This window comes from Embleya sp. NPDC059237, from assembly GCF_042754105.1.
Taxonomy (GTDB): Bacteria; Actinomycetota; Actinomycetes; order Streptomycetales; family Streptomycetaceae; genus Embleya.
The window spans coordinates 400,065-455,212 of record NZ_JBHZAE010000004.1 but is presented as its reverse complement, the minus strand read 5'-3'; the positions used below and the strand labels follow the sequence as shown (position 1 = coordinate 455,212).

52 protein-coding genes and 3 pseudogenes (2 of these 55 cut by a window edge) are annotated in these 55,148 nt (G+C 72.0%); 20 read left to right on the top strand and 35 right to left on the bottom strand.

Translation table 11 applies throughout. The features are described 5' to 3' along the window. Positions 1–1,672, bottom strand: the 5' portion of a protein-coding gene (locus ACFXKZ_RS16130; protein ID WP_380000758.1) for a histidine kinase. The gene continues 290 nt to the left of window position 1, outside the view; the window shows 1,672 of its 1,962 coding nt (coding positions 1–1,672); the start codon lies at positions 1,670–1,672; its stop codon lies beyond the left edge, outside the window. A 247-nt stretch (positions 1,673–1,919) separates the two neighbouring features. Here ACFXKZ_RS16130 and ACFXKZ_RS16125 point away from each other — a divergent pair, with 247 nt between their 5' ends. After that, positions 1,920–4,055: an MMPL family transporter gene (locus ACFXKZ_RS16125; RefSeq protein WP_380000756.1), complete on the top strand. Its 2,136-nt coding sequence runs from the start codon at positions 1,920–1,922 to the stop codon at positions 4,053–4,055. 46 nt (positions 4,056–4,101) lie between these two features. On the opposite strand, the gene ACFXKZ_RS16120 is transcribed toward ACFXKZ_RS16125, so the two are convergent. From ACFXKZ_RS16120 to ACFXKZ_RS16095, 6 genes are read right to left on the bottom strand one after another with little or no spacing between them, the layout of a single operon-like run. Then, positions 4,102–5,562, bottom strand: coding sequence for an ATP-binding protein (locus ACFXKZ_RS16120; RefSeq protein ID WP_380000754.1), 1,461 nt, complete (start codon positions 5,560–5,562; stop codon positions 4,102–4,104). A gap of 10 nt (positions 5,563–5,572) precedes the next feature. Next, positions 5,573–6,301: a response regulator transcription factor gene (locus tag ACFXKZ_RS16115; protein ID WP_380000752.1), complete on the bottom strand. Its 729-nt coding sequence runs from the start codon at positions 6,299–6,301 to the stop codon at positions 5,573–5,575. Beyond that, entirely contained in the window at positions 6,302–7,108 is an 807-nt protein-coding gene (locus ACFXKZ_RS16110) for a hypothetical protein (protein ID WP_380000750.1), read from the bottom strand. Positions 7,109–7,147: 39 nt separating this feature from the next. Further along, positions 7,148–8,368 carry an ABC transporter permease gene (locus ACFXKZ_RS16105; protein ID WP_380000748.1) on the bottom strand — a complete coding sequence of 407 codons (1,221 nt, stop codon included), beginning with the start codon at positions 8,366–8,368 and terminating at the stop codon, positions 7,148–7,150. After that, positions 8,365–9,108, bottom strand: a complete 744-nt coding sequence (locus ACFXKZ_RS16100; RefSeq protein ID WP_380000746.1) for an ABC transporter ATP-binding protein — start codon at positions 9,106–9,108, stop codon at positions 8,365–8,367. Before ACFXKZ_RS16100 ends, ACFXKZ_RS16105 begins: the two co-directional genes overlap by 4 nt. 29 nt (positions 9,109–9,137) lie before the next feature. Then, on the bottom strand, positions 9,138–10,679 hold the full coding sequence (locus ACFXKZ_RS16095) for an efflux RND transporter periplasmic adaptor subunit (protein WP_380000744.1): 1,542 nt from the start codon (positions 10,677–10,679) through the stop codon (positions 9,138–9,140). Between the two features lie 269 nt (positions 10,680–10,948). Here ACFXKZ_RS16095 and ACFXKZ_RS16090 point away from each other — a divergent pair, with 269 nt between their 5' ends. After that, the gene (locus tag ACFXKZ_RS16090; protein WP_380000742.1) at positions 10,949–11,536 is read left to right on the top strand and encodes a hypothetical protein; all 588 of its coding nucleotides are present in this window, start codon (positions 10,949–10,951) and stop codon (positions 11,534–11,536) included. Positions 11,537–11,584: 48 nt separating this feature from the next. On the opposite strand, the gene ACFXKZ_RS16085 is transcribed toward ACFXKZ_RS16090, so the two are convergent. Next, a complete protein-coding gene (locus ACFXKZ_RS16085; protein WP_380000740.1) occupies positions 11,585–12,730 on the bottom strand; it encodes an epoxide hydrolase family protein in 1,146 nt (381 codons plus the stop codon). A 256-nt stretch (positions 12,731–12,986) separates the two neighbouring features. Between ACFXKZ_RS16085 and ACFXKZ_RS16080 the strand changes: the two genes are divergently transcribed. From ACFXKZ_RS16080 to ACFXKZ_RS16065, 4 genes are all read left to right on the top strand, one after another. Next, on the top strand, positions 12,987–13,598 hold the full coding sequence (locus tag ACFXKZ_RS16080; RefSeq protein ID WP_380000739.1) for a hypothetical protein: 612 nt from the start codon (positions 12,987–12,989) through the stop codon (positions 13,596–13,598). 68 nt (positions 13,599–13,666) lie between these two features. Beyond that, on the top strand, positions 13,667–14,182 hold the full coding sequence (locus ACFXKZ_RS16075) for a pyridoxamine 5'-phosphate oxidase family protein (protein ID WP_380000736.1): 516 nt from the start codon (positions 13,667–13,669) through the stop codon (positions 14,180–14,182). A gap of 118 nt (positions 14,183–14,300) precedes the next feature. Then, complete coding sequence (locus ACFXKZ_RS16070; protein ID WP_380000734.1) at positions 14,301–14,858, top strand: TetR/AcrR family transcriptional regulator; 558 nt, start codon at positions 14,301–14,303, stop codon at positions 14,856–14,858. 71 nt (positions 14,859–14,929) lie between these two features. After that, the gene (locus tag ACFXKZ_RS16065) at positions 14,930–16,495 is read left to right on the top strand and encodes an MFS transporter (RefSeq protein ID WP_380000732.1); all 1,566 of its coding nucleotides are present in this window, start codon (positions 14,930–14,932) and stop codon (positions 16,493–16,495) included. Between the two features lie 39 nt (positions 16,496–16,534). Here ACFXKZ_RS16065 and ACFXKZ_RS16060 read toward each other — a convergent pair whose 3' ends face one another. From ACFXKZ_RS16060 to ACFXKZ_RS16050, 3 genes are all read right to left on the bottom strand, one after another. Continuing rightward, positions 16,535–17,011, bottom strand: coding sequence for a GNAT family N-acetyltransferase (locus ACFXKZ_RS16060; RefSeq protein ID WP_380000730.1), 477 nt, complete (start codon positions 17,009–17,011; stop codon positions 16,535–16,537). Between the two features lie 89 nt (positions 17,012–17,100). Next, positions 17,101–17,508 (bottom strand): VOC family protein, encoded by a 408-nt coding sequence (locus ACFXKZ_RS16055; RefSeq protein WP_380000728.1) that lies wholly within the window; start codon positions 17,506–17,508, stop codon positions 17,101–17,103. Between the two features lie 137 nt (positions 17,509–17,645). Next, complete coding sequence (locus ACFXKZ_RS16050; RefSeq protein WP_380000726.1) at positions 17,646–18,503, bottom strand: helix-turn-helix domain-containing protein; 858 nt, start codon at positions 18,501–18,503, stop codon at positions 17,646–17,648. Positions 18,504–18,578: 75 nt separating this feature from the next. On the opposite strand from ACFXKZ_RS16050, the gene ACFXKZ_RS16045 reads away from it, so the two are divergent. After that, a complete protein-coding gene (locus ACFXKZ_RS16045) occupies positions 18,579–19,031 on the top strand; it encodes an RpiB/LacA/LacB family sugar-phosphate isomerase (RefSeq protein ID WP_380000724.1) in 453 nt (150 codons plus the stop codon). Here the strand turns inward: ACFXKZ_RS16045 and ACFXKZ_RS16040 are convergent. Next, positions 18,997–19,743: an HAD family hydrolase gene (locus tag ACFXKZ_RS16040; protein ID WP_380000722.1), complete on the bottom strand. Its 747-nt coding sequence runs from the start codon at positions 19,741–19,743 to the stop codon at positions 18,997–18,999. The two genes, ACFXKZ_RS16045 and ACFXKZ_RS16040, sit on opposite strands and share 35 nt — an antisense overlap. A 39-nt stretch (positions 19,744–19,782) precedes the next feature. Further along, positions 19,783–20,937 carry an MFS transporter gene (locus ACFXKZ_RS16035; RefSeq protein WP_380001149.1) on the bottom strand — a complete coding sequence of 385 codons (1,155 nt, stop codon included), beginning with the start codon at positions 20,935–20,937 and terminating at the stop codon, positions 19,783–19,785. A 153-nt stretch (positions 20,938–21,090) separates the two neighbouring features. Between ACFXKZ_RS16035 and ACFXKZ_RS16030 the strand changes: the two genes are divergently transcribed. Next, positions 21,091–21,852, top strand: coding sequence for an AraC family transcriptional regulator (locus ACFXKZ_RS16030; RefSeq protein WP_380000720.1), 762 nt, complete (start codon positions 21,091–21,093; stop codon positions 21,850–21,852). Between the two features lie 71 nt (positions 21,853–21,923). Here the strand turns inward: ACFXKZ_RS16030 and ACFXKZ_RS16025 are convergent. The 3 genes and pseudogenes from ACFXKZ_RS16025 to ACFXKZ_RS16015 all read right to left on the bottom strand — a co-directional run. Then, positions 21,924–22,097, bottom strand: a pseudogene (locus tag ACFXKZ_RS16025) (AIM24 family protein); the annotation flags it as partial. Between the two features lie 186 nt (positions 22,098–22,283). Continuing rightward, on the bottom strand, positions 22,284–23,351 hold the full coding sequence (locus ACFXKZ_RS16020) for a CNNM domain-containing protein (protein WP_380000718.1): 1,068 nt from the start codon (positions 23,349–23,351) through the stop codon (positions 22,284–22,286). Further along, entirely contained in the window at positions 23,348–24,784 is a 1,437-nt protein-coding gene (locus ACFXKZ_RS16015) for a hemolysin family protein (protein ID WP_380000716.1), read from the bottom strand. The genes ACFXKZ_RS16020 and ACFXKZ_RS16015 overlap by 4 nt, the downstream gene beginning before the upstream one ends. Before the next feature lie 546 nt (positions 24,785–25,330). Between ACFXKZ_RS16015 and ACFXKZ_RS16010 the strand changes: the two genes are divergently transcribed. Continuing rightward, positions 25,331–25,534: a hypothetical protein gene (locus ACFXKZ_RS16010; RefSeq protein ID WP_126640583.1), complete on the top strand. Its 204-nt coding sequence runs from the start codon at positions 25,331–25,333 to the stop codon at positions 25,532–25,534. A 316-nt stretch (positions 25,535–25,850) separates the two neighbouring features. Here ACFXKZ_RS16010 and ACFXKZ_RS16005 read toward each other — a convergent pair whose 3' ends face one another. From ACFXKZ_RS16005 to ACFXKZ_RS15965, 9 genes are all read right to left on the bottom strand, one after another. Next, positions 25,851–27,089, bottom strand: coding sequence for an IS701 family transposase (locus tag ACFXKZ_RS16005; protein ID WP_380000714.1), 1,239 nt, complete (start codon positions 27,087–27,089; stop codon positions 25,851–25,853). Between the two features lie 221 nt (positions 27,090–27,310). Then, positions 27,311–27,961 (bottom strand): response regulator transcription factor, encoded by a 651-nt coding sequence (locus tag ACFXKZ_RS16000; protein ID WP_126640582.1) that lies wholly within the window; start codon positions 27,959–27,961, stop codon positions 27,311–27,313. Beyond that, positions 27,925–29,241 (bottom strand): sensor histidine kinase, encoded by a 1,317-nt coding sequence (locus ACFXKZ_RS15995; RefSeq protein ID WP_380000712.1) that lies wholly within the window; start codon positions 29,239–29,241, stop codon positions 27,925–27,927. Before ACFXKZ_RS15995 ends, ACFXKZ_RS16000 begins: the two co-directional genes overlap by 37 nt. Before the next feature lie 120 nt (positions 29,242–29,361). Next, positions 29,362–30,102 (bottom strand): alpha/beta fold hydrolase, encoded by a 741-nt coding sequence (locus tag ACFXKZ_RS15990; protein ID WP_380000710.1) that lies wholly within the window; start codon positions 30,100–30,102, stop codon positions 29,362–29,364. A 120-nt stretch (positions 30,103–30,222) separates the two neighbouring features. Beyond that, the gene (locus ACFXKZ_RS15985) at positions 30,223–31,353 is read right to left on the bottom strand and encodes a magnesium and cobalt transport protein CorA (RefSeq protein WP_380000708.1); all 1,131 of its coding nucleotides are present in this window, start codon (positions 31,351–31,353) and stop codon (positions 30,223–30,225) included. Between the two features lie 242 nt (positions 31,354–31,595). Then, positions 31,596–32,528 carry an SDR family oxidoreductase gene (locus tag ACFXKZ_RS15980; RefSeq protein WP_380000707.1) on the bottom strand — a complete coding sequence of 311 codons (933 nt, stop codon included), beginning with the start codon at positions 32,526–32,528 and terminating at the stop codon, positions 31,596–31,598. 3 nt (positions 32,529–32,531) lie between these two features. Beyond that, positions 32,532–33,311: an enoyl-CoA hydratase/isomerase family protein gene (locus ACFXKZ_RS15975; RefSeq protein WP_380000705.1), complete on the bottom strand. Its 780-nt coding sequence runs from the start codon at positions 33,309–33,311 to the stop codon at positions 32,532–32,534. Between the two features lie 163 nt (positions 33,312–33,474). Continuing rightward, positions 33,475–33,861 (bottom strand): VOC family protein, encoded by a 387-nt coding sequence (locus tag ACFXKZ_RS15970; protein ID WP_380000703.1) that lies wholly within the window; start codon positions 33,859–33,861, stop codon positions 33,475–33,477. Between the two features lie 42 nt (positions 33,862–33,903). Next, positions 33,904–34,677: an acyl-CoA thioesterase gene (locus ACFXKZ_RS15965; RefSeq protein WP_380000701.1), complete on the bottom strand. Its 774-nt coding sequence runs from the start codon at positions 34,675–34,677 to the stop codon at positions 33,904–33,906. A gap of 260 nt (positions 34,678–34,937) precedes the next feature. Here ACFXKZ_RS15965 and ACFXKZ_RS15960 point away from each other — a divergent pair, with 260 nt between their 5' ends. Both ACFXKZ_RS15960 and ACFXKZ_RS15955 read left to right on the top strand, forming a co-directional pair. Beyond that, the gene (locus tag ACFXKZ_RS15960; RefSeq protein WP_380000699.1) at positions 34,938–36,164 is read left to right on the top strand and encodes an MFS transporter; all 1,227 of its coding nucleotides are present in this window, start codon (positions 34,938–34,940) and stop codon (positions 36,162–36,164) included. A 49-nt stretch (positions 36,165–36,213) separates the two neighbouring features. After that, positions 36,214–36,468 (top strand): hypothetical protein, encoded by a 255-nt coding sequence (locus ACFXKZ_RS15955; RefSeq protein WP_078978779.1) that lies wholly within the window; start codon positions 36,214–36,216, stop codon positions 36,466–36,468. Between the two features lie 60 nt (positions 36,469–36,528). Here ACFXKZ_RS15955 and ACFXKZ_RS15950 read toward each other — a convergent pair whose 3' ends face one another. From ACFXKZ_RS15950 to hpnH, 4 genes are all read right to left on the bottom strand, one after another. Next, positions 36,529–36,996, bottom strand: a complete 468-nt coding sequence (locus ACFXKZ_RS15950; RefSeq protein WP_380000697.1) for a GNAT family N-acetyltransferase — start codon at positions 36,994–36,996, stop codon at positions 36,529–36,531. After that, the gene (locus ACFXKZ_RS15945; RefSeq protein ID WP_380000696.1) at positions 36,993–37,961 is read right to left on the bottom strand and encodes a DJ-1/PfpI family protein; all 969 of its coding nucleotides are present in this window, start codon (positions 37,959–37,961) and stop codon (positions 36,993–36,995) included. The genes ACFXKZ_RS15950 and ACFXKZ_RS15945 overlap by 4 nt, the downstream gene beginning before the upstream one ends. Before the next feature lie 366 nt (positions 37,962–38,327). After that, positions 38,328–38,699 carry a hypothetical protein gene (locus tag ACFXKZ_RS15940; RefSeq protein WP_380000694.1) on the bottom strand — a complete coding sequence of 124 codons (372 nt, stop codon included), beginning with the start codon at positions 38,697–38,699 and terminating at the stop codon, positions 38,328–38,330. A gap of 267 nt (positions 38,700–38,966) precedes the next feature. Beyond that, positions 38,967–39,971 carry an adenosyl-hopene transferase HpnH gene (gene hpnH, locus ACFXKZ_RS15935; protein WP_380000692.1) on the bottom strand — a complete coding sequence of 335 codons (1,005 nt, stop codon included), beginning with the start codon at positions 39,969–39,971 and terminating at the stop codon, positions 38,967–38,969. 138 nt (positions 39,972–40,109) lie between these two features. Here hpnH and ACFXKZ_RS15930 point away from each other — a divergent pair, with 138 nt between their 5' ends. Continuing rightward, positions 40,110–40,718 (top strand): TetR family transcriptional regulator, encoded by a 609-nt coding sequence (locus ACFXKZ_RS15930; protein WP_380000690.1) that lies wholly within the window; start codon positions 40,110–40,112, stop codon positions 40,716–40,718. Between the two features lie 44 nt (positions 40,719–40,762). On the opposite strand, the gene ACFXKZ_RS15925 is transcribed toward ACFXKZ_RS15930, so the two are convergent. The 4 genes from ACFXKZ_RS15925 to ACFXKZ_RS15910 form a co-directional block, all read right to left on the bottom strand. Continuing rightward, entirely contained in the window at positions 40,763–42,232 is a 1,470-nt protein-coding gene (locus tag ACFXKZ_RS15925; RefSeq protein ID WP_380000689.1) for a peptidoglycan D,D-transpeptidase FtsI family protein, read from the bottom strand. Beyond that, positions 42,229–43,605 carry an FtsW/RodA/SpoVE family cell cycle protein gene (locus ACFXKZ_RS15920; protein ID WP_380000686.1) on the bottom strand — a complete coding sequence of 459 codons (1,377 nt, stop codon included), beginning with the start codon at positions 43,603–43,605 and terminating at the stop codon, positions 42,229–42,231. The genes ACFXKZ_RS15925 and ACFXKZ_RS15920 overlap by 4 nt, the downstream gene beginning before the upstream one ends. Positions 43,606–43,707: 102 nt before the next feature. Next, complete coding sequence (locus ACFXKZ_RS15915; protein WP_380000684.1) at positions 43,708–44,472, bottom strand: ABC transporter permease; 765 nt, start codon at positions 44,470–44,472, stop codon at positions 43,708–43,710. Between the two features lie 53 nt (positions 44,473–44,525). Further along, on the bottom strand, positions 44,526–45,248 hold the full coding sequence (locus ACFXKZ_RS15910) for an ABC transporter ATP-binding protein (protein ID WP_380000682.1): 723 nt from the start codon (positions 45,246–45,248) through the stop codon (positions 44,526–44,528). A 209-nt stretch (positions 45,249–45,457) separates the two neighbouring features. On the opposite strand from ACFXKZ_RS15910, the gene ACFXKZ_RS15905 reads away from it, so the two are divergent. From ACFXKZ_RS15905 to ACFXKZ_RS15875, 7 genes and pseudogenes are all read left to right on the top strand, one after another. After that, a complete protein-coding gene (locus tag ACFXKZ_RS15905; protein ID WP_380000680.1) occupies positions 45,458–46,723 on the top strand; it encodes a sensor histidine kinase in 1,266 nt (421 codons plus the stop codon). Beyond that, positions 46,720–47,370 carry a response regulator gene (locus ACFXKZ_RS15900; protein WP_380000678.1) on the top strand — a complete coding sequence of 217 codons (651 nt, stop codon included), beginning with the start codon at positions 46,720–46,722 and terminating at the stop codon, positions 47,368–47,370. The genes ACFXKZ_RS15905 and ACFXKZ_RS15900 overlap by 4 nt, the downstream gene beginning before the upstream one ends. A gap of 211 nt (positions 47,371–47,581) precedes the next feature. Then, positions 47,582–49,624, top strand: coding sequence for a hypothetical protein (locus ACFXKZ_RS15895; RefSeq protein WP_380000676.1), 2,043 nt, complete (start codon positions 47,582–47,584; stop codon positions 49,622–49,624). Between the two features lie 746 nt (positions 49,625–50,370). After that, the gene (locus ACFXKZ_RS15890; protein WP_380001147.1) at positions 50,371–51,261 is read left to right on the top strand and encodes an SPFH domain-containing protein; all 891 of its coding nucleotides are present in this window, start codon (positions 50,371–50,373) and stop codon (positions 51,259–51,261) included. A 9-nt stretch (positions 51,262–51,270) separates the two neighbouring features. Next, a pseudogene (locus ACFXKZ_RS15885) lies at positions 51,271–51,480 on the top strand (hypothetical protein); the annotation flags it as partial. 128 nt (positions 51,481–51,608) lie between these two features. Beyond that, complete coding sequence (locus tag ACFXKZ_RS15880) at positions 51,609–52,358, top strand: GPP34 family phosphoprotein (RefSeq protein WP_380000674.1); 750 nt, start codon at positions 51,609–51,611, stop codon at positions 52,356–52,358. A gap of 31 nt (positions 52,359–52,389) precedes the next feature. Then, positions 52,390–53,457 (top strand): DMT family transporter, encoded by a 1,068-nt coding sequence (locus ACFXKZ_RS15875; protein WP_380000673.1) that lies wholly within the window; start codon positions 52,390–52,392, stop codon positions 53,455–53,457. A 22-nt stretch (positions 53,458–53,479) separates the two neighbouring features. Here ACFXKZ_RS15875 and ACFXKZ_RS15870 read toward each other — a convergent pair. After that, a pseudogene (locus ACFXKZ_RS15870) lies at positions 53,480–53,875 on the bottom strand (class I SAM-dependent methyltransferase); the annotation flags it as partial. A 59-nt stretch (positions 53,876–53,934) separates the two neighbouring features. Then, positions 53,935–54,267, bottom strand: coding sequence for a YnfA family protein (locus tag ACFXKZ_RS15865; protein WP_380000671.1), 333 nt, complete (start codon positions 54,265–54,267; stop codon positions 53,935–53,937). A gap of 127 nt (positions 54,268–54,394) precedes the next feature. Here ACFXKZ_RS15865 and purB point away from each other — a divergent pair, with 127 nt between their 5' ends. Beyond that, on the top strand, positions 54,395–55,148 hold the 5' portion of the coding sequence (gene purB, locus ACFXKZ_RS15860) for an adenylosuccinate lyase (RefSeq protein WP_380000668.1). 689 nt of this gene lie beyond the right edge of the window; the window shows 754 of its 1,443 coding nt (coding positions 1–754); the start codon lies at positions 54,395–54,397; its stop codon lies beyond the right edge, outside the window.

Below are 55,148 nucleotides of genomic sequence, written 5' to 3'. Positions count from 1 at the left end.
TGGTGCCCTCGCGCAACACGGTGGCCAGCGCGGTGTCCACGCCGACCGGCAACGCGCCGACCTCGATCGAGACCTCCACCGCCATCCCGGCCGCCGCCAGCACGTCGCGGGCGGAGCGCGCCTCCACGGCCAGCGACATCCCGCGATACCCGCCCGCGACCGTGCCCACGTCCGCCAGCGCCTGCCGGGCCATGGTCAGCCCCTGGGCGACCCGCTCCGCCGCCGACTCCGGGTCCCGATCGGCCAGCCGCAGCGCCAGCTGACTCTCCAACACCAGCGCGGACAGGCTGAATCCGAGCAGGTCGTGCAGATCGTGCCCGAACCGCAGCCGCTCCCGGGCCACCCGCACGGCCGCCAATTCGGCGCGCGCCGCGTTCAGCGCCCGCGCCACGTCGGCCATCCGCACCAGCCCGTACACCAGCGCGGCCCGCTCCAGGATCCACACCACGTGGTAGACGTGGTCGAGCGCGGTCGGACTCCACGTCCCGAAGTACAGGTCGTGGCAGGCGAACCCGATCACCGCGAGCACCCGCCACGGCCCGCGCAGCAGCACAAGCGCGATGCCGGCCAGGAACAACCCGAGCGACCACGTCTTCGCGTCGAACACCACCAGCGGGACGTACGCGAGCGCGACCTGCGCCGCGAACGTCCACCGCCACCCCCGAGGCCGACCGGCCGCGGCCGGCGTGCAGTTGCGGATGTACAGCGCGACGAAGCCGGCGAGCAGCAGCAGGAACAGCGCCTGCCGCGCGGGGGAGTAGTGGCTCGCCGCCAACATCCGCACCGGCAGCGGCACCACGATCAGCACCAGGATCACCACCCGCAGCACCGACACCGCCCGCGGCGTCGGCTCGACCGCGATGGCCGGCGGCGGCGTGCCCGCGACGCTCTTGTGCGCGTGCGCGTAGGCGCGCACCTCGGTCATCGCGCCCCGGGCCTCGGCCAGCGCCTCGGTCAGCGCCGCCCGGGCCCGCTCCGGACACTCGCGCAGCTCGGCGACCAGCGCCTCGCCGCGCTCGACGATGCGGGTCAGACTCGCCCCGACCCCGTCGGTCAGGTGCCGGGTGAAGCGCAGCCGCTCGCGGGCCACCTCGGCGTCGGCGAGCGCGGTGCGCGTCGCGGCCAGCGCGGCCACCAGATCGGTGAGCCCGGCCAGCGCGTACACCGCGAGCCCGACCAGCGCGGCCTGGCCGAAGACCAGGTACAGCGCCTCGACCACGGTGGGCCGCACCGCGAGACCCACCGGCACCTGTACGGCCACCACCGCCGCGAACCCGACCCAGCCCGCCCACGCGGGCCGGAGCAGCAGCAGCGCGGCGCCGGCCAGGAAGCCCGGGTTGCCGTACCAGGTGTCGTGGAACCAGGTCATCGGCAGATAGGTGAGCACCGCCTGCGCGCCCAGCGTCCACACCCAACCGCGCGGCCGGGAGCCGTCGGCCGGCCGTACGCAGTTGCGCATGTGCAGGGCGACCAGGGTGAGCAGCATGGCCAGCGCGGCGCCCTTGGCCGTCGTGGACAGCCGGGTCGACTGGACCAGGCCGACGAAGCCGCCGAAGAAGAAGCCGCAGGTCACGGTCGCGACCACGACGCGCGCGAGCAGCGGCGCCCACGCGGCGTCGTCCCGGGGACCGGCGGCGATCCGCGGCACGCTGCGACGACCCCTCGACGCCATGACTCTCCCGTGCTGACAACCGGTGCGCTCTACGGACGCGATGTCGGGCCGCCCGTACACCCGGCCGCTCCCGCAACGGCAGGGCAAACCGTACCGACCGGACATCCGACCGTCACCCCGGGGCCCGGTTCCACCGCCGATCACGCGGCGTCACCCGCACGGATCACCCCGCCGGCGGGGCCGACCGGCCCGTTCGATGGTGACGAGAGGTGATCGGGATCCGGCACGAGCAGGAAGCGAGGCGCCCATGTTCGCGGCCCTGGGCGGATTTGTCGTACGCAGGCCCTGGTGGGTCATCCTCGCGTGGGTGATCGCCGCCGGTGTGGTGATCGGTCTGGCGCCGAAGCTGACCTCCTCCACCGACGAGAAGAGCTTCCTCCCCAAGTCCTACGAGTCGGTCCGCGCGTCCGACCTGCGCGAGCGGGCGTTCCCGCAGCAGGAGAACGTGGGCGCGGTGATCGTCTTCCAGCGGGCCGACGGCAAGCCGCTGATCCCGGCGGACAGCGCCGTGGTGGCGCGGGTCTCCACCGCGGTGGAGGCGCGGAAGATCAAGGACGTACTGGGGGTCACGCCCGGCCAGGTCTCGCCGAACGGGCTGGTGCAGACCGCGATGGTGGCCATGCCGGAGGTCAAGGACCCCAACGACGAGACCCCGCAGGACGCGGTCGAGGCGATGCGCAAGGAGGTCAAGGCACAGGTCGCCGGGACCGACCTGACCGCCGGGATCACCGGCTCCGCCGCGCAGGCGCTGGACGAACGGGACTCGTCCGAGACCGCCGGAACCCTGGTCGCGGTGGGCACGATCGTGATCATCGTGCTGCTGTTGCTGATCATCTTCCGCAGCCCGATCATCGCGCTGCTTCCGGTGGTGATCATCGGACTGATCTCGCCGATGGCCACCGGACTGATCGCGTCGGCCAACAAGGTCTTCGACATGAAGGCCGACAGCTCGATCGAACAGTTGCTCACCGTGGTGCTGTTCGGCGTCGGTACCGACTACGTGCTGTTCCTGCTGTTCCGCTATCGCGAGGTGCTGCGCGAGGGGGTCGACCCGAAGAACGGCATGGTGCGCGCGGTCTCCCGGGTGGGCGAGGCGATCGCCTCCGCCGCGGCGGCGGTGATCGTCGCGTTCGCCGCGCTGACCCTGTCCACCCTGGGCATGTTGCGCTCGATGGGGCCGGCGCTCGCGATCGCCGTGTTCGTGACGCTGCTGGCCGGACTGACCCTGGTGCCGGCCGTGGTCTCGCTGCTCGGCACGCGCGTGTTCTGGCCGTCCAAGTCCTGGCGGGTGGCCCCGCACGGCACCGGCTTCGCCCGACTCGGGCGCGGCATCGGCCGGCGGCCGGTGGTGTTCGCGGTGGCCTCCGCGCTGGTGATGGGGGTGCTCGCGATCGGCGCGCTGGGTTACAAGGCCAACTTCGACCTCGCCGGCTCCTCGCTGCCGTCGGACAAGGAGTCGGTCAAGGCGATGAAGAGCCTGGAGAAGGGCTTCCCGCCGGGGACCACCGACCCGACCGAGGTCTACCTCGAGTCCACCACCGGCCGGCCGCTGACCCCGCAGGAGCGGGCCGCCTTCGAGGCGGAGCTGCGCGGGGTGAAGGGAGTCGGCTCGGTGGCCGAGCCGGTGCTCACCCCCGACCTGGCGACCGCGTTCTACTCGGTGGTGCTGTCCGACTCGCCGGCCACCGACGCGGCGCTGTCCACGGTGAAGGACCGGCTGCGGCCGACCATGCACCGGGCCGCGCCGGAGGGCACCGAGGCGCTGGTGGGCGGGATCACCGCGGTCTATGTGGACATCAACCGCGCGGTGGACCGGGACTACTCGGTGGTCTTCCCGGTCGCGGCGGTGTGCATCATGATCATCCTGGGACTGCTGCTGCGCAGCCTGGTCGCGCCGTGGTACCTGATGGCCTCGGTGGCGCTCGGATTCGGCGCCACCCTCGGGGCGACCTCGGTGTTGTTCCAAAAGATCGGGGACCAGCCCGGGCTGATGTTCATGCTGCCGGTGATCATGTATCTGTTCGTGGTCGCGCTGGGCACCGACTACAACATCCTGATGGTGTCCCGACTGCGCGAGGAGGCCCGAGAGGGGCACAACCCGCACGACGCGGCGGCCGTGGCGGTCAAGCACTCCGGGCCCACCATCGCCGCCGCCGGCGTGATCCTGGCGGGCACCTTCGCCACGCTGATGCTGGCGGGCAACTCGACGCTGTCCCAGATGGGCTTCGCGCTCTCCAGCGGGATCGCGATCGCGGCCTTCATCATGGCGCTGATCTTCACGCCGAGCCTGACCGCGCTGATCGGCCATACGGCGTGGTGGCCGGGGCACGGGGACACCAAGCCGGCGGGGGAGAAGGAGCGGGCGAGCGCGCCGGTGGGCTGAGGGGCCGGGTGGGGCGGGACGGGCGTGCGGGGCGCCCCTCCGGGTCTCAGGGCAGCAGCACCCGGAACGCCGCGCCCTCGCCCGGGGCGGTGCGTACCTCTACCCGGCCGCCGTGTGCGTTCACCAGGGCGGCGACGATGGCCAAGCCGAGGCCGGAACCGCCGCCGGCGGCGCGGCTGCGCGAGGAGTCGACCCGGTAGAAACGCTCGAACACCCGCTGGGCGTGTGCCGGGGTCAGGCCGGGGCCGGCGTCGGCGACCTCGAGGGCCGCGCACCGTTCCGGCGGCCCGGTCCGGCCCACCGCGATCCGGATCGTGGTCCCGGCCGGGGTGTGGGTCAGTGCGTTGGAGACCAGGTTGGCCACCACCTGGCGCAGCCGGGACTCGTCGCCGAAGACCGTCACCGGATGCGCCGGGCCGCCGTCCAGGCCGGTCAGCGTCACCGCGCGGTCCGGGGCCAGGGTCTTGATGTCGTGCACCGCGTCGGCGGCCAGGATGCGCAGGTCCACCGGTTCGTTGCACAGCGGTCGCTGCTCGTCCAGGCGCGCCAGTTGCAGCAGGTCCTCGACCAGGCCGCCCATCCGGATCGCCTCGTCCTCGATGCGGCGCATCGTGCGGGCCACCTCGGCAGGATCGGTGAGCGCGCCCATCCGGTACAACTCGGCGAAGCCCCGCACGCTGGCCAGCGGGGTGCGCAACTCGTGCCCGGCGTCGGCGACGAACCGGCGCATCCGGGTCTCCGACTCGGCGCGGGCCGCGAACGCGGTCTCGATCTGCGCCAGCATGCCGTTGATCGACGTGGACAACCGGCCGATCTCGGTGCCGGGCGCGGGTACCGGGACCCGGTGGGACAGGTCGCCCGCCGCGATCGCCGCCGCCGTCTCCTCGATCCGGCGCAGCGGACGCAGCCCGCCGCGCAGCGCGAACCAGCCGGCCGCGGCCAGTACGGTCAGGCAGGTCAGGCCGATCAGCAGGCACACCGTGCGCATGCGGTCGACCGCCGCCCGGACGTCGTTCAGCGGCTGGGCCAGCACCACGCTGCCCTCGCCGCCCGCCGTCGGCACCGCGAGCACCCGCCAGCGGGTGTCGCCGGACACCGAGTCGGTCTCGAACGGATGCCGGCCAAGGGCCGTCACGGTGACCGTGTCCAGGCGGGGCAGCCGCGGGCCCAACTCCTCCTCGGCGCCGGGCGAGCGCACCCGTTGGCGGGTGGTGCCGTCGGGGTTCAGGTACTCGGCCACGATCCGGCTCGGCAACACGCCGAATGCCCGTCCACGACCGCCGGGCGGCGGCCCGTTGCCGCGCGGCTCGCCGGGGGGTTCGGGCGGGCGGTACGCCATCCCCCGTGCGGCCTGGTGCAGTTGCCGGTCCACCTGGTCGGTGAGGTAGCCGCGCAGCGAGCCCACCACGACGGTCTGGCTGACCAGCAGGGCGACGGCGACCAGGGTCATCGCGATGACCAGCACGCGGATGCGCAGCGACGATCGGCTCGGGTGCGGGAGGCGCATCCCGGCGCCGTCAGGCCGACGGCTGCGGGCGTCGCAGCACGTATCCGACCCCGCGCACGGTGTGGATCAACTTGCCGCCGCCGACGTCGAGTTCGATCTTGCGGCGCAGGTAGCTGATGTACGACTCGACGATGCTCAGATCGCCGCCGAAGTCGTACTGCCAGACGTGGTCCAGGATCTGCGTCTTGGACACCACGCGGCCGGTGTTGAGCATCAGGTAGCGCAGCAGCTTGAACTCGGTGGGCGACAACGACACCGGCCGTCCGCCGCGCAGCACCTCGTGGCCGTCCGGGTCGAGTTCGAGATCGGCGACCACGATCCGGTTGGAGGACGTCGGCACCCCCTCGCCGCCGTGCACCCGGCGCAGCACCGCGTGGATCCGGGCGATCAACTCCTCGAGGCTGAACGGCTTGGTGACGTAGTCGTCCCCGCCCAGGGTCAATCCGGTGATCTTGTCCTTCGTGGTGTCCTTCGCGGTCAGGAACAACACCGGCAGCCGGGTGCCGTCGGCGCGCAGTCGGCGGACCACCTCGAAGCCGTCCAGGTCGGGGAGCATCACGTCGAGCACGACCAGGTTCGGCCGACACCGCGCGACGGCGGCCAGCGCGTCGGCGCCGTCGGCCGCCGAGTCGACCTCGAATCCGGCGAAACGCAGGCTTGCGGAGAGCAGTTCGCGGATGTTCGGCTCGTCGTCGACGACGAGCAGGCGGGTGCGGGCGCCCTCGGCGGGCGTGGCCATCTAGCCCGCCCCGCCGGTCGCGCCGGCGGTGCCGCCCGCGCCGGCCGCCGTGCCCGGGTTGCCCGCGCCGCCGCGACCGAGGGCAGTGGTGCCCTGGGCGACGGAGGTCGCGGTCACCGCGCCGTCGGCGCCGGTCGCGCCGCGCACCACGACGGTGTCGCCCGGCTTCAGGTCGACGGTGCGCCCGTCGCGGGTCACCTGGATCTTCGTTCCGGCGTCGGTCTTCACCTTCACGATGTTGCCGGCCGAATCTGAGACGTAGATGAAAGAGTCGTCGACGACCTTCACCGTCCCGGTGGTCAGGTCCGAGCCGGAGCCGGAGCCGGAGCCCGCGCCGGACGTGGTGCCGCCGGCCGGGCGGGCGCCCGGTTGGGTGCCGCTGCCGCCGGCGGTGCGGGTGGTGAAGGGGTTCGCGCCCTGCTGCGCTGCGCTCTGCCCGGTGCCGCCGCCCGCGTGGTCCTTCTGTACCTCGACGCCGGCCAGGAAGCCGGCGGACAGGAGCACACCCGCGCCCAGGGCCAGGGTCAGTGCGGGCAGGCGGCGGCGGGGCGGCGCGGCCAACTCGTCGGCGACGTCGCGGGCGGCGGGCGGTCGGGCGAGGATGTCCTCCGGCGACTCGTCCGGCGCCTCGGCGGCGGCCGGTTCGGTGTGGAAGCCGCCGACGAAGCCGGGCGGCTCGGGATCCGTGGGCTCGTGCGTGGTCTCGTGGGCGGGAGATCCGGGCATGCCGGGGTCGGGCGCCGGCTCTCCCGGTGCGGGGTCGAGTGGGCGGGTGTCGTGCGGGTCGAGGCCGGGCTTCGGCGTCATGGTCGGGATTCTCCTCCGGAACGGCGGTGGGTGGTCGGGCTATTCGTGCCGCAGTGCTTCGATCGGCCGCAGCGCGGCGGCGCGCGCGGCCGGGTAGCCGCCGAAGAACAGGCCGATGGCGACCGACACGGCGAACGAGCCGACCACCGAACTCGGCACCACGACAGGCGTGATCCCGACCACCTCGAAGCGGGCCGCGAACAGCCCGGCGGCCACACCGAGGCCGCCGCCGATCACCGACAACAGCGTGGACTCGGCGAGGAATTGGCCCAGGATCGCCCCGCGCGGCGCGCCGATCGCCTTGCGGATGCCGATTTCGCGGGTGCGTTCGGCGACCGTCACCAGCATGATGTTGGTGATGCCGATCCCGCCGACCAGGAGCGAGATCGCGGCCACCGCGGCGAGCAGCACGGTGAACGTCTTGTTGGTCTCGTCGTTGGCGCTCAGCAACGACTGCTGGTTGGTGATCCGGAAGTCGCTCTGTGTCGAATCGGTGATCCGGTGCCGGTTGTTCAGGATCGAGGTGACCTCGTCCTGGGCGAGCGTGGTGTCGTCGGAGGAGGTGGCCTGTACGGCGATCGCGGACAACGAACCGTAGCCGGTCAGGCTGTCGCGCATGGTGGTCACCGGCAGCACGATGGTGTCGTCGGAGTCGGTCGCGCCGTTGCCGCCCTTGGTGCGCAGGACGCCCGCGACGCGGAACGGCACGCCGCCGACCAGGATTTCCTTGTCGATCGGGTTCTCCGTGCCGAACACGTTCTCCACCGTGGTGCTGCCGAGTATCGCCACCCTGCGCCGGGAGTTCACGTCGTCGGCGCCGAACAGCGCGCCCTGTCCCAGGTCGTGGTTGGTGGTGGCGAACCAGTCCGGCGTGGTGCCGACGATCTGGGACACGGTGACCGATTGGCCGGCGTAGGTGACGCTCTGGGACGTGGTCTGCACCGGGGCGGCCGACTTCACATGCGGGGCCAGGGTCTGGTCGACCAGGGCCCGGGCGTCGTCGGGGGTGAGGTCCTTGAGCGTGCCGCCCTGTCCGGCCGCGCCGAATCGGCCGCCGCCCGCGGTGTGCGAGACGGTGAGCAGGTTGGTGCCGAGGCGCTGGATGGAGGCCTGTACCGACTTGGACGAGCCGTTGCCGACGGCCACGAGCAGGATCACCGCGCCGACCCCGATCAGTACGCCGAGCATGGTCAGCGCGGTCCGGATCTTGTTCGCGGCCAGGCCCAGGACGGCGAATCGGAGCACTTCGACGGGGTTCACCGGCGGGGACCTTCCACGAGCGGACCGGCCGCGACGGGCTCGGAGGCGGTCGGCGCGGATGCGGGGGAGCGCTGCCGATCGGATACCACCAGGCCGTCGACCAGGCGCAGGACCCGTTCGGCGCGGGCGGCGACTTCGTCCTCGTGAGTGATGATCACGATCGTGCGGCCGGCCTCGTGCAGCCGGTCCAGGATGCCCAGTACCTCGCGGGTGCTGTGGCTGTCCAGGTTGCCCGTGGGCTCGTCGGCGAGCAGCAGCGCCGGGGCGGTGACCAGGGCCCGGGCCAGCGCGACACGTTGCTGCTGGCCGCCGGAGAGTTCGTTGGGTGCGTGGTCGGTGCGGTCGGACAGGCCGACCAGGTCGAGCGCGGCACGGGCGCGGCGGCGGCGTTCCCGGGCGCGCACCCCCGCGTAGGAGAGCGGGAGTTCGACCTGGGCGAGCGCGGTGGTGCGCGGGATCAGGTTGAACGATTGGAAGACGAAGCCGATGCGGCGGTTGCGGACCAGGGCGAGTTGGTGCTCGTCGAGCCGACCGACGTCGAGGCCGTCGAGCAGGTAGCGGCCCGAGGACGGGATGTCCAGGCAGCCCAGGACATTCATCAGGGTGGACTTGCCCGAGCCCGAACTGCCCATGATGGCCACGTATTCGCCGACCTCGATGGTCAGGTCGACGCCGCGCAGCGCCTGCACGGCGGCGGCGCCGTGGCCGTACGACTTGGTCACCGCTCGGACGTCGATCACGGGCGCGGGGCGGCCCGCGTGCGGCCCGCTCACCGTGAGCCGCCGCGCGGGAAGCCGCCGCCGGTCGCGCCGCCGTTGCCACCGCCGGGGAAGACCGCGCCGCCGCCCGGGATTGCGCCGCCGCCGGTGCCGCCGCGGGTGGATTGGCCGGAGCGGCCCGACGTGGAGCCGGTGCCGGCGGCGACGGTGCCGATCACGATCTCGTCGCCCTCGGCCAGGCCGGAGAGGACCTGCGTGGTCTGGTCGCCCACCACGCCGATGGTCACCGTGCGGCGCTGTTCGACGCCGTCGACGAGGACGCGTACCGAGGCGCCGGAGCCGCCCGTGCCGCCGGGGCCGCTCGTGCCGCCGCCGGTCACGGCCGCCGAGGGCACCTGGAGCGCGTTGTCCGCCTGGGCGACGATCACCGAGATGTTCGCGGTCTGGCCGGTGCGCAGCGTGGACACGTCGCCCTGGAGCGCGATGGTGGCGCCGTACTTGACCGAACCGGCCGACCCGCCGCTGTCCGGGAGCGGATTGACGCTCACCACCTTGGCGTTCAGCCGGATCGCGGAGTTCACGTTGAGGGTGACCGTGGCCGGCTGTCCCGCCTTGACCTTGGCCGCGTCGGCCTCCGAGAAGGACACCCGGCTCTCCATGCCGGTCGGATTCGCGAGCACCACGAATCCGCTCGCCGTGCTGTTCGAGGCCGCGGACGAGCCGCCCTGGCCGCCGGAACCGCCGGAACCGCCCGAGCCGGTGGAAGCGCCGGAACCGCCCGAGCCGCCGGCGGAGACGTTGTCGCCGACCTTGCCCGACACCGAGGCCACCACGCCGTCGGAGGGGGCGATCAGGGTGCAGCCGTCCAGGGCCCGTTGCGCGTCGGCGACCTTGTTGTTCGCGGTGACCAGGGCCGATTCGGCCTGGGTGACCGCGGCGGCGTCCACCGTCGTGCTCGGCGACGGGGTGGCCGTCGCGGTTTTGGTGACGGTGACGGTGACGGTCGGGTGCGGCTGGGCGACAGGGGTGGACGCGGACCCGGGCGGCGCCGTCGTGGGCGTGGCGGCGGGCACATCGCGGGAGGCGGTACCGCCGGTGCCGCCGCGTACGGCCGTGTTCTCGATGCCGGAACTCTGGTTGCCACTGCCCTGGTTGCCGCCACCACCGCCGTTGCTGCCGCCTCCGTTGCCGCCCCCGACCGGGGTGCCCGCGCGGGCCTTGGTCAGATTTGCCTGGGCCACGCTCACGGCCGACTTCGCCGCGTCCAGCGCCTCCTGGGCCTGGGCCGGATCGATCCGGGCCAGCACCTGGCCGGCGGTGACCCGGTCGCCCACCTTGACCGCGACCGCGGTGACCTTGCCCGCGGCGGTGAAGGCCACCCCCGTGTCGGAGGGCGAACTCAACGACCCGGACGCGGACACCGTGGCCATCACCGTGCCCTTGGTGACCTTGCCCGTACGCACCCGGCCGGCGCGCGTCGATCCGCCCCCGTCGTCCACCGCCGCGTAGGCGAAGCCGGCGCCGGTGACCAACGCGGCGGCCAGGGTCAGGTTGAGCAGGACCGACTTGCGTCGTAGTCGTACACGCCTCATGGCGGCCAAGCCTGAACCGGACACGTACCCGAAGGCTGTCGGCCGTCTGGGAATTGGCCGGCAACGCGACAGCGGATCGAGGCCGTGAGCCGGGCGCGTATCGGTTGAAAGTACTGTGATCGCGACAAGTCGTCCGCCCGATGGGGTCCGGGCTCCCAGCGAACTCCCAGGCGGCGCGCGGACAACCACCATCCCGCCGTGCTTGAGTCCGGGGCGGATGGGTGGTGCGCCGTCCGGCGGCCGTTCCCGAGTCGCGTGGGAAGGACGTCATGACGAGGTACCCGGGTCGACCGGCGTGGACCACGGCGGTGGTGCCGGTCGCCGCCTCGGCACTCGTGTTGCTGCTGGCCGGATGTGGTGGGGGGAACGGCGGCAAGAGCACGAGAGTCGCGGGTCCGTCGAGCGCGCCGAGCGCCGGTGCCGACGCCACGAAGGCGTACACCGACTGTCTGCGCGCGAACGGGGTCACGGTGCCGACCGGACGGCCGGGTGGGGGAGCCCGCCCGTCGGGTCGGCCCGATGGCACCGCCCGCCCATCCGATCGCCCGAGCCGCCCGGCCGGCGAACGCCCCTCGGGCTTCCCCGGCCGCCCACGCGCGACCGATCCCGCGCTCCGCAAGGCCGAGGAAACCTGCGCGACGCTGCGCCCCACCCGCACCCCGGGCAGCCGAGGCACAGCCGCCCCGAACGACTCCGGCATCCGGGCATTCGCAAGCTGCCTCCACGACCACAGGGTCGACCTGCCCCCGGGCGGCCCGTCGGCCCTCGACCGCACGGATCCCGCGGTCGCCGAAGCCCTGAAGATCTGCGAGGCACTCCTGCCGACGACACACCCGAGCCCGGCGACTTCGTCGTAGCCGACCCGGACGACGCGGCCCGATCCACCAGGATCCGCCGGACAGGACCTAGCGCAGCAGGCGGAAGAAGCGGCGGATCTCCTCCACGAACAGCTGCGGTTGTTCGAAGGCGGCGAAGTGGCCGCCTCGGGGAAGCTCGTTCCAGTAGCGCAGGTCGCGGAAGCGGTTGGCCGCCCAGCGGCGCGAAGCGCGGATGATCTCGTGCGGGAAGACCGAGCATCCGGTCGGCACGTCGACCGCGGCCAGGTCGGGATCGCGATAGCTCTCCCAATACAGGCGGGCGGAGGACGTGGCGGTGCCGGTCAACCAGTACAGCATCACGTTGTCGAGCATGTGGTCGCGCGGCAGCGCGTTCTCCGGGTGCCCGTCGCAGTCGGTCCACTGCCGGAACTTCTCCACGATCCAGGCGAGTTGGCCCACCGGGGAATCGGTCAGGCCGTAGCCGAGGGTCTGCGGCCGGGTGGACTGGATCTTGCTGTAGCCGGAGTCCCATTCGGAGTGCGTGGCCAGGTCGGCCAGCGCCTGGCGCTCCTCGGGCGTCGGGTCTTGCATCGCCTCGGCGTCCGGCATCGCCACCGGCATGTTCAGGTGGATCCCGAGCACGTGCTCCGGGTCCTGGCGACCGAGTGACGCGGTGATCATCGATCCCCAGTCGCCGCCCTGCGCGCCGTAGCGCTCGTAGCCCAGGTCGGCCATCAGCCGCGCCCAGGTCCGGGCGATCCGGTCGACCCCCCACCCGGTTTCGGTCGGCCGATCGCTGAAGCCATATCCGGGCAGCGAGGGCAGCACCACGTGGAACGCGTCCGCCGCGTCCCCGCCGTGGGCGACGGGATCGGTCAACGGGCCGATCACGTCCAGGAATTCGATGACCGAACCGGGCCAGCCGTGGGTCAGGATCAGCGGTATCGCGTCCGGGTACGGCGAGCGCACATGCAGGAAGTGGATGCCCACACCGTCGAGTTCGGCCCTGAACTGTGGATGGGCGTTCAACCTCGCCTCGGTCTTGCGCCAGTCGTACGTGGTGCGCCAGTACTCGGCCAACTCCCGCGTGTACCCGAGCGGAATGCCCTGCGACCAGTCGGCCACGGGCTCCGCCTCGGGCCATCGGGTGCGCGCCAGGCGCTCCCGCAGATCGACCAGCTCGGCCTCGGGTATCTCGATCCGGAACGGCGTGAGGTGCGACGGGGTGGTCATCGGCCGGCAACTCCATCCATGTGGACGTCAGGGCGAATCTCCGGGGCGGGTCTCCAGGGCGGTACTCAACCCGAACACCCGAGCGCATACCAGAGCGGGCCGCCCCCGTTCGGCCCGAATCTCGAACACCGCCGGCGCCGCGTCCGCACCGTCCTCCGTATGGGTGAAGTCAGGCCCCGACGCGCCCGATCGGCTTTCGTCGGGGCCGCCGAAGTCGCCAGGTTGGTGATTTCGTCCCGCTCCCGGAAGGCCCCTGATGAACCGTCACCTCCGCGGCGGAGTCGGCGTCGTCGCCGCTCTCCTGTCCGCCTGCTCACTCGCCGCCGGCGCCCCCGTGGCCGCCGACGCCCGGCCCCCGCTGCCCCAGCCGAAGGCGTCCGCCAACGCCGAGTTGCCGCCCTGGCCGGTGCCCGTCGACAGCGCGCAGCGCGGGGCCGACGTGGGGCTGGCCCTGGACACGATGGAGGGCGCGAAGCAGCACTTCCACGTGCATCTGGACATCTTCGTCGGCCTGGAGCGCGTCGAGGTCGCCCCCGAGCTGGGCATCGACCACAGGTCCGGACTGCTGGCCGACCTGCACACCCACGACAACAGCGGCGTCCTGCACGTGGAGAGCCACGACGCGAACGCCCGCTTCGTCCTGGGGCAGTTGTTCGCGATGTGGAACGTCAGGTTCGACGACACCCACCTGGGCGCGCTCACCCCTGATGCCACGCACACCTACCGCACCTACCTCAACGGCGAGTTGGTGACCGGCGATCCGGCCCGGATCGAGCTGCGTCCGCACGACCAGATCTCGGTGATGTTCCAGGGCGATCAGGTGCGGATCAAGCCGCCGGCCTCGTACGACTTCCCGATGGGCCTTTAGGGTCGCGCTCGTTCACGACAGTATGGGGGTGGGTGTCGGGCCGTTACGAGGAGACAGGGGTTGCCGCCATGACCGATCTGGAAACCGCGGCCCCGGCCTTCGTCGCCATGGCCCACTCGATCGTGTGGGCCTCGATCGCCACCGTGGACAGCGCCGGCCGCCCCCGCACCCGGATCCTGCACCCCTACTGGGTGTGGGAACACGGTCGGCTCACCGGTTGGGTGGCCACCGCGCCGACCGCGACCAAGCGCGCGCACATCGCCCGCAACCCGTTCGTGTCCTGCAACTACTGGTCGCCCACGCACGACACGTGCGCCGCCGAATGCCGCGCGGACCTGCTCTTCGACGAGGAGGTCCGCGAGCGGGTGTGGCACCTGTTTCGGGACACTCCGGAGCCGCTGGGCTACGACCCGGCCGGGGTGCCCGGGTGGGAGAAGCCCTCCTCGCCCGACTTCGCGGTGATGCGCCTGTCGCCGTGGCGGCTGCGGGTGTTTCCGGGCGCCGGACGGGGGGCCGGGCTCGGCAGCGCGGTGCTGACCTGGCAGGAGCCCCGCCCGGAGCTGACCCCACAGGGCGCGGGCTGACCCGACGCCACGACGCGCCGCCCGACGCCACGGCGTGCCCCTGACGCCATGGCATGCCGCCTGAGTCCGTCGCGTAATTCCTGAGACAGAGTTGTCTCATCTGGGCTAGAGTTGATCCATGCCCACCGACAACGAGCAGGTGCTGCGCGCCGCCGTCACCCTGCTGCTCCGGCGCCCCGCCTCGTCCATGGACGAGATCGCCCGCGCCGCCGGGATCAGCCGGGCCACGCTGCACCGGATGTTCCCCGGCCGCCCGGCGCTGATCACCGCGCTCGGCGCGGAGGCATCCGCCCGGATCGGGCGCGCGATCGACACCGCCGACCTGAGCGCCGACGACGTACCGCGGGCGCTGCGCGACCTGGTCGAGCAGCTGATGCCCTGCGCCGACTACCTGGCGTTCCTGTACGGCGAGAGCTCGCTGGTCGGTGACCCGGACCTGGAGCGGGCCTGGAGCGTGATGGACGAGCAGGTGGCCGCCGTGGTCCGGCGCGGCCAGGAGAACGGCTCGATGCGGGTCGACCTGACCGCGCAGTGGGTCACCGAGGCGCTGTTCTCCTTCGTCGCCGCCGCCGGCTGGGCCGTGCACGAGGGCCGACTCGCCGGCCGCGACGCGGCCCGCTCGGTCACCGAACTCCTGCTCGGCGGCGCCCGGCGCACCCCGGGCAAGCCCGACTGACCCCCCGGGGCGACGCGACACCCGATCCCTCGCCCCACCCCTGGTTCCATCTCTTTTTTGGACTTTCGATCATGGCAGCTCCCACTTCCTCGGTTCCTGCTCATACCGGCACCGGCAACCCCGCCAAGGGTGCGCCGGGCCGCTGGATCGCGCTCGGCGTACTGACCCTGTCGGTACTGCTCGTGGCGATCGACGCCACCGTGCTCGGCCTGGCCATCCCCTTCCTCAGCGAGGACTTGGAGCCGACCGGCACCCAGCTGTTGTGGATCGGCGACGTCTACTCCTTCGTCATCGCCGGTCTGCTGGTCACCGCCGGCACCCTCGGCGACCGGATCGGCCGCAAGAAGCTGCTGCTCTTCGGCTCGGCCGCGTTCGGCGCGCTGTCCGTGGCCGCCGCCTACGCGCCCAGCGCCGAGGCGCTGATCGCGGCCCGGGTCGCGATGGGCGTCGCCGGCGCGTCGCTGATGCCCTCCACCCTCGCCCTGGTCCGCAACATCTTCCCCGACGCGCGCGAGCGCAGCTTCGCGATCGGCGTGTGGGGCGCGATGTCGATGGCCGGCGCCGCGTTCGGCCCGGTCGTCGGCGGCTTCCTGCTCGAACACTTCTGGTGGGGCTCGGTCTTCCTGATCAACCTGCCGGTGATGGCCGTACTGATCGTCGTCGGCGTCAAGATGCTCCCCGAGTCGCGCAACCCGAACCCGGGTCCGTGGGACATGCTCAGCGCCGCACTGTCCCTGATCGGCATGATCGCGACCGTATACGCGGTCAAGGAGGCCGCGACTCACGGCCTGTTTCGCCCCGACGTGTGGGCGGCGCTCGCGATCGGGGTGGGCGCGCTGGTGTGGTTCGGCCGCCGGCAGTTGTCGCTGCCGGTTCCACTGCTCGACATGCGCCTGTTCCGCAACCGGGCGTTCTCCGGATCGGTACTGGCCGACCTGCTCACCGTGCTCGGCATGTCCGGGTTGATCTTCTTCCTGTCCCAGTTCCTCCAACTGGTCCAGGGGCGCAGCCCGTTGCAGGCGGGCCTGGCCGAGCTGCCGGCCACCGTCGGGGCGATCGTGTCGGGTCTGCTCGCGGGCGCGGCGGCCCGCCGGCTCACCCCGCGCGTGGTGGTGACGTCGGGCCTGACCGCGATCGGACTGGCCCTGGGCGCGCTCACCGTGCTCGCCGAGGACACGCCGTACCTCTACCTGGGCGGCGTGCTGCTCCTGGTCGGTGTCGGCGCGGGTTTCTCGTTCACGGTCACCGCCGACCTGATCCTGGGCAGCGCGCCGAAGGAGAACGCGGGCGCGGCCTCGGCGGTCTCGGAGACCGCGTACGAACTGGGCGCGGCGCTGGGCATCGCGCTGCTCGGCTCGGTGGTCACCGGGATCTACCGGGGCCATCTGACGGTGCCGGAGGGGGTGTCCGGCTCGGCAGCCGACGGTGCGCGCGAGTCGCTCGCGGGCGCCGCCGAGGCGGCCGACACGGTGTCCGGGCAGGTCGCCGCCGACCTCACCCACTCGGCGAACGACGCGTTCCTTGAGGGACTGCGGATCGCGGCCGGCGCGGGCGCGGTGGTGCTGCTGGCCGCCGCCGTCGCGGCCTGGTTCATGCTGCGCGGCGCGCAGACCGCCGGGTCCGACGTGGAGCACTGACGACCGGTCCGCCGGCGGGGTCGCCCCCGCCGGCGGACCTCAGAGCGCCTTCGCGAAGCACATGCTGCTCGGGTAGTCCTTGTAGTAGCCGAACCCGGGTATGCGCTCGTATCCGGAGGACCGGTACAGCGCGATCGCCTCGGGCTGCTTCGCTCCGGTTTCCAGGACCACCCGCAGCCGGCCCGCCGCGCGGGCGGTCTCCTCCAGGTGCGCGAGGATCACTCGGGACAGACCGCGCCCGCGGGCATGCGGCACCACGTACATCCGCTTGAGCTCGGCGTCGCCGTCGTTCAGGCTCGGATCCTCCGGCGACGCGCCGCGGGCCCGCCAGCCCCCGCAGGCGATCGGGGCGCCGTTGTCGTACGCCACGCAGAACAGGCCCTGGGGCGGCAAAAATTCGGCCGGGTCGACCGCCGTCTCGTCGGGGTCGCCGTAGCGGTGCACGTACTCCTGCTGCACATCCGCCACCAGCTTGCGCACATCGGGGTGGTCGTACCCCAGAGTCTCGATCTCCACGGAATGACGCTAGCCCGTGGGGATGACGCGATCATCGGCGGGCCCGGGCCCGGGCCCGGTCGCGCACCGGCCCGCCGACGCACGCGGGCTCAGACCTTCGGGCGGTAGCTGCCGAAGCTCCAGAGGTTGCCCTCGGGGTCGCGGACGGTGTAGTCGCGACCGCCGTAGTCCTGGTCCGTCGGCTCCAGCACCACGGTCGCGCCCGCCGCCACCGCCCGCGCGCAGTGCGCGTCCACGTCGCCGTCGATCACGCCATAGAGCGCGGAGCCGCCGACGGGCCACCGCAGCAACGCTTCGGACCCCTCCGGCGGGTTGCTGCCGAGCATCACCATGGCGTTGCCGAACGTCAGTTCGGCGTGTGCGACGGTGTCGTCGTCGCCCGGGACCACCATGACCGCGGTCATCCCGAACGCCTCCCGGAGAAAGGTGATCGCCGCCGTCGCGTCGTTGTAGCGCAGGGTCGGGACGAGGTCGGCGATCAGCGTGTTGTCGCTCATGGTGCGCTCCTTGCGGCCGGGTGTGGCGGCCTGTTCCGGTGGGTCCGGCGGGTGCCGGGTGGGTCGAGACCAGCCTCCCGCGGGTGACCCTTCGCGGTATTGGACAAACGGGAACGAGCGCCGTCGGCCGGCGCGGGTCAGGCCGCGAAGCCGCCGGTGGGCAGCCGGGAGCCCAGGTGGGCACCGGGCGTGCAGCCCGCGAGCACCTTGAAATCACGATTGAAGTGCGCCTGGTCGTAGTAGCCGGCCTCCGCCGCGACCTCCGCCCACGAGCGCGGCGTCCCCTCCAGCAGCGCGATCGCGTGCCGGAAGCGCAACACCCGGGCCACCTTCTTGGGCGGCAGGCCGACGGTCTCCCGAAAGCGGGCGCCGAGCCGGCGCCGGCTCCATCCGATCTCCCGGGCCAGCGTGGTGACGTCGATCCGACCGGCGCTCGCCGTCAGCAGGTCCCAGGAGCGGATCACCTCGGGCAGCGGCTCGGGGCCGATCGCCAGGCGGCGGAGCAGGATCTCGTCGAGGTGGGTGAAGCGGGTCGACCAGTCGGGCGCGGACATCAGCCGGTCGACCAGCGCGTCGCCGTCCCACCCGGGCAGGTCGTCGAGGTGCACCACCCGGTCGGCGATCTCGGCGAGCGGCAGGCCGAGCAGCGTATAGGCGCCCAGCGGAGTCAGGTCGAGTTGGATGCCGGCCTGTCGGCCGTCGTGCTCGACGAGCGTGGGCCCGTCGTGCAGCCCGGCCACGAACGAGCGGGTGGTGCCCGGCGTGGCCGGCCCCGCGTGCGGGGAGTGGACCCGGATCGGCACGAATCCGATGATCACGGTGATCGAACCGGTGGCCGGCTCGCGGCGGCGCAGCGGCGCGTGGGTGTGCTCGTCGTAGCCGAGGTAGGCGCCGAACAGGGGCGCGAGCGCGGGATGCGCGGGCGCGGACACGGTCGCGATGGACCCGAGCGCTGAGGTGTGTCGGGTCACGTGCAGAGTGTCCGTGGGGACCATGCTGTCCAGTCTCACACCCGGTGCCGACACGGTGCCGACCAGCGACCAGACGAAGCACCGACCAGGGAGTATTCGATGCGCATCGCGATCTCGGCCGACCAGATCAAGGGCTGCGGCCTGTACCTCGCCGACGAACTGCGCAAGCGTGGCCACGAAGTGTTGCCGTTCGGCGCCTTCGACCCGGCGCACACGCCCGAGTTCGCCGACGACTGGGCGCCGGTGAGCGCCGCGGCCGCGCGCGAGGTGGCGGCGGGGCGGGCCGATCAGGCGATCGTGTGTTGCTGGACCGGTACCGGTGCGTCGATCGCGGCGAACAAGGTGGACGGGATTCGGGCGGCGCTGTGCTCGGACGCGGAGACGGCGGCCGGCGCGCGGCGCTGGAACCACGCGAACGTACTGGCGCTGAGCATGCGGCTGACCTCGGGGCCGGTGTTGATGGAGATCCTGGACGCGTGGTTCGCGACCGCGCCGAGCCGCGAGGTCGCGGATGTGCTCAACGTGGAGCACGTGGCGGAGATCCGCCGCTGAGCGTGGGCCGGTCGGCGGCGGTGCGATCGAGGTGGTCGGGCAGCTCGGCGAAGTGCCCGATCACCCCGATCGCGGCGGCCAGGCCCGGCGGGCGCCCGGTCGGCGCGATCAACACGGCGCGCATCCCGTACACGTGCGGCGCGGTGGCGTCCTTGCTCGGGGTGTTGCCGACGAACATGATCGCCTCGCGCGGGACGCCGCAGGCGCGTTCGACCTCGGCATAGAAGTCCGGGTGCGGCTTGCGCAGGCCGATCGCGCAGGAGAGTACGACGGCGTCGAAGCAGTCCTCGATGCCCGCCGCGGCCAGGGTGCGCCGGCGTACCGACTCGGGTCGCTGGGTGTCGCACGCGAGGACGCAGACCAGGTCGCCGCGGGCCCGGATGCGCAGCAGCGCCTCGGCGGCCCGGCGGATCACCCGGGAGTCGGGGACCCGCTCGAAGACCGGTTCGAGGGCCGCCTCGGGGTCCGGGACGCGCGCCCCGCACAACCGGGCGGCCCAGTGGATCTCGGTGGCGAAGGAGGTGTGTGTGTCCCGGACCCGGTCGCCCTCGCGGGTGATCCGGTGCACGTGGTCGTAGGCGGCCACGAAGGTGTCCGGGACGTGTGTGCCCGGCAACTCGCGCAGCACCTCCAGGACGACGCGGCCGTCGGGGTTGGGCCCGGGGATCGCCAGGGTGTCCCCGAAGTCGACGGCCAGCGCGCGTACGTTCATGCCCGGCCGGTCCCCGATCCGCAGGCGGCCTACACCGTCCTATCCTGCGGACGCGTCGGCCGCGCGTGACGGGGCGGGCCCGAGGCGGTCCTCGGGCTCGGACAAGGTGCGGCCGAGGTACCAGGCGAGCGCGCACAGCGCGATCAGCGGGGTGAGCGCGATCCGCAGGGTGCTCGCCTCCGCGAGCGCGCCGATGGCGGGGGTGGCCACGCCGCCGATACTGACCGCCAAGCCCAGGGTGACGCCACTGGCGGTGCCGATGCGGTGCGGCAGGTAGTCCTGGCCGAGGGTGACGTGCAGCGAGAACGGGACGTAGAGCGCGATCGAGGTGGCGGCGGCGAACAGGTACAGGGTCGGACCCGGGATCAGCACCAGGCCGGCGGTGGCCGGCACGGACGCGGCGTAGGCGCGGCGCAGGGTGCGGGTACGACCCCAGCGGGCGGCCAGCCGACCGCCGAGCACGGTCCCGACGGCGCCGCCGGCGAACAGGCAGAACAGCGCGATCGAGCCGGCCGTGGCGCCGCCGGCGAGGTGCCGTTCGGCGAACAGCGCGACGAAGGTGCTCAGGCCGACGAAGACGATCGAGCGGCACACGATGACGGCGGTCAGCCGGGTGAAGGCGGGCCAGTCGTCCGGGCGGGTGGGGGCGGAGGCGGCTCGGGTGGCGGCGGCATATCGGGCCAGCCGGCGGATCACGGAGGCGGTGACGGCGACTCCGGCGAGGGCCGGCAGCAGCAGCCACGGGGTCGCGTCGAGGCCGCCGGCGGACAGGATCGGGGAGGCGATGATCGGGGCGAGGGCGAAGCCCACGTTGCCGCCGAGCGAGTACCAGCCCATCGCGACGTGACTGCCTCGGCAGGCCACCCGGGCCAGTCGCGCGGACTCGGGATGGTAGGCGGCCACGCCCATCCCGGACAGCGCGATGGCCAGCCAGGTCAGCGGATACGAGTCGGCCGGTCCGGCCAGCGCGATGCCCAGGCCCGCGCCGGTGGTGCTGAGCGGGATCAGCCAGGGCATCGTCCAGCGGTCGGTGAGGGCGCCGAACAACGGCTGCACGATCGAGGACAGCAGGGTCGCGGCCAGCACGATCCCGGACGCCGCCACGTAGCCGTAGTGTCGCTCGGCCACCAGGAACGGCACCAGGCAGGGCACGACCCCCTGGTAGAAGTCCACGGTCGCGTGCCCGATGGCCATCATCGGGATGGCCCGTCGGTCGGCGGAGGTGGGCGACGCGTCGGCAGTGGAGGCGGCGTCGCGTGTCGGTCGAAGCCCGGTGGGCGGTGGATTGGTCACTCGTCGATCGTCGACTCGGACACCGTCGGCGGGCTTCCGATAATCTGCCAAGTAATGTCGGTCTCCCGCCAATCCCTCGCCGAGCCGCCGACCGGCCTCAGCACGACCACCCGTCACCTGCCGGCCGGGGGTGGGGTGACGGCGCACCGGCACGAGGTGCACCAGGTCGTCTACGCGGGTCGGGGCGTGTTGTCGGTGAGCACCGACGCCGGCACCTGGGTTGCGCCCGCCACCCGCGCGTTGTGGATCCCGGCCGGCACCCTGCACCGGCATCGCGCGCACGGGCGGACCGTGCTGCACGCGGTGGGCATCCCCGCCGGCGCCGACCCGTTGGACCCGGCCCGCCCCGCGGTGCTCGCGGTCGGCCCGCTGCTGCGCGAGCTGATCATCGCCTACAGCCGCCCCGGCCTCGTGGACGTCGACGAGGGGCGACGCATCCTCGCAGTCCTGCTGGACCAGCTCCGGCACAGCCCCCGGCAGGCGCTGCACCTGCCCACCGGTCGGGATCCGCGCCTGGTGGCGGTCTGCGCGCTGCTGCGGGCCGATCCCGCCGATCAGCGCACACTGGCCGCCCTGGGCGCGGCGGTGGGCGCGGGCGAGCGCACGCTGACCCGGCTGTTCGCGGCCGAGGTGGGCATGACGTTCCCGCAGTGGCGCACCCAGGCGCGCCTGCACCACGCGCTGGTACTGCTCGCCGAGGACGTACCGGTGACCACCGTGGCGCACCGCTGCGGGTGGTCCTCGGCGAGCGCGTTCATCGACGTCTTCCGGCGCGCCTTCGGCCACACCCCGGGGGCGCACCGCGTGTCGGGATGAGCCGGCACGGGTTGCCGTCGCTCGGTTGCGTCGCCCGGCAGACCGGCGACGAACGACGCGAACGTGATGGTCGGCGCGTAGGCGACCACCTGGCCGGTGTCGATCACGACCTGCTCGCCCGCCTCCAGGTCCAGCACGTCCGGCGCGCCGTAGCAGCCCATGATCACCTCGCCCTGCCCCGACGCGTGCACGAGGAAGCCGCCCTCGACCTTGGCGGAGATCTCCACGCCCGCGCTGTGCGCCATCATCGCGCCGGATTCGGCCCGCATCGCCTCGCCCGGATCGAGCAGACAGCGCGCGGCGGCGAAGGCAGGGCTGTGTCCGACTTCGACTCTCATGCGGCGAACGTGACACGCCCCACCCCCGGCCGCGGACCAAGGCAACCCGACCGGCCGACCGGTGTCACCCGATCGGGGCCGGCCGGGGCGCGGTCACGCGGCTCTGGCGCCCAGCACGCTGCCGAGGAGGTCGTCCAGGCCGACGAGGCCCAGGAGGGTGCCGTCGGCGGCGTGGACCAGGGCCAGGGACGCGCGGCGTTCCTGGAGGGCGGCCACCGCGCGCTGGATCGGGGTGTCCACGGTGAGGGTGAGCACCGCGGTGGCCAGTTCGCCGGCGGTGTTCCCGGACGCCTGGGTACGCGAGGTGAGCACCTTGCGGATGTGCACCACCCCGAACAGCGTGCCGTCCTCGCCGCGCACGAGCAGCCGGTTGCGGCCGTTGCGGCGGGAGACCGCGGCGATCTCCTCCGGTCCCGCGTCGGCCGGCACCGAGTCGATCTCGGCGGTCGGCACGATCAGCCGGGCCAGCGGCTCGGTGTGCGTGCGCAGCGTGCCCGAGAGCACGTCGTGCGAGGCGTTGTCGATCAGGCCCAGCCGGCGGGACTCGCCCACCAGGCGGCGCAGCCCCTCGGCGTCCTTGGGGTGCGACAACTCGTCCTTGGGGTCGATCCGGGCCAGCCGCAGGATCGCGTTGCTGACCCCGTTCATCGCGCGCAGCAGCGGTCGCACCACGCGGGTGTAGCCGCGGAAGGACGGGGCCAGCACGAGCGCGACCTTCTCGGGGCCGGCGATCGCCCACGACTTGGGCGCCATCTCGCCCAGCACCATGTGCAGGATCACCACGACCACCAGCGCGATCGCGAACGCCACCGCGTGCCCCGCCGCGGCCGGCATGCCGACGGCGTCGAAGAGCGGGTCGAGCATGGTGGCGATGGCCGGCTCGGACACGATGCCCAGGCCCAGCGAACACATGGTGATGCCCAACTGGGCACCGGCCAGCATCAGGGACAACTCCCGTACGCCCGCCAGCGCCGACTTGGCGCCGCGCTTGCGCTCGGCGGCCAGCGCCTCCAGGCGGTGTCGCCGCGCGGCGACCATCGCGAACTCGGCGGCGACGAAGAACGCGTTGCCCACGAGCAGCGCGACCGTGACGGCCAGGGCGGGCCACAGGCCCAGCTCCATCGAGCCCAGGCCACCACCGGAGGCCAGGGACGGGGTCATGCGGTCACCTCTGTGGTGCGTGTGGGCTGTCCGGAGCGCCGATCGGCGCTCCATTCGGGAATGTCGCGGGGGAACGCGGGCTCGGAGGTCAGCACCCGGAGCCGGACCAGGGCCGGCACGTGCCGCTCGACCGCCAGCACCTCGATCTCGGTGTACCGGATCGGCTCGTCGTCCTCCTCGGCCGAGCGCCCGGCCCGGACCTCGTCGGGGTCGGGGACCCGGATCCGATCGCCCACCTCGGGCAGCCGACCCAGGTGCGCGATGACCAGACCGCCGAGGGTGTCGTACGGCCCGTCGGGCAACTCGGCGCCGACGATCCGCTCGGCCTCGTCCACCCGCAGTCCGGCGTCCAGGCGCCACCAGCCGTCCTCCGGCTCGGTGTCGACGGGGTCCTCGTCGTCGCTCTCGTCGGCGATCTCGCCGACCAGTTCCTCGGCCACGTCCTCGTAGGTGACGATCCCGGCGAGTCCGCCGTGCTCGTCCAGGACGACCGCGAACTCCTCGTTGGCGGCCCGCAGTTGTTCGAGCAGCGAGGCCAGCCCGGCGGTGTCGGGGACGAGCAGCGCGGGGCGGGCGATGGATCCGGCGGTGACGTGCGCGGCGTCCTCGGGGGCCACCTCGAGCAGGCAGGCCACGCCGACCACGCCCAGTACGTCGTCGACCCGCTCGCCGACCACCGGGTAGTGCGAGTGGCCGCGCTCGGCGACCAATTCGATCAGCTCGGCGGCGGTGGTCTCGGCGCGGACCCGGACCACGTCCGGTCGCGGCACCATCACCTGGTCCACGGTCAGGTCGCCGAACGCGATCGCGCGGCGCAGGATCCCGGACAGACCGGGATCGAGGTCGCCGTCCCGGCCGGCCTCGTCGACGATGTGCGCCAGCTCCTCGGTGGTGGCCCCGCCGTGCAACTCCTCGACCGGTTCGATTCCGATCGAGCGCACGATGCGGTTGGCCAGGGTGTCGAACAGCCGGATCAGCGGGCCGGCGACCTTCAGGTACACGATGGTCGGCCGGCCCAGCAGGACGGCGACCCGCTCCGGCTCGGCGATGCCCCAGTTCTTCGGGACCAGCTCGCCCAGCACCATCTGGATCGCGGTGGCGACCGCGAAGCCCAGGACGAGGGCGATCACCGGGACGGCGCCGTCGGGCACCGAGACCAGTTCGAGGAGGGGGGAGATCACGGCGGCCAGCGCGGGCTCGGCGATGAAACCGACCAGCAGGGCCGTCACGGTGATGCCCAGCTGGGCACCCGACAACATGAACGACAGTCGCCCCATCACGGTCATCGCCCGGGCGGCGGCCTTGTCACCGGCCTCCGCGCGACGACGCAGCAGGCTCCGGTCGGCCGCCACGTAGGCGAATTCCTGGGCGACGAAGAAACCGGTACCGAGGGTCAGCACGACGATCGCGGCTATGCCCAGAGCCGCGGTCATGAGACCGCCTCCCGGACGTCGCGGCTTCGATCACAGTCTCGGGAGGGACCGGTACTAGGGGGGTCCGTCTCTTGGGCGGACACACACGCTCCTTGCTCAACGGGCAATTCAGGGTCAAACACTTACCACGCCGAACGTATCATCGCGCGCCCTTGTTCCCCCGAGCCGGGCGATGATGCGGACGAGAGGGGTCGGATTCGGACCAGTATCAAAAGATGCTTGGCTTTCCACCCCGCGTCATGACAATCTGTGCGTCCTCGAACACCGTGAGGTGATGAGGGCCCGTCGGGGGTGTGCGACGCACACACCGCGGCGGGGGAAGTAGCGAAAACCCGCGCCTCCTGCCACAGGCGTCGCGAAGTTCATCCGTACGGGGGAGCGACCCACGCCCTCCCGTCCGGAAGATTGGTACCGGGAACCCGCACCGCCGCAATGACGTTGACAACATCAGACGGGGGCAGCGTGTACGACAGCAGCCCTGATCCGGCCCACGCCGGCTCGCCCGAGGCGCCCGGATCGGACCTCTCAGCGCGCGAGAAGGAGACCATGCCTCGGACACTCGACGACTACGCCGTGTCGCTCGCCGCGTTGAAGGCCTACGACATCACCGGCGTTCGTCCACGCGACCTCCGCCGATTCCGCGACTTCGGCGAGCTGCCCGAAGGGGTGCCCGAGGCCGTCGTCCTCCGGGCCCAACGCATCGTCGAGGAGGAGCGGGACCGCCTGCTGCGCCTGACCACCGGCTCCTGATCGCCGAGCGCGCCACGACGAGGGCGCCGGCCCACCGGGCCTGCCGTCCGTCGCGGCCCGTCCGTACGGCACGGGTGAGTCGCCCCTGCGCCGTCCCGGGCCGAGCGGGTGCGACCACCGTGGGGTGATCGCCCGCTCGTGATGTCGCCGGCCGGTCGGCGGTTCGTGGGGGTCGGCCTAGTAGTGCTTTGTCAGGTCGGTGTTGGTTTTGGTCTTCGTGGTGGGCGTTGGCGGGGCAGGGTCCGGTGGCAGGTGGGGCAGGTTCCGGTCCAACAGCCGAGGAGGTCCTGGAGGGTGTCGAGGACCCGGTAGAGCGTCAGGCCGGCGTGAGGGCTTTTGGGTCGGTCCGGTGGAGCGCGAGGAAGGCGTGGGCGGCGGTGACCAGGGTGACGTGGTGGTGCCATCCGCGCCAGGTCCGGCCCTCGTAGTGGTCCAGCCCGAGACCGTGTTTCAGCTCGCGGTAGTCGTGCTCGACGCGCCAACGCATCTTCGCGAGCCGGACCAGTTTCGCGACGGGTGTGTCCGGGGGCAGGTTCGTCAGCCAGTGGTCGGTCGGCGCGTCGGCGTCGGCCGGCCACTCGGTGAGCATGGTGAACACGGGCAGCACCCCGTCCCAGGCGATGTCGGCGTCCCCGGCGGCGGCCCGGGCGAGCCGCCGGGGGGCCTTGCCGGCCGGTCGCACCGCGGTCGTGGCGAACCGTGACCGCATCGCGCCGCGCGAGCCCCGCCGCCACCCGACCTCGACGAACGCCTCCCGCCCCGCGGCAACCGCCTGCTCCACCAGGGAGCGGGCCCGGTCCCGGTATCGGGGCAGCGGACGCGGGCCCAGGCCCGAGTACGCGATCGTCGACGGGGCGGCGTCGCCGGTGTGGGCGATCTCGTCGCCGCGCACCGCGACCACGAAATCGAGCCCCCGCGCGGCGAGTTCGTGCCGGAACTCGCCGATCTGCCCGTATCCGGCGTCCGCCACGATCACCGGCGGGACCAGTCCCCACCCGATCAGGGTGTCGATCGCGTCCAGGGCCAGGCGCCACTTCTCGACGTGCCCGACATCGTCGGGAACCCCGGCCCGACTGCGTCGCTCCGGGTCCTGCGCCCACTCCTCGGGCAGGAACAGTCGCCACTGCAACGGGCACGACATCGCGTCCGTCGCCGCGTGGACGCTCACCCCCACCTGGCAGTTCGCCCGTTTGCCCAGCGCGCCGCAGTACTGCCGGGCGACCCCGACCGACGCCCTCCCGCACTTGGGGAACGACGTGTCGTCCACCACCCACACCCGCGGATCGATCACCGCGCACATCCGTTCCGCGACCCGCCGCAGCACCCGTTGGTGGTCCCACGGCGAGTCCGCCACGAACTGCTGCAACGCCTGCGCGTTCCCGTCCGGCAGCCGCTCGGCCATCGGCACGATCGACTTCCGCCGACCGTCCACCATCAACCCACGCACATAACAGTCGCCCTGACGTCGCTGATCCGTCCTCGACAGCGACCCGAACATCTCACCCACGAACGCCGCGAGTTCCTCCCGCAGACGCTCCACATCCCCGAGATCCACCCTCCCACCATGCACCCAAAACAGCACACATGGGAACCTCACCTAACAAAGCACTACTAGGCCCTGTCCGGCGGATCTTGGCGGGTCCGCGCCGCCCGGCACCGCACCTCGCCGCACCGGAGAAACAGCCGAATGGAACCACTATGCGGCTGCTTCTCCGGCACGCCGATGCACGGCACCGGACGACGCGGCCTGCTCCACCAAGATCCGCCGGACAGGGCCTAGTTGGTTCCGTTGAGGTAGGCCAGAACCGCCAGGACACGACGGTTGGTTTCGTCCGATGTGTCGATCGACAGCTTGGCGAAGATGTTCGTGGTGTGCTTGCTCACCGCGCCCTCCGAGACGAACAGGCGGCCCGCGATGGCCGCGTTGGAGCATCCCTCCGCCATCAGCTCCAAGACCTCGCGTTCGCGCGGCGTCAGCTGGGCCAGGGGTTTGTCCCGCACGTTGCGGGCGAGCAGCTTCGAGATCACTTCGGGGTCCATCGCGGTGCCTCCCGACGCGACCCGGCGGACCGCGTCCACGAACTCGTCGGTGTTGAACACGCGGTCCTTGAGCAGATACCCCACCGCGCCGGTGCCGTCCGCGAGCAGTTCGCGGGCGTAGAGCTGTTCGACGTACTGCGACAACACCAGGATCGGCAGTCCCGGGACCTGTCGGCGGGCCTCCAGGGCGGCCTGGAGGCCCTCGTCGGTGAAGGTCGGCGGGAGCCGGACGTCGACCACCGCGACGTCCGGCTTGTGCTGCACCAGGGCCCGGAGCAGTTCGGGCCCGTTGTCCACGGCCGCGACGATCTCGAAGCCGTGCGCCTGGAGCAGGCGGACCAGCCCGTCCCTCAGGAGGGCGAGGTCTTCCGCGAGGACAAGTCGCACGGCAGCTCCATGATTACAGTCGTCGGGCCGCCCACCGGGGAGTGCAGGGCGAGCGTCCCGTCGAATGTATCGAGTCGGCGCTGGATGCCGCGCAGTCCCGTGCCCTTCATCAGATCGGCGCCGCCTTCGCCGTCGTCGGTGACCGTGATCCGCAACGAGCCGTCCGTGTACGTGAGATCGATCTCCACGTGCCGGCCGCCGGAGTGTTTGGCCGCGTTGGTCAGCACCTCGGTGACCGCGAAGTAGGCGGCGGACTCCAGCGGGAGTTCGGGCCGGCCCGGCAGCGAGACGTTGACGTTGACGTCGAGCGGGCTCTCCAGGGCCACCGCGCGCACCGCGTCGGCCAGGCCCCGGTCCGACAACACCGGCGGGTGGATGCCCCGGACCAGGTCGCGCAGTTCGTGCAGCGCCTTCGCGGACGCCTCGCGGGTCTCGGCGAGCAGTACGCGGGCCGCGTCGGGGTCGGTCTTCATCAGCGCCTCCGCGGCGCCCAGGTTCATCCCCATCGCGACCAGGCGGGCCTGTGCGCCGTCGTGCAGGTCACGCTCGATCCGGCGCAGCTCGGCCGCCGAGGCGTCCACCGCGTCGGTCCGACTCTCGGTCAGGTGCTGGACCCGCAGCGCCAACTCGGCCTGCTTGGTGGGGGCGAGCAGGGACCGGTTCCACAGACCGTTGACCCGGGCGAACCACGGCGCGAGGGCCAGGCCGGCGGCCACCTGGACCAGGCCCCACGGCACCGCGAGGCCGGCCCGCTGCACGCTGTTCACCTTGATGAACGTGTACCACTGCGCGTCGTCGACGTGCCGGTAGGCCACCTCCCACAGGAACGGCATCAGCACGCCGTGCAGGCCGTTGACGATCAGCATCATCGGGAAACACGCGATGAGCAGGCTCGACGGCAGGTAGAGCAGCGCCCACAGCAGGTCCCGCCAGGTGGCCGCCTCGGTGATCATGCGCTTGGTGCGCGCCCACAGCCCGGTCACGCCGCCACCCGTGGGCAACCGCCGGTACGGGGTGTCGATCGGGACGTGCGCCCACGAGCGCATCGCCTTGCGGGTCACGTTGGCGGTGGCGCGCAACAGCAACATCAGGGGGAAGAAGAACAGCAGGCCGACGCCTATCGGCAGCAGCGCCATGAACACCACGCACGTGATGAACAGCGCGAGGGCGGGGACCGAGAGGAAGACCAGAGCGAAGCCTCGCCAGGCGCACAGCAGCGCCCAGCCGAGCCGCCACCGGGTGGCCGGCGGGTCGGCTCTGTCTGGCGTGAGCGTGCTCATGGGGTCCTCCCGTGGATCTGCCTGACTGCTGGTGTCATCAGTGTGTCGGGCGCCGACCGGGCAGGTCACGGGGGAGGCACCCCGAACCGGGGTGGGCCTGGGCCCACCCCGGAGCAGGGGTCAGCCGGCGATGTCCGACAACAATTCGGCCAGGTCCTTCGGGCGCGAGAACATCGGCCAGTGACCGGTCGGCAGGCTGTGCACCGTGCGCTGCTCGGCCGCCGCGAACTCGGCCATGAACGGGTGCCCGGCGGCGGTCATGGCCTCGACCTGCTCGGCCGGGAACAGGCAGGTGATCAGGTGGGCCGGCACCCGCAGCCGGGCCGGGTCGGCGACCTGCTGCGGGCTCGCGGCCACGGCGTACGGCTGGGGCATCGCGCGGGCGCGCAATTCGGCGAGGTCGGTGTCGGACAGGCCGTCGAGCATCACCGGGTCGGCGGCCGGGTCCCAGGGGTAGACGTAGCGGCCGTCGCCGCGGGCGGCGACCTCGGCCTCGATCCGGGCCCGCTCCTCGGGCTCCTGGAGGTCGGCGAACGAGATACCCGCGGCCACCGGGCCGGCGTCCACATAGACGATCCGGGCGATCCGCTCCGGGATCCGGTCCAGCGCCTCGTACGCGGCGAACGCGCCGCCCGAGTGGGCGGCCAGGACCACGTCGGTGAGGTCGCGCGTGGTGATCTCGTCGACCAGGGCCCGGGACTGGGCGGCCAGGTCGACGCCCGCCCCGTCGGTGCGGTCGGGCTCCAGGCCGGGCAGGGTGACCGCGACGACCTCGTGGCCGGCGGCGCGCAGCGGTTCGGCGACCCGGTCCCAGGCCCACGCGCCGAGCCAGTAGCCGGGCACGAGAACGATGTTCGCCATGGTGATGCTCCTCGATCGTGGTTCGGTGTTCGTCCTGCGATCAGGATCCTGTCGCGTATACCTGACAGATCACGACAGGTTTGATGTCGGGAATGGCACGCGTCGGTGGTTTCCGGTGCCTCAGAGCCAGTTCCGGCGCTTGAAGATCAGGTAGAGGACGGCGCAGACCACGAGCATCAGGCCGATCGCGTACGGGTAGCCGTACGCCCAGTGCAGTTCGGGCATGTGGTCGAAGTTCATCCCGTACACGGTGCCGATCAGGGTCGGTGCGAACAGGATGGCCGCCCATGCGGAGATCTTCTTGACCTCCTCGTTCTGCGCGTTGCTGGCCGCGGTGAGCTGCTTCATCTCCTCGTTCTGGGCCTGGGTCACCACCACCGCGTTGACCCGCATGATGCCTTCGAGCAGTTGGCGAAAGCCCACCACGCGCTCCACCGCGATGGTCGCGTGGTCCTGGACGTCGCGCAGGTAGCGGCGCAGCTCCTCGTCCACGTGGTACTTGTCGAAGCCGGTGGACAGGTCGGCGAGCATGAGCAGCAGCGGGCGGGTCGCGCGTTGGAACTCGATCACCTCGCGGGAGAGTTCGTAGATGCGCCGGGAGACGTTCGGGGCGCCGAGGAAGGCCTCCGCCTCGATCTCGTCGATGTCGTTCTGCAATCCGCCGACGACCGGGGCGTAGGCGTCCACGACGCTGTCCAGGATCGCGTAGAGCACCGCCTCGGGGCCCTGGCGCAGGAGTTCGGGCCGCTCCTCCGCCCAGCGGCGCACCGCGGACAGGTCGGGGGACTCGGAGTGGCGGACGGTGACCACGAAGTTGCGGCCGAGGAAGACGTGCAGCTCGCCGAAGTCGACCTCCTCGACGTCGTCGAGGTAGCGGGCGGCGCGCAGGACGACGAACAGGGTCTCGCCGTAGCGTTCGAGCTTGGGGCGCTGGTGGGCCACGATCGCGTCCTCGACGGCCAGCGCGTGCAGGTCGAACTCCTCGGCGGCGGAGAGGAGTTGGCTTTCGGAGGGGCGGTACAGGCCGATCCAGGCCATGGCACCCGGGCGGGCGTGCAGTTCGCGGTAGGTGTCGGCGAGGGTGGTCGGCGAGGCGACGCGTACCCCCTCCACGTAGATCGCCGTGTCGATCAGGCTGTGCTCGACGGGCGGGGGCTCGGGAATGTCCGCCGCGCGAGGGTCCATCGAGCGCTCGGGCGGTTCGGGCGTGCCGTGCCTGCGGGCGCGGAAGGGCAGACGCCGATCGGACATGCGGGGCTCCGGGACACTGGGCGGCGACGAGCACGGACACCACATCGGGCCGCTCGCGCCGGGAGTCGCGGTCGGCTCTTCTTCGTATTGTCCATATTTCCGCGCAGATATCGCGTATGTATGCCATTCAGGGCATCGCTCGGTGCGGGCCCGTGGGGATCCGTCGGGGATGTGCCGGGTGGGCCCGGCGGAAACCGGCCGGGTCGGGGCGGATCGAGGTGCCCCGGCCCGGCCGGAGTGGGCTACGGCAGCACGAACGGCCCCTTGCCCATCTGCTGCCGCACGGTGACCACCGGCGGGTTGACCAGGCCGCGGCGCTGCCAGTTGGCGCCGTCCACGACCAGGGTGTGCCCGGAGACGAAGCGGGCGTAGGGCGAGGCCAGGAACGTCGCGGCCCAGCCCAGTTCGCGCAGCCGGCCGACCCGCATGGCGGGCTGGCACGGGTCCTTGTCGTGGGTGCCGGCGAGGTTGCCCTTGATGTCGGCGGTCATGTCCTCGTGCGGGAACAGGCCCGGGACCAGTCCGTTGACCTGGATCCCGTAAGGGCCCCACTCCACCGCGAGCGTCTCGACCATGTTCTTCACGCCAGCCTTGGCCGCCGCGCTGTGCGCGAAGCCGGGGCCGCCGGTCCAGGCGTAGGACGCGCCGATGTTGACGATCGAGCCGGGGGTGCCCGCTGCCAGGTGTCGGCGGGCGAATTCGCGGGCGCAGAAGTAGGTGCCGTTGAGGGTGATGTCCACGACCGTGCGCCAGGCGTTGGGTGACATCTCCTCGGCGGGTACGGGGAAGTTGGCCGCGGCGTTGTTGATCAGCACGTCGGGCGGTCCGAAGGACTCGACCGCCGCGTCGAAGGCGGCGGTGATCTGCTCGGGTTCGCGGATGTCGCAGCTCACGGTGCGGACCTTCGCGCCGGTTTCGGCCAGCGTCTCGCGGGCCGCCGCCAGGTGTTCCTCCTTGCGACTGGCGACGACGAGGTTCGCGCCGAGGCGGGCGAATTCGAGGGCGATCGCCCGGCCCAGGCCGGTGCCGCCGCCGGTGACGAGGACCGTACGGCCCGCGTAGGTGCCCGCGGGCAGCGCGCTCGCGCCGAGGGCGGGCGGCTCGGGCAGGCCGATGATGCCGTCGGACGCCCCGCTCGTTCCGGTCGTCCCGCTCGTTCCGCTCGTCTCGGTCATGGGTCAGCTCCCCGTGTAGTGGGCGGGCCGCCGTTCGGCGCGCGCGGCGCGGAACTCGGCGTAGTCGTCCGACTTGTTGACGAAGGTCTGGGCGATCAACTCGTCGGCCATCGAGGCCCGCACCGCGGGTTCGGCGAGCCGGGCGAGCGTCCGGCGGGCGGTCTTGATCGTCACGGTCGGCGCGGCGGCGATGCGCTCGGCCATCTCGCGCACGGTGGCGTCCAGCGCGTCGGCGGGCACCACGCGTGAGACGATGCCGTGCGCGTACGCCTCGGCGGCGTCCATCGGCCGCCCGGTCAGCACCAGGTCGGCCGCCACCCCGTGGCCGCAGATCTGGAACAGCCGGGCCACCCCGCCGGTGTCCGGGATCACCCCATGGGTGGTCTCCGGGAGCATGAACCGGGCGCCCTCGGCGGCGACCCGGATGTCGCACAGCAGCGCGCGCTGGAACGACGCGCCGATCGACCAGCCTTGGCAGGCGACCAGCACCGGCGCGTCCAGGTCGAACAGCTGCTGGATGCCGCGATGGCCGCGCGTCATCAACTCGTGGTGCGTGTCCTCGACCCGGTGACCGCCGATCGAGGACACGTCGCGGCCGGAGGAGAAGGACTTGCCCTCCCCGCGCCAGATCACCGCCCGGATCTCGGGGCGTTGCCGCAGTTCGCCGAGGATGCACCAGAGCAGCGCGTCCATCTCGTCGTCGAACGCGTTGTGCCGGTCCGGGTTGTTGTTGGTGATCGTCGCGATCGGACCGTCGTGGTCGAGGAGCAGCTTGTCCGCCATGACACCCGGGATATCCCAACGGTGCACAGGAATCGAGAGGCGTGGGCCCGGGGGCCGCGCAAGCGGTCAAGATCACAGTCGGCCGCGCGGGCCACGGCCGGGACCGGTTGCCGGGTCGGCCGTGCACGGCCCGGGGGCGCGCCGGGTCGGCGGCGGCGCCCGGTCAGGGGTTGCGCTGGGTCAGGCCGTAGAAGTTGCCCTCGTTGTCGCGGAAGGTGGCCCACCAACCCCATTCCTGCTGTGCGGGCTTGTCCGGGAAGTCGATGCCCCTCGCGCTCAGCTCGGCGTAGGTGCGCTGCAGGTCGTCGCAGGTGAACAGGACGTTGTTCAGGCTGCCGACCTTCTCCATGTCGAAGCGCTGACTGAACAGGATCAGCGTGATGCCGTCGCCCGGCGCGCGGACCTCGATCCAGCGCGGGCTGCCGGCCTCGCCCATGGGGGTGTCCAGCACCTCCTCGAAGCCCATCTTCTCGACCCAGAAACGTTTGGCCGCGTCCTGGTCGCTGACGTTGAGCGAGACCTTTCCGACCTGCAATCCGAGCTGCGACATGCGAACTCCCTCGGCTGGGGCCACCGGCCGTCGGCGGCCCGGCTACCGGTGTTCGACCGGCTCGCCGAACAGTGCCTCCTGACCGACCGTCGCAAACAGCCTTCCCGCCGCGTCGAACAATCGACCGTGCACCGTGCCGTGCGTGCCGTGCAGCGTGGTGCCCTCCTGGTCGAACAACCACCATTCGTCGGCGCGGAACGGGCGGTGGAAGCGGATCGTGTGGTCCAGGCTGGCCCGTGGCATCCAGCGTCCGGCCAGGGTGTTCGCGTGCGGCAGCACCAGCGCGTCGAGGAAGGTCAGGTCGGTCGCGTAGGCGACGGCGCACGCGTGCAGCAGCGGGTCGTCCGGGAGTTCGCCGTCGGTGCGACACCACAGCGCGTTGTGCGGCGGGCGGGCGGTGAACGTCTCGTCCGCCCAGGTCGGCGGGTCGACGAAGCGCATGTCGATCGGGTTGTACCGGACCAGGCCCGGCCTGCGCAGCGGACCGCGCAGCGTGTCCAGGAGCCGTTCCAGGGTGGGCAGCGTGTGTGGGTCGGGCGCGGCGGGCGCGCTTGGGGCGTGGTCGAACGGGCTCTCGGGGCGGGTCACCCGGAAGGACGCGACCAGGTGTACGACGATCCTGTCGCCCTGGAGCACGTCGACCCGACGGTGGCTCAGCGTGCGTCCCTGGAGGGTCCGGGTGATCCGGTAGGTCAGCGGCAGCGTCGCGTCGGCCGGCCGCAGGAACGAGGCGTGCAGCGAGTGCGGCACGCGGTCCGCATCGACGGTGGCCCCGGCAGCGGCCAGGGCCTGGGCGACGAGCCAACCGCCGAACACTCGGAACGCGTCCGGATCGGGACTTTTACCTTCGAAAAGGTCGAACTTGAGCCCGCTGGACTCAAGTTTCTCGGGATTGAGTGCGGAAGGCTCAACTTCGGCTGCCCCCGGTCCACTACGCTCGACCTCCTCGGGCCTGAGTCTGGTGGGCTCAACTTCTGCGACGAATCGGCTGACGGCGCTGCTCATGGCTGCAAGTAGAGCAATGACGGCCGCGACACCGACGACGAGGGGCGTGGTGAAGCGTGGCGTGGAGTGGGATGAACGTGCTCCGGGACCGCAACGCGGGCCTGTATCTGAGCGGGGTGGTGATCTCCGGTTTCGGCAGCAGCGCGATGACCCTGGTCGCCGGGATCTGGGCCAAGACGCTCACCGGATCGGACAGCATCGCCGCACTGATGGCGCTCGGCGTGTTCGCGCCGACCCTGCTCGGCCCGGTGCTCGGCGCGTTCGCGGACCGATGGCCGGCCAAACGGCTGCTCGTGGTGGTCAACACGATGCTCGCCGTACTGCTCACCGCGACCCTCACCGTGCGGTCCGAGGCACAGGTGTGGATCCTGTTCGCGGTGATGCTCGGCTACGGCTTCGGCTTCGTGCTGATCGACGCGGGGGAGTCGACCGCGCTCTCCGCGGCGGTCGCGCCCGGCATCCTGGGCGATCTGAACGGGCTGCGGCTCAGCGCCTCCGAGGGCATGAAACTGATCGCCCCGCTCGCGGGCGCGGGCCTGTTCGCGTGGTCGGGCGGACACACCGTCGCACTGCTGGACGCGGGCACGTTCGTGCTCGCGGCGGGGGTGTTCACGCTGATGCGCTTCGAACAGCCCGTGCGGGAACGCCCGGCGAGCGGATGGGTGGCGGAGACCTCGGAAGGGGTGCGCTACCTGTGGGCGCACCGTCCGCTGCGCCGCCTTGTGGTCGCCGGCGGGCTGGCGATGGTGGTGTCGGGGATCAGCGGTGGGGCGGTCTACGCGGTGGTCGACGAGGGGCTCGGCCGCTCGCCCGAGTTCGCCGGGGTGCTGTACATGGCCCAGGGCGCGGGCTCGGTGGCGGCCGGGTTGGCCGCCGGCGCGCTGATCCGGCGGCTGGGCGCGAAGGGGTTCGCGGTGCTCGGCCTGGTGTTGTTCGCGATCGCCGTGGGGCTGCGGGCGCTGCCGTGGTTGCCCGCGGTGGCGACCGGCAGCGTGCTGAACGGGTTCGGGTTGCCGGCGGTGCACGTGGCGGCGATGACCGTGTTGCAGCGGGAGACGCCGACGCATCTGGTGGGCCGGGTCGCGGCGACGGCCGGGACGATCATGTTCGCGCCCACGGCGTTCGCCGTGCTCGGCGTGGCGGGTCTGTTGGTCGTGGTGGACTATCGGCTCATCCTGCTCGGGACCGCGGCGCTCGGTGTGGCGGTCGCGCTGTACTGCGCGGCGGGGCGCGGGGAGACGGGGCCGCCGGCGGAGGCGACGCCGGCGACCACCCCGGAGGATTCGCGGCATATGTGATGTACGCATGTCCTAGGTGTCGGGCATTCGGCCACCTACGATGATCCGCATGTATGAAGCGGCGGAAATCCCGGCGGAGCTGATTGCCCTTCAGCGGGACCGCGACCACGCGGCCGAGGTGGTCACCACCTTCGCGCGCGAGAACCCCGGGCGACTGGACGCCGAACTGACCCGGCAGTGGTCGGCGGCGGTGCGCGCGGAACGCAACGCCATACACGCGCTGCACGCGCACCCGATGATGGTGCTGGGGCCGAACCGGTTCAAGGTCATGCGCGCGCTGCGGGCCGCGGCCCGGCTGTCCTGACGACGGTCCGGGCCGGACAGGGGCAAGAGGGTGCCGGACCGGACCGTCGAACCTCGAAGGCTACGCGCCCGGTCCGACATCCAGGCTCCGCTCGAACCGCATCCGGTCCCGACCGGGCCCGTCCAGGTCCGTAACCGGTCCGTGCACGGTGAAGCCCATCGTCGTGTGGAAGCGGATCGAACCGGTGTTGCCCGGACCGGTGATCGCCCGCACCCGGACCCGCCCGGCCGCCCGCGCGAGCGCGAAGAAGCGCTCGTACAACTCGGCCGCCAGGCCCGATCGGCGCAGGTCCGGGCGGACGGCGACGAAGTGGATGTACGCCTCGTCGACACGCGCGGGCGAGAGGAGGCCGATCAGGAAGCCGCCGAGCCCGTCGACGTCCTCGGCGACCAGGCTCGTGGTGTGGAAGTGGTCCAGGAACAGTCGGGGCAGGGCGGGGGTCATCGGCCGGCCCCACCAGTCGTCGACGACCGCGACGATGGCGTCGTAGTCGTCGGCGCGGGCGGCGCGGATCGTCGGTGCGGTCATGCGGTGGCGCTCCCTGGACAAAAGGTTCGGCGATAGTTCTGCGGCGTGGTGCCGCGGCGGCGCAGGAAATGGTGGCGCAGCGTCGCCGCGCTGCCGAAACCGGAGCGCTCCGCGACCGCGTCGATCGACAGTGCGGTCTCCTCCAGCAACTCCTGGGCGAGCAGCACGCGTTGCGCGACGAGCCAGTCGTAGGGCGTGGTGCCGGTCTCCTGCTGGAAGCGGCGGGCGAAGGTACGCGGGGACATCAGCGCGTGCTCGGCCATGCGCTCGACGGTCAGGTCCCGGGCCAGGCGCTCGGTCATCCAGGCGAGCGTGGCCTGGAGCGGGCTGCCGGTCGGCCCGGGCAGCGGGCGGGCGATGTACTGCGCCTGGCCGCCCTCGCGGTGCGGCGGTACGACCATGCGGCGGGCGATCGTGTTGGCGACCCGGCTGCCGTCCTCCAGTCGGACCAGGTGCAGGCAGGCGTCGATGCCGGCGGCGGTGCCGGCGCTGGTGATCACCCGGCGGTCCTCGACGTAGAGCACGTCCGGCTCGACCACGGCCCGGGGGAACAGCCGGGCCAGGCGGTCGGTGTACTTCCAGTGCGAGGTGCAGCGGCGGCCGTCGAGCAGGCCCGCCCGGGCCAGGGTGAACGCGCCGGTGCACACGCTCATGATCCACGCGCCCCGGGCCTCGGCCGCCCGCAACGCGTCCAGGAGCACCGGGTCGGAGGCCACCCGTTCGTCGTGCTCGACGGCGGCCGGGATGGCGATCAGGTCGGCGTCGGCGACCCGGTCGAGGCCGTGTTCGGCGTACAGGTCGTAGCCGGCCTTGGTGCGCACCCGGCCGGGGGTGACCGCGCAGACCGCGAAGTCGTAGACCGGGCAGCCCTCCTCGCTTCGGTCGATGCCGAACACCTCGCACAGCACCCCGAGTTCGAAGGGTGCGACCCCGTCCTGGACGATCACGACCACATTGCGCAGCATGCGACCAGCATGCCGGCGCGATGATCGCGAGGACAGAGTGCGAGTGGCAGGATGTTGCGGTAATCAGGCAGTCCAGCCACTCGATGCATGTGCAAGCAAATGGCATGCTCGGGGTATGACGGTTCTGGCGATTTTCCTGGTGATCACGGTGATTCTCGGTGTGCTGTCCGCCCTGGGGCGGTCGGCCGATACGCGCGATGGGGGCAAGTCCCCGTCGTGGCACCACTGATGCGGTCCGGCGCGGAGCCGGACACGCGAAACGCGCGCCCGGCCGGGGGGACCCGGCCGGGCGCGCGTGGTGTTTCGTGAGGCGGATCGGTCGACGACCGCCGGCGGATGGCGTGGCGGTGGTCGACCGGCAGTCGATCAGCTACGGCGCTTGAGGGCGCGCCAGACGAAGAAGATGATGATCGCGAGCACGATGATGCCGATGATCCCGAAGATGAACTTCCCGGCCTTCTTGAAGAAGCTCTTCTTCTTCTTTTTCTTCTTCGTCTTGGCCGGGTGCAGCTGCGGAACCGAGGCGCGCTGGGCGGTGGTTCGAGCAGAGGTGTCCGCGAGTGTCTGCACACCGGTCGACACGCCGGTCGAGGTGAGCGAGGTCTGCGTCGAGGCGGACGAGACCTGACGCACCTGCGCCCGGTCGGGCGCGGCCTGCGCGGGCGCCGCGGTCAGGACCGCCGCGAACACGGCGAGCAGGATCGGACCGGCGAGACGCCGAAGAAAACGTTGAACCATCTGGACAAGCCCCCATTTCGAACCCCGCGGAACACGCGCCTCGCGGTGTCGCCCCGGCCCCGTGGTGGGCCGACAGCGGGACGAAGCTACCCGACACGCCAGTGTCCACGTGCAGAAAAGAGTCAAGATTTGGTTCGGACGCCCCCCATGCGACACGTGTCAACGCGGCTTCCGCTACGCTCACGCTTCATCAGGTTGTGGTGGCTCGGGCGCCGGTGAGGGGTGCCCGAGCCTCCCAATTTCCGCTGTGTGGCGTTTGTGGGCGGTTCAGCCCGAGACCACCGCGCGCAGGCTCTCCTTGAGTGAACCCATCGTGGCCAGCACGGCCGTCGGCTCGTAGCCGCAGTGCGCCATGCAGTTGTCGCAGCGCGGGTCCTTGCCCCGACCGTAGTTCTCCCACTCGGTGTCGGTGAGCAGCTCCTTGTAGCTCTGCACGTAGCCGTCGCCCATCAGGTAGCACGGCTGCTGCCAACCGAGCAACGAGTAGGACGGGATCGCCCACGGCGTGCACTCGAAATCGCGCTTGCCCTCGAGGAAGTCGAGGAACAGCGCGGAGTGGTTGAGCCGCCACTTCTTGCGCTTGCCGCCGGAGAAGGCCGCCTTGAACAACGCGCGGGTCTGCTCGACGCCGAGGAAGCGGTTCTGTACCGGAGCCTTCTCGTAGGCGTATCCGGGGGAGATCTGAATCCGGTCGACCTTGAGGTCGTCGTTGAGGAAGTCCAGCACGTCGACGATGGTCTCGGGGGAGTCCGTGTTGAAGAACGTGCTGTTCGTGTAGACCTGGAATCCGGCCGCCTTGGCCATCCGGATCGCGGCCACGGCCTCGTCGAAGACGCCGTCCTTGGCCACCGCCTGGTCGTGCTTCTCGCGCAGGCCGTCGATGTGCACCATCCACGCGAAGTTCTTGTTCGGCTTGAACTTGTGCAGGTGCTTGGGCAGCAGCACCGCGTTGGTGCAGATGATCACGAACTTCTTGCGCTTGAGCAGTTCCTCGACGATCAGGTCGATCTGCTTGTGCATCAGCGGTTCGCCGCCGGCCAGCGAGACCATCGGGGCGCCGCACTCCTCGACCGCCGCCACCGCCTGTTCCACCGACATGCGCTTGCGCAGCACGTCGTGCGGCTGCTGGATCTTGCCGCACCCGCCGCACTTGAGGTTGCACGCGAAGAGCGGCTCGACCTCCACGATCATCGCGAACTTGTCCACGCGCTTGATCTTCTGCTTGACCAGATGCGTACCGATTTTCACAGCCAGGTTCAGCGGCAGGCCCATGACCGTCGCACCTCTCTATCCCCGTACCCGGGGGCGTCGGCGTCCGCTGAAACCGTGCTCGGCGTGGCGTCGTTGCCCGGGGGTGCCCGATGATGACAACATCTTCAACATACAGGCTGTACGTCACGTGGGGGTTGTATGGCGGTCACGCGTCGGGCACAACATGTCGCAGACACCCGTGCGGCCCTGCTGGCCGCCGCCCGTGAGTTGTTCGCGACCCGGGGCTACGCACAGACCGGCACCGAGGAGATCGTGGCGCAGGCCCGGGTGACCCGGGGTGCGCTCTATCACCACTTCAAGGACAAGGCCGACCTGTTCCGCGCCGTGATGGAGACCGTCGCGGCCGAGGCGGCAGAGGCGCTCGTAGCCCACGAGATGAGTCATGCCCAGGACCATCCGAGTGAACCTTGGGATCAGTTGCGACACGGGTTCCAGTCGTTCCTGGATGTGTGTACGACCGGGGACTTCCAGCGGATCGTGCTGGTGGACGGCCCGGCGGTGCTGGGGCCCGGGTCGTGGGACGCGCTGGTGGACGAGCACGGGCACGGGTTGCTCGCGGCGTGGTTGCGGCAGGCGATGGACAACGGCGAGATCGACGAGTTGCCGGTGCCGCCGCTGGCTCGATTGCTGGCCTCGTTGATCTCGGAGGCGAGCCTGTACACCGCGCGTGCCGCCGATCCGGCGGTGGCGCGGCGCGAGGTGGGGGAGGTCATCGACCGGGTGTTGGCGGGGTTGCGGAAGAGCTGAGCGGGGGCGGGTCCGCCGCGGCCGGGGCGTGGGGTGCGGGGCGGTCATCGGGACAGGGTGGCGGTCATCACGGCCTTGGCGATCGGGGCGGCGAGGCCGCCGCCGGTGATGTCGGCGCGGTCGGCGGCGCCGTCCTCCACGACGACCGCGACGGCGACGGAGGGCTTCGCGTCGGGGCTCGGCTTGGCGTATGCGATGAACCACGCGTAGGGCACGGCGCGGTTGTGCTCGCCGTGCTGGGCGGTGCCGGTCTTGCCGCCGACGATCGCGCCGTCGATCCGGGCGTTGCCGCCGGTGCCGGTGGTGACCACGTCCTGCATCATGCGCTGGAGTCGGCGGGCCACCGGCGCGGGGACGGCACGGGCCAGGGTCTGCCGTTCGGTGCCGCGTACGGTGCTGCCGTCGTCGCGGGTGAGCCGTTCGACCAGGTACGGGCGCATCACCTCGCCGTCGTTGGCGATGCCGGCGGCGACCATCGCCATCTGGAGCGGGGTGGCGCGGGTGTCGAACTGGCCGATCGAGGACAGCGCGGTCTGCGGTCGGTCGGGGCTCTTGGGGAACACGCTCCGGGTGACCGCGACCGGGATCCGCAACTTCGGGTCGTCGAAGCCGAACGCGGTGGCCTGACGGCGCATCACCTCGGCGCCCATGTCCACCCCGAGCTTGGCGAAGACCGTGTTGCAGGACACGGTCAGCGCGTAGCGCAGCGAGGCGTTGCGGCAACCGTCGGCCTCGTTGCCGAGCAGGGTGTGGGTCTCCGGCAGCGGGTAGGGGTCGGGGGTGGTGGTCGGCTCGTCGGGATCGGCGACCGTGCCGGAGGCGAGCGCGGCGGCGGCGGTGACCACCTTGAACGTGGAGCCGGGGGGATAGGTCTCGCGCAGCGCGCGGTTGAGCATCGGCCGGTCGGGATCGCCGTCGAGCGCGGCCCACGCGGCGCGGGCGGCCTTGTTCGCGCCGGCCACCGTGCCCGGGTCGTAGGACGGGGTGCTGACCAGGGCCAGGATCGCGCCGGTGGTGGGGTCGAGAGCGACCACCGCGCCCTTGTTGCCGGTGCTCGCGAGGCCGTTGAACGCGGCCTGTTGGGCGGCGGGCAGGATGGTGGTGGCCACGTTGCCGGCGGCGGCGCGTCTGCGGGTGACGGCGGTGATCACCGGCCAGGCGCCCAGGCGCGGATCGGTGCCCGCGAGGATGTCGTCCTCGACGCCCTCCAGGAGCGAGGTGCCGTAGAGCTGCGAGGCGTAGCCGGTGACCGGGGCGTAGAGCGGTCCGTCGGTGTAGCTGCGTCCGTAGGCCAGGTCGAAGGATTCGGCCGTGTGTGGAGATCCGGTGATCGGCGCGTCGGCCACCAGGATGTCGCCGCGCGGTTGTTGGTAACGGATGATCTGCGGACGGCGGTTGCCCTCCATGTGGTCGTAGGCGTCGGCCTTGTGGGCCTGCACCCAGGTCGCGTTGCCGAGCAGCGCGAGGAGCAGCAGCAGGCAGAATCCGGCGGCGCGTCGGGCGGTGACGATCACGCGCGCACCTCCTCGGGCAGGGGTACGGGTTCCTCGATCGGCGTGAGCGGGCGGCGGCCCCGGTCGCTGATCTTCATCAGCAGGGCGATCAGGGCCCAGTTGGTGACCACGGACGAGCCGCCCTGGGCGAGGAAGGGCATGGTCATGCCGGTCAGCGGGATCAGCGCGGTCACCCCGCCGGCGACCACGAACACCTGGATCGCCAGCACGGCGGACAGTCCGTAGGCCAGCAGCGAGCCGAACGCGTCCGGCGCGGTCAGCCCGGCCCGGAAGCCGCGGGCGATCAGGAGCGCGTAGAGCACCAACAGCGCGGCGATCCCGGTGAGTCCCAACTCCTCGCCGACGGTGGCCAGGATGAAGTCGCTCTTGGCGGCGAACCCGACCAGGATCGAGTGGCCCAGGCCGAGACCGGCGCCGAGCAGACCGCCGGCGGCGAAACAGAACAGCGACTGGGCGAGTTGCCCCGGGCCCAGGCCCGCGTGGATGCTCGCGAACGGGTCCAGCCAGTTCTGTACGCGGCTGTGCACGTGAGGTTCGGCGGAGCCGACCACGAACGCGCCCAGGGCGATCAGGATCAGGCCGACCAGGATCCAGCCGATTCGGGCGGTGGCCACGTAGAGCATCACCACGAACGCGCCGAAGTAGAGGACGGACGTGCCCAGATCGCGCTCCAGGACCAGGATGCCGACCGAGGCCAGCCACACCGCGAGCACCGGTCCCAGGTCGCGGCCGCGGGGCAGGTTCACACCGCAGAACCGGTGCCCGATCATCATCAGCGTTTCGCGGGTGCCGGCGAGGTAGGACGCGAAGAAGACAACCAGGATGATCTTGGCGAACTCGCCGGGCTGCAACGAGAACGCGCCCAGTCGGATCCACACCTTCGCGCCGTTGATCGCGGGGAAGAAGACCGGGACGATCATCAGGAACAGCGCGACGGCGGCGGCGAGATAGGCGTATTTGCCCAGGGAGCGGTGATCGCGCACGGCGATCATCACGGCCGCGAACAGGATCACCCCGATGGCCGACCACACCAGTTGCGAGGACGCGGCCTGCACCTTCGGCGTCTCCAGGTCGAGTCGGTAGATCAACACCAGTCCCAGGCCGTTGAGCAGGGCGGCGATCGGCAGCAGCACCGGATCGGCGTAGGGCGCGAAGAAGCGGACCAGGATGTGCGCGATCAGGACCAGCAGGCCCAGCCCCAGGCCGTATTTCGCGGTGTCCGGGGGGATCGAGCCGTGCCTGGCCAGGCCGACGTTCGCGTAGGCGAAGACCGGGACCAAAACCGCGAACACGAGCAGCAGGAATTCGGTGTTGCGCCGCGTCGGCGGCAGGGGCTCGCCTGCCGCCGTCTTGCGTCGCCGCCATCTGGACATGCGCTCTGGAGTTCCCACAAGTGACCGTGGGTAACCGGAGTGTCGCGGTGGTGGCGGTATCGCGGTGGTGACAGCGTGGTGATGGCTACAGCGCTGTCGCGCCTACACGTCGCGCCGGCGGAACACCGTCACCGCCGCGACCACCGCCGCGATCGCCCACAACGCCATCACCAGCACGCCCGGCCACGGGGCGAGTTCGTAGGCGTTGAACTCGCGCAGTCGCATGATGCGTTGCCCGGCCTTGTCCGGTAGGAACCTGGCCACCTCGCGCACCCCGGGTATCGCTGTGAGCGCGGCCGTGCCGAGGAAGATCAGCGGGATCAGCAGGCCCATCGAGGCCATCGGGGTGCGCAGCACGAAGGTGACGCCCGCGCAGATCACCGCGAGCAGCACCAGATAGACCACCTGACCGAATGCCGTGCGCCAGGTGGCTGCGGCGGTCAACGAGATGTCGCCGGCGGGCAGCAACAACCTCGCCGCCAGGATGCAGGTCAGACTCGAGGCGATCGCCGTGACCAGGGCCACGGCGGTGATCACGGTCAGCTTGGCGGCGGCGAAGAGCCGCCGGTCGGGCACCGCGGCCAGCGAGGCGCGGATGGTGCCCGCGCCGTATTCGCCCGCCACCGCCAGCACCGCGAAGGCCACCAGGGCCAGTTGGCCGAAGTTGACGCCGTAGTGCACGAGGGCGAACGCGTCGTATTCGGCGCCGTCCTCGCGGCGTTGGCCCTCGGCGATGAACGCGTCGACCAGGGCGCTCACCCCGGTGATGGAAAGCACCGTGGTCAGGGGCAGCCAGCGGGTGGACGGCACCGAGCGGAGCTTGATCCACTCGGCCTCCAGGGCCGCCGCGAAGCTCGTCCTGGGCACACGCGTTGCCCTGGGTTTCCGCGTTTTCGTGGTTTCCTGCGTCGCCGTGGTCATCACCGGCCACCTCCCGCGTATTGCTCGTGTCCGGCGGTCAGCCGGAGATAGACGTCTTCCAGGGACGGGCCGTCGCCGACGAAGTCGGTCAGTGTGGCGTCGGCCAGCAGTCGCCCGCCGGCGATCACCACCAAGTGGTCGGCGGTCAGCGCCATCTCGCTCATCAGATGGCTGGACACGAACACCGTGCGGCCCTCGGCGGCCAGCGAGCGGATCAGCTCGCGGATCCACCGGATGCCCTCCGGATCCAGGCCGTTGACCGGCTCGTCGAAGATCAGCACGCCGGGGTCGCCGAGCAGCGCGGCGGCGATGCCCAGGCGCTGGCGCATCCCCAGCGAGTAGGTGCCGGCGCGGCGGTGGGCCGCGTCGGTCATCCCCACCTGCGCCAGCACCTCGTCGACCCGCGACCTCGGTATGCGGTTGGACCGGGCCAGGTAGAGCAGGTGGTCGTAGCCGCGCCGGCGCCGGTGTACCGCCCCCGCGTCCAGCAGGGCGCCCACGTGACGCAGCGGGTCGGGCAGCTCGCCGTAGGCCCGGCTGTCGATGGTGATCCCGCCCGAGGTCGGGCGGTCCAGGCCCAGCGCGATCCGCATCGTGGTCGACTTGCCCGAGCCGTTGGGGCCGAGGAAACCGGTCACGGTGCCGGCCGCGATCTCGACGTCGAGGTCGTCGACGGCGAGGACGTCGCCGTAGCGCTTCGTCAGGTTTCGGATGCGGATCATCTGTGGTGCTCCCCGGGCCGGTTCGGCCGAGTCGATGCGGAGGGTGTCGGGCCCGAAGATCTCGCCGACACCCGGTGGTGGTTGCCGCCCGGTTGCTGCGGTGCCTCAAGACTGCGACTCGGGGACGTTGGGCCGGATCCCCCAACCGTGGGGACGGTCTCCCCCGGGCGGGGGAGGCCGGCGCCGGGGCGACCCTGGAGGATGGCGGGGTGTTCCGCATCGTTTCGTCCCGCAGCTCGCCGCGCGCCCGGCTCCGTCGCCTCGCCCGGCCCCTGGTCACGGCCGCCACCTACACGCGTGGCTTCCACCTGTTCACGGGCCTGCTCCTGGGCGTCGCGGTGGCCATGGTCTATCCCGGTCTGGAGGGCGACGGCGGGCTCGGCCATCGCGTCGCGCTGCTGGCCATGCCCGTCCCGATCCTGACCGCGTTCGGGCTGATCGCCGAGGCGCGCCGGTTCGAGGGGTTCCAGGCCCGGCTGCTGCTGCGCCCCGGCGACGAGAGCGACATCGCGGTCACCCGGTCGCAGACCTGGCCCGACCGCTGGCGCACGGCGCTGTGGCTGGTGTTGCGGGTCGAACTGGGCTGGCTCGGGCTCGCGCCGGCGGCGTCCGCGATCTTCACCGGCGTGGCGATGATCGGGTCGCCCGCCACCGGCGACGGCCTGGCGTTCGACGGGGCGAGCTTCCCGGGCGGCGCCGCACACTGGTGGCTGGTCCCGCTGGGCCTCGCCGTCATCGTCGCGGCACTGGCCTACCTGGTCGGCGCGGGCCTGCTGCTCACCGTGCTGGCCAAGCGGCTGCTCGGGCCGTCCGCGAGCGAGAAGCTGGCCGCCCTCGAACGGCGCACCGAGCAGCTGCTCGAACACAACCGGCTCGCGCGCGAACTGCACGACTCGATCGGCCACGCGCTGTCGGTGACCGTGCTCCAGGCGGGCGCGGCACGGCAACTGCTCGACACCGACCCGGCCTTCGCCGACCGGGCACTGGACGCCATCGAGGTGACCGGGCGGCAGGCCCTGGAGGACCTGGAGCGCATGCTGCTGCTGTTGCGCGACGCGCCGGAGCCGGCCGCGCCCCGACCCGGGCTGGCCGAGCTGAAGGTGCTCGCCGACACCACGCGATGCGCGGGCGCCGCGGTCGAGGTGCGGGTGCTCGGCTCGCTCGACGCGGTGCCGGCGGTGATCTCGCGCGAGGGCTACCGGATCGTGCAGGAATCGCTGACCAACGTGCTGCGGCACGCCGGTCCGGTGCCGGTCGAGGTCACGGTGGCGGTGCACGGCCACGAGGTCGAGCTGACCGTGCGCAACGACACACCCTCGGCGGAGGTGGGGCGGCGGGGGGCCGGCGGGGGCAGCGGCAGCGGGCTGCGCGGCATCCGCGAGCGGGCCGCGCTGCTGGGCGGCGAGGCCACCGCGGGGCCGCACGACGGCTACTGGCGGGTGCATGCCCGGCTGCCCCTACGGTGGGCGTCGTGACGATCCGGGTTCTGCTGGTGGACGACAACGAACTGGTGCGGGCCGGCCTGCGCGCCGTCCTGGCCGCACAGCCCGACTTCGAGGTGGTGGGCGAGGCCGACGACGGCGCGGGGGTGCTCGCGCTGGTCCGCTCGCTGCGCCCGGACGTGGTCGCAATGGATGTACGCATGCCCCGGGTGGACGGCATCCAGGCCACCCGCGACCTCCTCGCGCACCTCGATCAGCCGCCCAAGATCCTGATCATCACCACGTTCGAGAACGACGAATACGTCTACGAGGCGCTTCGGGTCGGCGCGCACGGTTTCCTGCTCAAGCGGGCCCGTCCGGCGGAGATCACCGACGCGGTGCGGACGCTGGCCACGGGGGACTCGCTGCTGTTCCCGGCCAAGCTGCGCGCGTTGGCCGAGCGATTCGGGAAGACCGCGCGCAGCGACGCGGTGGCCCGGGCCAAGCTGACCGATCGTGAGGCCGACGTGTTGCGGGCGATGGCCCGGGGATTGAACAACGCCGAGATCGCCGCGGAGTTGTACCTGGGCACCGAGACGGTCAAGACTCATGTGAGCGCGCTGCTGGCCAAGTTGAGCGCGCGTGATCGCACCCAGGCGGTGATCGCGGCCTACGAGTCGGGGTTCGTCGCGCCGGGCTGACCCCGGGGTGGGGCCGTCGGCCGGCGCGTGGCGCGTCGGGAGGTTGCCGATCGCGACTCGGGAGGCAGGCGGGGCGATCGAAAAGAGTCACACAAGACGGATTTTCGTACCATGTGTGACCCCTTCCGAGGGCGCTCGTTGGCCACCGTGCGCACGGCCCCGCACCCAGTCGCGGGCGTCGACCACGGCGCGGCGAGAGGGGACCCATCACATGCCACGCGGCGGTCACGAGAGCGCGTCCGAACCGGCGGCCGAGCCCGTCCGGGACCTCGGAAGCGACCCGGGCATCGGGGGTCCGGTGCGCCGGGCCCGGGCGGGCCTGGCCGACCTGGCCGACCTGTGTCGGCGGCGGCTCGACGGGCGCGCGGTGCACCGGACCGAGGCCCTGGTGGTCGGCCGATACCCCGAACTGGTGCGGCTCGCCTACCTGATCCTGCCGGCCGGGCTCGAGCGGCACCGTCGGGTGCTCATGGCCCACGCCCTGGTCCAGGACGCACTGCCCGGTCGGTGGCGCGACCTCGGGCGTCCACCGGGTGCGGCGGGGATGGGCGACGCGGAACTCGTTCGGCTGCGGATCGTGCGCGGCGCGCTGCTGCGATGTCGATCCACCCGGCGGTGGGCGGCCCGGCCGGCGGCGCTGCCGCAGGTCTGGGGGCTGCGCCTGTTCCCGCCGACCGGCGGCGCCGACGAGCCGGCGATCGAACAGGCGCTGGGCCGGCTGTCCGGGCCGGGGCGGGCCGCCTACGTATTGCGGGTGCTCGAAGGTCTCGACCCGGTCGGGGTGGTCGAACTGCTGCTGATCGCCGGCGTCGAGGACATCGCGAGCGCCGAGGCGGAGGCCGACGCACTCGCGGCCGGCCCGCCGGCCCGCGCCGACGGGCCCGGATCGGCGGCGGAGCGAGTGCTGCACGCCGCCCACTTCGACCCGTGCACGCTCCGGGCAACCCCGTCGGACCTGCTGCGCCGACGGCGCCGGAGGCGTACCGCGCTGGGTGCGGTCGCCGTCGCGGCGGTGCTCGCCGCCGTCGTTTCGTATGCCGGCGACGCGACCGAGTCCGGCACCCGCGTCGCGCCCGCCGCTCGGGTCGTGGTCGGGCCGCCCCGGGTGGTCCCGGCCGGCGCCTGGACCACCACCACCCGGCTGGACTTCGACGTCTGGTCCACCCGGGGCGCGCGTGCCGGCGACCGGGCGCTGACCCGGCGTGCGGTCCGGGCCTGGGTCGAGCCCGAGGCCGGCACCATCGTCGCGTTCGGCCCGGGCGCCGCCGCCGGCCCGCCGATCGGCCCGCCGCGCCTGCTGTATGCGGGCGACGTCGAGGGGGCTGCGGTGGTCCTGGTCACCGACGGCACGCGCCTGGCCCGCTACACCGAGGAGCACGGCCGCCGTCACCTCGACGTGGCCGCGGCCGACGACTCGGACGCCCGCTCCGCTTCGGCGGTGGTGCTGCACCGGGGCGTGGCGGGCGTGCGGATGTTGCTCGCGCCATGGGTGGACGAGGCGGCGATGCGGGATCTGCGCCGGCCCGACGACAAGAGCAGGCCGCTGCCGGTCACCGACGGAACCACCGCCCCGATGCCGGATCCGGGCACGGTGGCCAAGGGCTGCGCGACGGTGCCGGTGCTCGAACTGGTGTCCAGGCGGGCCGCCGACGGCCACCCGTACCTGCTCGCAGACCTGGGCGAGGTGTCCGCGACCCACCTCACCTACATGCCGCCGCCGGAGTTCGCGCACACCGGCCGGCCGGCGGAGGCGGCCTCGACCGAGCGCGCGCTGACCGTCTGGTCGCGCACGGCCTGCGTGCTGGAGACGCTGCGCGGGCGGGGGCTGCGGCTGGTGGACAACTGGGAGTTCGCGCACTTCGATCTGCCGGAGGCGGCCGGGGAGGGCATGTGGTCGTGCGTGCACGCGTTCGACCGTCGGGGCGGCGGCGACGTCGTGGTCCAGTTCCTGCCGCCCGGGGCCGACGCGGCCGGGGCGCAGACCGTCGAGCGGCTCGCCGATTCGCCCGCGTGCAGCCGTTCGGCCAACGACATCGTCACCGCCACGTGGTGGCGCGCCCGATCCGGTACCTGGTACCTGGTCGCGGCCGGCAGCCGGGACGTGGTCAAGCTGACCGCCTCTGCCCCCCTCGCCGGCTCGGCGGACGCCCGCCAACTGATCCTCAAGTCCCCCGGCCCCACCCCGAACACCACGGCCCGCCCCCAGGTGATGGCCACGCTCAAGTCCGGCGGCACCATCAAACCCCTGACCTGACCCGAAGCGACACACCGGCACCCGGCCCCGCCTGAACCGGGTGTCCGCCCGCTCCGCGCTGGGTCGCCGGCGCAACCGACACGACGACGCCCCGGGGGCACGGTCACGGCCCCCGGGCACCAGGCACCGGTGCCGCCGTTCGCCACGTTGTCCGCTGCCCGGCCGCCTGCCGCCCGCCCGCGCGCAAGGAACGCGCGGCGGCGGCCGGGTGCCGAGTGGGGGCCATGCCGCTGTCGGCCGTCTGCGTCTTGCGGGGCCGGCCGGTCGTGCGTGCCGTCACGCCGTTTGCTTGCCGAGTGCCCGTGCGGGAGGAACGCCGTCGGCGGCCGGGCGTCGGCTCGGCGCGCGGTCCGGATGCGGACCGGCTCGATGCCGGTGTCGAGGCCGTGGTCGGGGTGGGGGTTGTCCGCGCTCACCTGCCGGTGGTCCGTGTCCTGGTGCTGTGATCGTCGGTGGTGCGTGTCGTCGCGCCGCCTGTTCGTCGGCCGGCGCGCGTGGCGGGCCGCTGTTGGCCGCGGTTGGGCCGCTGTGCCACGCCTTGGGGCTGCGGGTTGTTCCTTCGTGGTTCCGTGCCGCTCGTTTCGGCGTTGTCCGTCCGTGCGGGCCGCCTGCCGCTGTCCGGCCGCTCGGGGCGGAGGTTTGGGGATTGCGGAAAAGTGATATCACTTTGCTATGGTGGTGATGACAAGTTGGTCGAGTGGGGAGTGGGCGTCGTGAGTGATTTCGGGTCCGGGACTGTCGTGGAGATGCCGGCGCCTCAGGTGCGGGAGCGGGTGGTGACGGGGGCGGCCGGGTTGCCCGCGTTGGTCGTGGGGGTGCTTTGTGTTGCCGGGGGCATCGGGTTGACCGTGGTGGGCGCGCTCCTGGACGACGGGGAGAAGGTGGCCGCCGTCACGAGTGGGATCGTGATCATCGTCCTGGCGCTGTTCGGGCTGTGTGGGCTGACCACCGTCGCGCCCGGCGAGGCGCGGGTGCTTCAGCTGTTCGGGCACTACAAGGGCACGTTGCGCAAGGACGGGCTGCGGTGGGTGAACCCGTTCACCGACCGCACCAAGGTCTCCACCCGGATCCGCAACCACGAGACGCAGACCGCCAAGGTCAACGACAACGACGGCAATCCGATCGAGATCGCCGCGGTCGTGGTCTGGCAGGTCGAGGACACCGCGCAGGCCAAGTTCGAGGTGGACGACTTCGAGGAGTTCGTCGCCATCCAGACCGAGACCGCCGTGCGACACATCGCCAACAGCTACCCGTACGACGACCACGGCCAGGGCGGCATGTCCCTGCGCGACAACGCCGACGAGATCACCGGCAAGTTGTCCGCCGAGATCGGTGCCCGGGTCGCCTCGGCCGGGGTCAGCGTGGTCGAGTCGCGGATCACCCGGCTCGCCTACGCGCCGGAGATTGCCCAGGCGATGTTGCGTCGCCAGCAGGCGGGTGCGGTGGTCGCGGCCCGGCAGCGGATCGTCGAGGGCGCGGTGGGCATGGTCGAACTGGCGCTGAACCGGCTCGAGGAAGGCGACCTGGTGGAACTCGACGACGACCGTCGGGCGGCCATGGTCAGCAACCTGCTCGTGGTCCTGTGCAGCGACCAGGCCACCCAGCCCGTGGTCAACACGGGTTCCCTGTACGCATAGTCGGTCCCCGTGACCGAACGCAAGAAGATCCTGCTCCGGCTGGACCCGGCCGTGCACGACGCGATCGCCAAATGGGCGGCCGACGAACTGCGCAGCACCAACGCCCAGATCGAGTTTCTGCTGCGCCGTGCGCTGGGCGACGCGGGCCGGATGCCGGGTAATGCCGGGCGACCGGCCCGGCGGGGTCGCCCGCCCAAGTCGGCTCCGCCGGCAGGCTCGGCCGCCGATTCCGATTCCGATTCCGATACCGAGGCCGGTGGAGGCGACGGTGGCGATCGAGGCGACCCTGGCACTGCTGGTCGGCGCGGCGGCGACGGTGGCGACCCTGGCGACGTCGAGACCGCGCCGTGACGACCACCTCGCGGGCCATCTCGCAGGCCACCGCACAGGCGGACCGAACCATCATTCCGAAGACGATCCGACGCCCCGGCGCCGAGGAGGTCGATGTGCACGCGACACTGCCCCAGCGAGTGTTCCTGCTGGCCTACAGCCCCGAACGGCAACTCATGCTGAGCCGCACCCACCTAGGGGCGACGCTGCAGGCGGCGGCCCTGTACGAGCTCCACGAGCTGGGCCTGATCCACGACGACGCCGGCAAGGTCCGGGCGACGTCGGGGCGGACGGGGCGGGCCCGAGCGGCCGTGCCGCCGTGTGAGCTGGCGGCCGATTTGCTGGCCCGGATCGAGGCGAGCGAACGGGCGTACCGCTGGCGGTACTGGGTGAAGAAGCGTGACGGCAAGGCCGTCGACCTCGTCGCGGACGCGCTGGTGCGGCACCGGGTGATCCGGTACGAGACGCACCGCCTGTTCGGGCTCATCCCCTACCGCCGGTTCGTACTGCGGCAGGCACCGATGCGCGTCGCGGCGATCAACGCGATGCGCGCCGCGCTCCGGGGCCGGGTTGCCGAGGTGCCCACCCCGGACGCGGCCCTGGCCGTACTCGCCTACCACGGCGAACTGCGCACCGTGCTCGGCGGCCGGGAGCGCCGGGAGGCGAAGGACCGGATCCGCGCGTTGTCGGCCGATCTCGGCCCCGTCCCCGGCGCGTTGCGCGAGGCGGTGCGCAATACGAAGGCCGAGTTGTCCGCCGCCGGCTGAACCGGCTTGACGGTGTCCGTACTGTCGAGGAATGACCCCCCGCACCACCCACGCCCCCGCACGCCCGCATCCCGCCCTCACCGACCGGCTGTTGCCGGGGCCGCGAGGGCGTGCGGTGTTGCTGGTGCTCGCGAGTGCGTGCTCGATCCAGTTCGGCGCCGCGTTCGCGGCCCGGCTCTTTCCCCAGGTGGGGCCCGCGGGTGCGGTCACGCTGCGCCTGGTCATCGCCGCCGCGCTGCTGCTCGCCTTCTCCCGGCCGCGGGTGCGCGGGCGCTCGCGCGGCGACTGGCTGGTGGTCGGCGGCCTGGGCGTGATGTTCGCGGGCATGAACATGTGCTTCTACGAGGCCATCGACCGGCTCCCGCTGGGACCGGCGGTCACGCTGGAGTTCCTGGGCCCGCTCGGCCTGGCCGTGGTGTTGTCCCGCCGACTGCGCGACATGGTGTGGATCGTGCTCGCGGCCGGCGGCGTGCTGCTGCTCGGCGGCGGCGGATTCGGCGGTCTCGACCCGGTCGGGGTGGTGTTCATCCTGGCCGCGGCGGCCTGCTGGGCGGGCTACATCGTGGTCGCCTCGAAGATCTCCGCGCGCTTCGACGGCATCGAGGGCCTGGCCCTGGGCTTCGTGGTGGCCGCGGTGCTGGTGACCCCGCTGGGTGTGGCGACGGCCGGCTCCGCGCTGGTCGAGCCGAAGATGCTGGGGTTGGGCGCGTGTGTCGCGCTGCTGTCCTCGGCGCTGCCGTACAGCTTCGAGATGCTGGCGATGAAGCACCTGCCGCCGGCCACGTTCGGCCTGCTGGCCAGCCTGGAACCGGCGGTGGCCGGGATGGCCGGCTTCCTGGTGCTGCACCAGTCGCTGGTGCTCGTGCAGATCGCGGGCATCGCGCTGGTGGTGATCGCCAGCGCGGGCGTCACCCTCGCCCAGTCGCCCCGGGAGACCCGGCGGACCCGGCAGGCGCGGCGGTCTCGGTCGACTCCGGGAATGTCCGATACACCCGGGCCCGGGCCCGATCCACGAGCAATTCCCGATGCAGGTGCCACCCCCACTCCGGCCGCAGCACCGGACGCTTGTGCGGAGTCACCACAACGAACGCCGTCGTGACCTCGGTCAGCGCGTAGGCCAGCGCCGGCAGCCGCGACTCGGCGAGCAGGTGCAGCGCGTAACTGCACACCACGAGCGAATACGTGCGCCCGGCCAGCGCGCCCGCCGCGATCTGCTCGAACCGCAACGGCTCGGCCGGCCGCCCGGTCCGCTCCAGGTAGGCATCGCCGGTGTACGGATCGACGCCGGTCACCTCCCGCGCGCCCAGGTCGCGCAGCGCCAGGGTGGCCTCGCCGCTGCCGCAGGCCAGGTCGAGGACCGAGGCCGCCAACCCGGGCTCGGCCGCGAACGGCCCGGTCAGCACCTCGGCCAGCACCGCCCGCACCCGCGGTTCGTGCGGGTTGCGGTACTCCGCCCCGTGGCGGGCGTAGAAACCCTCGGCGCCCAGTTCCTCGTAGGCGGGCCGGATCTTGTCCATGCCGTCGATTGTCCCCTCGCCGCCGGCCGCGCCGTCGACCGCACCGGTGGTGCGGGGCGTCAGCGGCGCGGCGCGTACATGATCAGCGCCACGCCGACCAGGCACACGCTCGCGCCGGCCACGTCCCAGCGGTCCGGGCGGAAGCCGTCCACGACCATGCCCCAAGCCAGCGAGCCCGCGACGAACACCCCGCCGTAGGCGGCCAGGATCCGACCGAAATTCGCGTCGGGCTGGAGGGTCGCGACGAACCCGTACATGCCCAGCGCGATCACCCCGAGGCCGGCCACCCACCACGGCCGGTGTTCGCGCACGGACTGCCAGACCAGCCACGCGCCGCCGATCTCGGCGAGCGCGGCGAGGGCGAACAGGACCAGGGAGCGCGCGACGATCATGGACGTACCGTAGAGGCGAAGCGCGGCGCGGCCGAACACCCGGCGCACGCGCACCGGGCCCGCCGGGCGTCCACGATCGTGGACGGCCGGTGAGAGCGGGGTCGGCGGCTCGGTAAACTCCCCGGTCGTGACGTCCCAGCCTGTGCGCAAGCCCCGCATTCCGAACGTTCTGGCCAACCGCTACGCCTCCCCGGCGCTGGCCACGCTGTGGTCCCCCGAGTACAAGGTGGTGCTCGAGCGCCGACTGTGGCTCGCGGTGCTGCGTGCCCAGGCCGACCTGGGCATCGACGTGCCCGAGGGCGCGGTCGCCGACTACGAGCGGGTGGTGGAGCAGGTCGACCTGGCCTCGATCGCCGAGCGCGAGCGGGTCACCCGGCACGACGTCAAGGCCCGGATCGAGGAGTTCAACGCCCTCGCCGGCCACGAGCACGTGCACAAGGGCATGACCTCGCGCGATCTGACCGAGAACGTCGAGCAGTTGCAGATCCGCTCCTCGCTCGAACTGGTCCGCGACCGGGTGGTGGCGCTGCTGGTCCGGCTCGCCGAGCTGTCCGCGCAGTACGCCGAGCTGGTCATGGCCGGCCGCTCGCACAACGTCGCCGCGCAGGCGACCACGCTGGGCAAGCGGTTCGCGTCGGCGACCGACGAGCTGCTGGTGGCCTACCACCGCCTCGAGGACCTGATCGCCCGCTACCCGCTGCGTGGGATCAAGGGCCCGGTCGGCACCGCGCAGGACATGCTCGACCTGCTCGGCGGCGACGAGGACCGGTTGGCCGAGCTGGAGGGGCGGGTCGCCGCGCACCTGGGCTTCGAGCACGCGTTCGTGTCCGTCGGTCAGGTCTACCCGCGCTCGCTCGACTACGACGTGGTGACCGCGCTGG

Excerpts from the sequence above, each read along its gene's own strand:
- ACFXKZ_RS16120 (WP_380000754.1), bottom strand. The coding sequence starts at position 5,562 with ATGCGCCTCCCGCACCCGAGCCGATCGTCGCTGCGCATCCGCGTGCTG.
- ACFXKZ_RS15945 (WP_380000696.1), bottom strand. The coding sequence starts at position 37,961 with ATGCTGCGCAATGTGGTCGTGATCGTCCAGGACGGGGTCGCACCCTTC.
- ACFXKZ_RS16045 (WP_380000724.1), top strand. The coding sequence starts at position 18,579 with ATGCGCATCGCGATCTCGGCCGACCAGATCAAGGGCTGCGGCCTGTAC.
- ACFXKZ_RS15890 (WP_380001147.1), top strand. The coding sequence starts at position 50,371 with ATGCCGGCGCCTCAGGTGCGGGAGCGGGTGGTGACGGGGGCGGCCGGG.
- ACFXKZ_RS15955 (WP_078978779.1), top strand. The coding sequence starts at position 36,214 with ATGTATGAAGCGGCGGAAATCCCGGCGGAGCTGATTGCCCTTCAGCGG.
- ACFXKZ_RS16065 (WP_380000732.1), top strand. The coding sequence starts at position 14,930 with ATGGCAGCTCCCACTTCCTCGGTTCCTGCTCATACCGGCACCGGCAAC.
- ACFXKZ_RS15985 (WP_380000708.1), bottom strand. The coding sequence starts at position 31,353 with ATGTCCGATCGGCGTCTGCCCTTCCGCGCCCGCAGGCACGGCACGCCC.
- ACFXKZ_RS15975 (WP_380000705.1), bottom strand. The coding sequence starts at position 33,311 with ATGGCGGACAAGCTGCTCCTCGACCACGACGGTCCGATCGCGACGATC.
- ACFXKZ_RS16125 (WP_380000756.1), top strand. The coding sequence starts at position 1,920 with ATGTTCGCGGCCCTGGGCGGATTTGTCGTACGCAGGCCCTGGTGGGTC.
- ACFXKZ_RS15875 (WP_380000673.1), top strand. The coding sequence starts at position 52,390 with ATGACCCCCCGCACCACCCACGCCCCCGCACGCCCGCATCCCGCCCTC.
- ACFXKZ_RS15910 (WP_380000682.1), bottom strand. The coding sequence starts at position 45,248 with ATGATCCGCATCCGAAACCTGACGAAGCGCTACGGCGACGTCCTCGCC.
- ACFXKZ_RS16110 (WP_380000750.1), bottom strand. The coding sequence starts at position 7,108 with ATGACGCCGAAGCCCGGCCTCGACCCGCACGACACCCGCCCACTCGAC.
- ACFXKZ_RS15995 (WP_380000712.1), bottom strand. The coding sequence starts at position 29,241 with ATGAGCACGCTCACGCCAGACAGAGCCGACCCGCCGGCCACCCGGTGG.
- ACFXKZ_RS16095 (WP_380000744.1), bottom strand. The coding sequence starts at position 10,679 with ATGAGGCGTGTACGACTACGACGCAAGTCGGTCCTGCTCAACCTGACC.
- ACFXKZ_RS16030 (WP_380000720.1), top strand. The coding sequence starts at position 21,091 with ATGTCGGTCTCCCGCCAATCCCTCGCCGAGCCGCCGACCGGCCTCAGC.
- ACFXKZ_RS16080 (WP_380000739.1), top strand. The coding sequence starts at position 12,987 with ATGAACCGTCACCTCCGCGGCGGAGTCGGCGTCGTCGCCGCTCTCCTG.
- ACFXKZ_RS15920 (WP_380000686.1), bottom strand. The coding sequence starts at position 43,605 with ATGTCCAGATGGCGGCGACGCAAGACGGCGGCAGGCGAGCCCCTGCCG.
- ACFXKZ_RS15970 (WP_380000703.1), bottom strand. The coding sequence starts at position 33,861 with ATGTCGCAGCTCGGATTGCAGGTCGGAAAGGTCTCGCTCAACGTCAGC.
- ACFXKZ_RS15990 (WP_380000710.1), bottom strand. The coding sequence starts at position 30,102 with ATGGCGAACATCGTTCTCGTGCCCGGCTACTGGCTCGGCGCGTGGGCC.
- ACFXKZ_RS15940 (WP_380000694.1), bottom strand. The coding sequence starts at position 38,699 with ATGGTTCAACGTTTTCTTCGGCGTCTCGCCGGTCCGATCCTGCTCGCC.
- ACFXKZ_RS15960 (WP_380000699.1), top strand. The coding sequence starts at position 34,938 with ATGAACGTGCTCCGGGACCGCAACGCGGGCCTGTATCTGAGCGGGGTG.
- ACFXKZ_RS16015 (WP_380000716.1), bottom strand. The coding sequence starts at position 24,784 with ATGACCGCGGCTCTGGGCATAGCCGCGATCGTCGTGCTGACCCTCGGT.
- ACFXKZ_RS15950 (WP_380000697.1), bottom strand. The coding sequence starts at position 36,996 with ATGACCGCACCGACGATCCGCGCCGCCCGCGCCGACGACTACGACGCC.
- ACFXKZ_RS16070 (WP_380000734.1), top strand. The coding sequence starts at position 14,301 with ATGCCCACCGACAACGAGCAGGTGCTGCGCGCCGCCGTCACCCTGCTG.
- ACFXKZ_RS16085 (WP_380000740.1), bottom strand. The coding sequence starts at position 12,730 with ATGACCACCCCGTCGCACCTCACGCCGTTCCGGATCGAGATACCCGAG.
- ACFXKZ_RS16090 (WP_380000742.1), top strand. The coding sequence starts at position 10,949 with ATGACGAGGTACCCGGGTCGACCGGCGTGGACCACGGCGGTGGTGCCG.
- ACFXKZ_RS16020 (WP_380000718.1), bottom strand. The coding sequence starts at position 23,351 with ATGACCCCGTCCCTGGCCTCCGGTGGTGGCCTGGGCTCGATGGAGCTG.
- ACFXKZ_RS16115 (WP_380000752.1), bottom strand. The coding sequence starts at position 6,301 with ATGGCCACGCCCGCCGAGGGCGCCCGCACCCGCCTGCTCGTCGTCGAC.
- ACFXKZ_RS16075 (WP_380000736.1), top strand. The coding sequence starts at position 13,667 with ATGACCGATCTGGAAACCGCGGCCCCGGCCTTCGTCGCCATGGCCCAC.
- ACFXKZ_RS15930 (WP_380000690.1), top strand. The coding sequence starts at position 40,110 with ATGGCGGTCACGCGTCGGGCACAACATGTCGCAGACACCCGTGCGGCC.
- ACFXKZ_RS16040 (WP_380000722.1), bottom strand. The coding sequence starts at position 19,743 with ATGAACGTACGCGCGCTGGCCGTCGACTTCGGGGACACCCTGGCGATC.
- hpnH (WP_380000692.1), bottom strand. The coding sequence starts at position 39,971 with ATGGGCCTGCCGCTGAACCTGGCTGTGAAAATCGGTACGCATCTGGTC.
- ACFXKZ_RS15980 (WP_380000707.1), bottom strand. The coding sequence starts at position 32,528 with ATGACCGAGACGAGCGGAACGAGCGGGACGACCGGAACGAGCGGGGCG.
- ACFXKZ_RS16050 (WP_380000726.1), bottom strand. The coding sequence starts at position 18,503 with ATGGTCCCCACGGACACTCTGCACGTGACCCGACACACCTCAGCGCTC.
- ACFXKZ_RS15865 (WP_380000671.1), bottom strand. The coding sequence starts at position 54,267 with ATGATCGTCGCGCGCTCCCTGGTCCTGTTCGCCCTCGCCGCGCTCGCC.
- ACFXKZ_RS16055 (WP_380000728.1), bottom strand. The coding sequence starts at position 17,508 with ATGAGCGACAACACGCTGATCGCCGACCTCGTCCCGACCCTGCGCTAC.
- ACFXKZ_RS16010 (WP_126640583.1), top strand. The coding sequence starts at position 25,331 with ATGCCTCGGACACTCGACGACTACGCCGTGTCGCTCGCCGCGTTGAAG.
- ACFXKZ_RS16035 (WP_380001149.1), bottom strand. The coding sequence starts at position 20,937 with ATGGCCATCGGGCACGCGACCGTGGACTTCTACCAGGGGGTCGTGCCC.
- ACFXKZ_RS15895 (WP_380000676.1), top strand. The coding sequence starts at position 47,582 with ATGCCACGCGGCGGTCACGAGAGCGCGTCCGAACCGGCGGCCGAGCCC.